General features: G+C 36.7%; 41 protein-coding genes. 31 read left to right on the top strand and 10 right to left on the bottom strand.

Annotation, left to right across the window (positions count from 1 at the left end; all coding sequences use genetic code 11):
- Nucleotides 1-868 precede the first annotated feature (868 nt).
- The 7 genes from ACIQZG_RS20325 to dnaA form a co-directional block, all read right to left on the bottom strand.
- Nucleotides 869-1,948: an HD-GYP domain-containing protein gene (locus ACIQZG_RS20325; protein WP_402757293.1), complete on the bottom strand. Its 1,080-nt coding sequence runs from the start codon at nucleotides 1,946-1,948 to the stop codon at nucleotides 869-871.
- Nucleotides 1,949-2,101: 153 nt separating this feature from the next.
- On the bottom strand, nucleotides 2,102-4,588 hold the full coding sequence (gyrA, locus tag ACIQZG_RS20320) for a DNA gyrase subunit A (RefSeq protein WP_402757290.1): 2,487 nt from the start codon (nucleotides 4,586-4,588) through the stop codon (nucleotides 2,102-2,104).
- Between the two features lie 26 nt (nucleotides 4,589-4,614).
- Nucleotides 4,615-6,549, bottom strand: coding sequence for a DNA topoisomerase (ATP-hydrolyzing) subunit B (gyrB, locus tag ACIQZG_RS20315; protein ID WP_402757289.1), 1,935 nt, complete (start codon nucleotides 6,547-6,549; stop codon nucleotides 4,615-4,617).
- A gap of 294 nt (nucleotides 6,550-6,843) precedes the next feature.
- Complete coding sequence (gene recF / locus ACIQZG_RS20310) at nucleotides 6,844-7,959, bottom strand: DNA replication/repair protein RecF (RefSeq protein WP_402757288.1); 1,116 nt, start codon at nucleotides 7,957-7,959, stop codon at nucleotides 6,844-6,846.
- Nucleotides 7,960-7,961: 2 nt separating this feature from the next.
- Complete coding sequence (gene yaaA, locus ACIQZG_RS20305) at nucleotides 7,962-8,186, bottom strand: S4 domain-containing protein YaaA (RefSeq protein ID WP_402757287.1); 225 nt, start codon at nucleotides 8,184-8,186, stop codon at nucleotides 7,962-7,964.
- 118 nt (nucleotides 8,187-8,304) lie between these two features.
- On the bottom strand, nucleotides 8,305-9,441 hold the full coding sequence (gene dnaN / locus ACIQZG_RS20300; protein ID WP_402757286.1) for a DNA polymerase III subunit beta: 1,137 nt from the start codon (nucleotides 9,439-9,441) through the stop codon (nucleotides 8,305-8,307).
- A gap of 168 nt (nucleotides 9,442-9,609) precedes the next feature.
- Entirely contained in the window at nucleotides 9,610-10,983 is a 1,374-nt protein-coding gene (gene dnaA, locus ACIQZG_RS20295; protein WP_402757285.1) for a chromosomal replication initiator protein DnaA, read from the bottom strand.
- 515 nt (nucleotides 10,984-11,498) lie between these two features.
- Here dnaA and rpmH point away from each other — a divergent pair.
- From rpmH to ACIQZG_RS20240, 11 genes are all read left to right on the top strand, one after another.
- Nucleotides 11,499-11,633: a 50S ribosomal protein L34 gene (gene rpmH / locus ACIQZG_RS20290; protein WP_099425702.1), complete on the top strand. Its 135-nt coding sequence runs from the start codon at nucleotides 11,499-11,501 to the stop codon at nucleotides 11,631-11,633.
- A 100-nt stretch (nucleotides 11,634-11,733) separates the two neighbouring features.
- Nucleotides 11,734-12,078, top strand: a complete 345-nt coding sequence (gene rnpA, locus ACIQZG_RS20285) for a ribonuclease P protein component (RefSeq protein WP_402757284.1) — start codon at nucleotides 11,734-11,736, stop codon at nucleotides 12,076-12,078.
- A gap of 248 nt (nucleotides 12,079-12,326) precedes the next feature.
- The gene (gene yidC / locus ACIQZG_RS20280; protein WP_402757283.1) at nucleotides 12,327-13,097 is read left to right on the top strand and encodes a membrane protein insertase YidC; all 771 of its coding nucleotides are present in this window, start codon (nucleotides 12,327-12,329) and stop codon (nucleotides 13,095-13,097) included.
- Nucleotides 13,094-13,873 (top strand): RNA-binding cell elongation regulator Jag/EloR, encoded by a 780-nt coding sequence (gene jag, locus ACIQZG_RS20275; RefSeq protein ID WP_402757282.1) that lies wholly within the window; start codon nucleotides 13,094-13,096, stop codon nucleotides 13,871-13,873. The genes yidC and jag overlap by 4 nt, the downstream gene beginning before the upstream one ends.
- A gap of 214 nt (nucleotides 13,874-14,087) precedes the next feature.
- Nucleotides 14,088-15,473 carry a tRNA uridine-5-carboxymethylaminomethyl(34) synthesis GTPase MnmE gene (mnmE, locus tag ACIQZG_RS20270; protein WP_402757281.1) on the top strand — a complete coding sequence of 462 codons (1,386 nt, stop codon included), beginning with the start codon at nucleotides 14,088-14,090 and terminating at the stop codon, nucleotides 15,471-15,473.
- Between the two features lie 26 nt (nucleotides 15,474-15,499).
- Nucleotides 15,500-17,392: a tRNA uridine-5-carboxymethylaminomethyl(34) synthesis enzyme MnmG gene (gene mnmG / locus ACIQZG_RS20265; RefSeq protein WP_402757292.1), complete on the top strand. Its 1,893-nt coding sequence runs from the start codon at nucleotides 15,500-15,502 to the stop codon at nucleotides 17,390-17,392.
- Nucleotides 17,393-17,545: 153 nt separating this feature from the next.
- A complete protein-coding gene (gene rsmG / locus ACIQZG_RS20260) occupies nucleotides 17,546-18,262 on the top strand; it encodes a 16S rRNA (guanine(527)-N(7))-methyltransferase RsmG (protein ID WP_402757280.1) in 717 nt (238 codons plus the stop codon).
- A gap of 180 nt (nucleotides 18,263-18,442) precedes the next feature.
- Entirely contained in the window at nucleotides 18,443-19,348 is a 906-nt protein-coding gene (gene noc, locus ACIQZG_RS20255; protein ID WP_402757279.1) for a nucleoid occlusion protein, read from the top strand.
- A 179-nt stretch (nucleotides 19,349-19,527) separates the two neighbouring features.
- Nucleotides 19,528-20,289 (top strand): ParA family protein, encoded by a 762-nt coding sequence (locus tag ACIQZG_RS20250; RefSeq protein WP_402757278.1) that lies wholly within the window; start codon nucleotides 19,528-19,530, stop codon nucleotides 20,287-20,289.
- Nucleotides 20,282-21,130 (top strand): ParB/RepB/Spo0J family partition protein, encoded by an 849-nt coding sequence (locus tag ACIQZG_RS20245; RefSeq protein WP_402757277.1) that lies wholly within the window; start codon nucleotides 20,282-20,284, stop codon nucleotides 21,128-21,130. The genes ACIQZG_RS20250 and ACIQZG_RS20245 overlap by 8 nt, the downstream gene beginning before the upstream one ends.
- 77 nt (nucleotides 21,131-21,207) lie before the next feature.
- Nucleotides 21,208-21,924, top strand: coding sequence for a DUF554 domain-containing protein (locus tag ACIQZG_RS20240; RefSeq protein ID WP_402757276.1), 717 nt, complete (start codon nucleotides 21,208-21,210; stop codon nucleotides 21,922-21,924).
- On the opposite strand, the gene yyaC is transcribed toward ACIQZG_RS20240, so the two are convergent.
- Nucleotides 21,841-22,473 carry a spore protease YyaC gene (gene yyaC, locus ACIQZG_RS20235; protein ID WP_402757275.1) on the bottom strand — a complete coding sequence of 211 codons (633 nt, stop codon included), beginning with the start codon at nucleotides 22,471-22,473 and terminating at the stop codon, nucleotides 21,841-21,843. The genes ACIQZG_RS20240 and yyaC overlap by 84 nt on opposite strands.
- Nucleotides 22,474-22,584: 111 nt before the next feature.
- Between yyaC and ACIQZG_RS20230 the strand changes: the two genes are divergently transcribed.
- From ACIQZG_RS20230 to ychF, 3 genes are all read left to right on the top strand, one after another.
- The gene (locus ACIQZG_RS20230; RefSeq protein ID WP_402757274.1) at nucleotides 22,585-23,448 is read left to right on the top strand and encodes a mechanosensitive ion channel family protein; all 864 of its coding nucleotides are present in this window, start codon (nucleotides 22,585-22,587) and stop codon (nucleotides 23,446-23,448) included.
- Nucleotides 23,449-23,646, top strand: a complete 198-nt coding sequence (locus tag ACIQZG_RS20225) for a DUF951 domain-containing protein (protein WP_402757273.1) — start codon at nucleotides 23,449-23,451, stop codon at nucleotides 23,644-23,646.
- Between the two features lie 205 nt (nucleotides 23,647-23,851).
- The gene (gene ychF / locus ACIQZG_RS20220) at nucleotides 23,852-24,952 is read left to right on the top strand and encodes a redox-regulated ATPase YchF (protein ID WP_402757272.1); all 1,101 of its coding nucleotides are present in this window, start codon (nucleotides 23,852-23,854) and stop codon (nucleotides 24,950-24,952) included.
- Nucleotides 24,953-24,992: 40 nt separating this feature from the next.
- Here ychF and ACIQZG_RS20215 read toward each other — a convergent pair whose 3' ends face one another.
- Nucleotides 24,993-25,541, bottom strand: coding sequence for a DUF3267 domain-containing protein (locus ACIQZG_RS20215; RefSeq protein ID WP_402757271.1), 549 nt, complete (start codon nucleotides 25,539-25,541; stop codon nucleotides 24,993-24,995).
- Nucleotides 25,542-25,717: 176 nt separating this feature from the next.
- Here ACIQZG_RS20215 and rpsF point away from each other — a divergent pair, with 176 nt between their 5' ends.
- The 8 genes from rpsF (at nucleotide 25,718) to ACIQZG_RS20175 (ending at nucleotide 33,326) form a co-directional block, all read left to right on the top strand.
- The gene (gene rpsF, locus ACIQZG_RS20210) at nucleotides 25,718-26,005 is read left to right on the top strand and encodes a 30S ribosomal protein S6 (RefSeq protein ID WP_402757270.1); all 288 of its coding nucleotides are present in this window, start codon (nucleotides 25,718-25,720) and stop codon (nucleotides 26,003-26,005) included.
- A gap of 36 nt (nucleotides 26,006-26,041) precedes the next feature.
- Entirely contained in the window at nucleotides 26,042-26,611 is a 570-nt protein-coding gene (gene ssb / locus ACIQZG_RS20205) for a single-stranded DNA-binding protein (RefSeq protein ID WP_054768473.1), read from the top strand.
- A gap of 46 nt (nucleotides 26,612-26,657) precedes the next feature.
- The gene (rpsR, locus tag ACIQZG_RS20200) at nucleotides 26,658-26,894 is read left to right on the top strand and encodes a 30S ribosomal protein S18 (protein ID WP_402757269.1); all 237 of its coding nucleotides are present in this window, start codon (nucleotides 26,658-26,660) and stop codon (nucleotides 26,892-26,894) included.
- Nucleotides 26,895-27,105: 211 nt separating this feature from the next.
- Entirely contained in the window at nucleotides 27,106-28,044 is a 939-nt protein-coding gene (locus ACIQZG_RS20195) for a YybS family protein (protein WP_402757268.1), read from the top strand.
- Between the two features lie 15 nt (nucleotides 28,045-28,059).
- Complete coding sequence (locus ACIQZG_RS20190) at nucleotides 28,060-30,033, top strand: DHH family phosphoesterase (protein WP_402757267.1); 1,974 nt, start codon at nucleotides 28,060-28,062, stop codon at nucleotides 30,031-30,033.
- Nucleotides 30,030-30,476 (top strand): 50S ribosomal protein L9, encoded by a 447-nt coding sequence (gene rplI, locus ACIQZG_RS20185; protein WP_402757266.1) that lies wholly within the window; start codon nucleotides 30,030-30,032, stop codon nucleotides 30,474-30,476. Before ACIQZG_RS20190 ends, rplI begins: the two co-directional genes overlap by 4 nt.
- A gap of 13 nt (nucleotides 30,477-30,489) precedes the next feature.
- Nucleotides 30,490-31,851: a replicative DNA helicase gene (dnaB, locus tag ACIQZG_RS20180; protein ID WP_402757265.1), complete on the top strand. Its 1,362-nt coding sequence runs from the start codon at nucleotides 30,490-30,492 to the stop codon at nucleotides 31,849-31,851.
- 185 nt (nucleotides 31,852-32,036) lie between these two features.
- The gene (locus tag ACIQZG_RS20175; RefSeq protein ID WP_402757264.1) at nucleotides 32,037-33,326 is read left to right on the top strand and encodes an adenylosuccinate synthase; all 1,290 of its coding nucleotides are present in this window, start codon (nucleotides 32,037-32,039) and stop codon (nucleotides 33,324-33,326) included.
- Nucleotides 33,327-33,416: 90 nt separating this feature from the next.
- Here the strand turns inward: ACIQZG_RS20175 and ACIQZG_RS20170 are convergent, their stop codons facing one another.
- The gene (locus ACIQZG_RS20170) at nucleotides 33,417-34,229 is read right to left on the bottom strand and encodes a YitT family protein (RefSeq protein WP_402757291.1); all 813 of its coding nucleotides are present in this window, start codon (nucleotides 34,227-34,229) and stop codon (nucleotides 33,417-33,419) included.
- A 438-nt stretch (nucleotides 34,230-34,667) separates the two neighbouring features.
- Here ACIQZG_RS20170 and ACIQZG_RS20165 point away from each other — a divergent pair, with 438 nt between their 5' ends.
- From ACIQZG_RS20165 to rlmH, 9 genes are all read left to right on the top strand, one after another.
- Complete coding sequence (locus ACIQZG_RS20165; RefSeq protein WP_402757263.1) at nucleotides 34,668-36,134, top strand: LysM peptidoglycan-binding domain-containing M23 family metallopeptidase; 1,467 nt, start codon at nucleotides 34,668-34,670, stop codon at nucleotides 36,132-36,134.
- Nucleotides 36,135-36,344: 210 nt separating this feature from the next.
- A complete protein-coding gene (gene yycF, locus ACIQZG_RS20160) occupies nucleotides 36,345-37,055 on the top strand; it encodes a response regulator YycF (protein ID WP_402757262.1) in 711 nt (236 codons plus the stop codon).
- A gap of 5 nt (nucleotides 37,056-37,060) precedes the next feature.
- Nucleotides 37,061-38,905, top strand: a complete 1,845-nt coding sequence (gene walK, locus ACIQZG_RS20155; RefSeq protein WP_402757261.1) for a cell wall metabolism sensor histidine kinase WalK — start codon at nucleotides 37,061-37,063, stop codon at nucleotides 38,903-38,905.
- Complete coding sequence (locus tag ACIQZG_RS20150) at nucleotides 38,902-40,230, top strand: YycH family regulatory protein (protein ID WP_402757260.1); 1,329 nt, start codon at nucleotides 38,902-38,904, stop codon at nucleotides 40,228-40,230. Before walK ends, ACIQZG_RS20150 begins: the two co-directional genes overlap by 4 nt.
- Nucleotides 40,217-41,038 (top strand): two-component system regulatory protein YycI, encoded by an 822-nt coding sequence (locus ACIQZG_RS20145; RefSeq protein WP_402757259.1) that lies wholly within the window; start codon nucleotides 40,217-40,219, stop codon nucleotides 41,036-41,038. The genes ACIQZG_RS20150 and ACIQZG_RS20145 overlap by 14 nt, the downstream gene beginning before the upstream one ends.
- A gap of 2 nt (nucleotides 41,039-41,040) precedes the next feature.
- Nucleotides 41,041-41,829, top strand: coding sequence for an MBL fold metallo-hydrolase (locus ACIQZG_RS20140; RefSeq protein ID WP_402757258.1), 789 nt, complete (start codon nucleotides 41,041-41,043; stop codon nucleotides 41,827-41,829).
- A 127-nt stretch (nucleotides 41,830-41,956) separates the two neighbouring features.
- Complete coding sequence (locus tag ACIQZG_RS20135; RefSeq protein WP_402757257.1) at nucleotides 41,957-43,249, top strand: S1C family serine protease; 1,293 nt, start codon at nucleotides 41,957-41,959, stop codon at nucleotides 43,247-43,249.
- Between the two features lie 167 nt (nucleotides 43,250-43,416).
- Complete coding sequence (locus ACIQZG_RS20130) at nucleotides 43,417-43,581, top strand: CxxH/CxxC protein (RefSeq protein ID WP_402757256.1); 165 nt, start codon at nucleotides 43,417-43,419, stop codon at nucleotides 43,579-43,581.
- A 90-nt stretch (nucleotides 43,582-43,671) separates the two neighbouring features.
- On the top strand, nucleotides 43,672-44,151 hold the full coding sequence (rlmH, locus tag ACIQZG_RS20125) for a 23S rRNA (pseudouridine(1915)-N(3))-methyltransferase RlmH (protein WP_402757255.1): 480 nt from the start codon (nucleotides 43,672-43,674) through the stop codon (nucleotides 44,149-44,151).
- The last annotated feature ends 182 nt before the right edge of the window (nucleotides 44,152-44,333 follow it).

Here is a 44,333-nt window from a genome sequence, read left to right as displayed (position 1 = left end):
GGATCAAACTCTCCATAAAAGTAGTTTGAAAGCTCATTAGCTTTGCTAGCGTATCAACTAAAAGTTGATATCTATTTATTACTTATGTTTTGTTCGCTAACTTAGTTGTTAGTTACTTAAAACGTTATTGATTACGTTTTGCTTGTTCAGTTTTCAAGGTTCATTTTTTTTCGTTTAGTGCATCACCTCTTGGCGACTCATTTATAATATCAATATATAAAAGCTATGTCAACACTTTCTAACAAAAAATATAAATCATTTTATAAATCTCTAAAACACACCTAACTTACTGACCTTTTTAAAAGCCCATAAGACATTAAACACCATCCAAGTACATAGATATGGAGTCATTTACTATAGTAAATTATTAAAAATGAAGACATGCTTTAATATCACTACATAAAACCATAAATACTTTACCTATACCTAAAGCAGATACTCAACACTACTTAGTCGTAGTTAAAAATATATATTGAGTGTGTTGATAAACTAGCTTTCACCACTACTGTAGAAAGTTGATTTCCACGATTGAGCATCTTACTGCTTCTCTTTTGTTGCAAAACACAATTTCGTTAACATTCCGGTAAAATTGGATCCCCCTTTGCCACAATTACTAAAAGTGGAGATACATATTCTAATTCGAATATGAGAACAAACAGTTTCTTAGCACGTGATAACCCTCTATTGCCTTAATCATCACAACAGCGAAAATACTATCTTTATAAATGTAATATTTCTAAAAGCTTCATACAAAAAGAGATAAATGGTTTTTTATACTCCTCAATTCCTATACAAATATAGCGTTTATTATTTTTTATAAAGAAAAAACGACAAGCAGATAATTCTACAGTTGTCGTTTTCATTAATACTATTCATTTGTAATTATACGAGAAATATAAAATGTGCGATTTTTCCCTAAATCAAAAATTTCACCTGTACTGTTTAATTTAATAAGTGGACGTGTTGGCGCGAACTTATTGACAAACATCACTTCGCCACGTTCTAAATTGGATAATTCTACAATTGTACCAATAGGCAAATCTGCAACAACGTCAATTAAAGCACGCACTACTTTAATATCAAACTTGCCGAATTCAGATTCATTAATCATTTCAATTACTTTAAAAGACGACTGTTTTGAGCGATATAACCGTTCACATGTCATTGCATGGAAAACATCAGCTACAGCAATGATTTGAGCAAATATTGATATATTCGCTATTTTTTCCCCATTAGGGTAGCCGCTACCGTTTAATCTTTCATGATGTTGGAATATTGCCTCTTTCATCGTCTCTTTTAAAATTGTTAAATCTTTAATCATATTGAAACTATAGATCGGATGCTTCTGGACCTCATCAAATTCTTGTTCTGTTAGAGTTGTCTTCTTATCACGAATACGTGGATGTATTTTAGCCATACCACAATCAGCTAATAATCCTCCTATGGCGATTTGTAATGTCAGACCTCTATCATAATTTAATTTTTGAGCAAGCACCGCTGATATGAGCCCTGTAGCTACACAGTGATGATATAAGTAATCTTTAGGGTTAGAGTATTCATTTAAATCAAAAATAATTGTACGATCTTCTAATACTATATCGATTAACGGCAAAATAATTGCTCGAGCCTTCGTTATATCTACCTTTGCGCCAGCTTCCCAATTTTTAAATTCCCTTTTAAATTGCTCAACAGCATTAAAGTAGATTGTCTTAAAAGTTAATATAGCTTCTGGTTGAACATCCGTAAGTGAATCGTCTGTTACTTCTGTTAGATCCCCATTGGATGCTTCTTTATATACTGGAACTTTGGAAATATTAAATGCATTAAACACATGTAAATGCTCATAAGAGATTACTGTACCTTTAAAAAATATAGGATACTGAGTATTTGAAAATATGTCTTCTGAAATAACCCTTCCTAAGCGCAATTCTGATATTGGAACTTGCATTGTCTCCACGAAATTACCACCTCTACATGATCTTATTTACATAAAATTAAGGCTTTTCTATATTTTATCATGAACTTGGGACAAATAATTTATTTTTCATAAAATCTGAAATAAATAAAACCGATGATATTTGTATATCATCGGTTTTATGGTTTATTCTTCTATCTGTTCAGCTCCAGAAGACTCATCAGTATCATCTTCAGGTGCATCTTCTTCTTTCTCCACTTTCGCAACTGTTGCAACAAGTTCATCGTCCCCCAAACGAATTAAGCGAACCCCTTGTGTGCTACGGCCAATTAATGAAATATCATTAACATCCATACGAATTAACATACCATTAATCGTAATTAACATTAAATCTTCAGTATTATCAACCGTTTTTACAGCTACCATTGGACCATTCTTATCTGTGATTTGGATTGTTTTCAATCCTACACCGCCACGACTTTGTAAACGATATTCTTCTTCAGAAGTACGTTTACCATAGCCCTTTTCAGTCACAACTAAAATTTCTTGCCCTGGCTCTACGATTTCCATACCAACTACTTCATCGCCTTCACGCAATTTAATACCACGTACACCACCTGCTGTACGACCCATTGAACGAATATCGTCTTCTTGGAAACGTACAAGCATACCATCTCGTGTACCGATAATAACTTGCTTAGAGCCATCTGTTAAACGAACAGCAATTAAATCATCCTCTTCACGTAAACTGATGGCAATTAAGCCGTTTGTACGTATATTTGCAAAGTTTGATACTGGTGTTCGTTTTGTAATACCCGTTTTTGTAGTAAAGATAAAGTAAGCATCTGCATCAAATGAGTCTACTCGAATCATTGCTGTTACTTTTTCGCCTTTTTCGATATTCAATAAATTAACAATCGGTAAGCCCTTCGCTGTTCGACCATACTCAGGAATCTCATAGCCTTTAGCACGGAATACTTTACCTTTTGATGTAAAGAATAAAATTGTATCATGCGTTGATGTGTTCATGAGATGCTCTACAAAATCATCTTCGTTCGTACCCATACCTTGTACACCACGACCCCCACGCTTTTGACTACGATATGTATTCGCAGCTAAACGTTTAATATAGCCATTATGTGTTAGAGTCACGACTGAATTTTCTATCGGGATTAAATCCTCATCTTCAATCATTTCCATACCGCCTGATGTAATTTCAGTTCGGCGTTTATCATTGAAACGCTCTTTAATCTCTAAAATTTCAGTACGAATGATATTAACGATTTTTGCTTCATCTGCTAAGATCTCTTTCAATTCAGCAATAAGTACTTGTAGCTCTTGATATTCCGATTCGATTTTTTCACGTTCTAAACCGCTTAAACGAACTAAACGCATATCTAAAATAGCTTGTGATTGACGTTCTGATAAATTGAAACGCTCCATTAACAACGGCTTCGCTTCATCACCACTACGAGAACCACGAATAATCGCAATAATTTCATCAATATGATCAAGTGCAATACGTAAACCTTCTAAAATATGAGCACGGTCTTCAGCTTTCTTTAACTCAAATTCCGTACGACGACGAATAATGACTTTTTGATGTTCTAAGTAATGATACAACATTTCCTTTAAGCCCATTACTTTTGGTTGTCCATTCACAAGTGACAACATATTAATACCAAAACTCGATTGCATGGCAGTTTGTTTATATAGATTATTTAATACAACATTGGCATTAGCATCTTTACGAACTTCGATGACTACGCGCATACCGCGGCGGTCAGACTCATCACGTAAATGAGTAATGCCATCTATTTTTTTATCGCGCACTAGTTCAGCAATCTTCTCAATTAACTTCGCCTTATTCACTTGGTAAGGGAGTTCATGAATAAGAATTGTCTCTTTACCGTTTGCCTTTTGTTCAATCTCTACCTTAGCTCGAATAACGATAGAACCACGGCCTGTTTCGTATGCACGACGGATACCGCTACGCCCTAGAATTAAACCACCAGTCGGAAAATCAGGACCTGGGATGATTTCCATCAATTCTTCCGTCGTAATTGCAGGATTTTCAGACAGTGCTAAGACACCGTCAATTGTTTCCCCCAACTGATGCGGTGGAATATTAGTAGCCATACCAACCGCAATCCCGGCAGCGCCGTTAACAAGTAAGTTTGGATAACGACTTGGTAATACAATAGGTTCTCTTTCTGAGCCATCGTAGTTATCTGTATAGTCAATTGTATTTTTATTAATATCACGTAACATTTCCATTGCGATTCGTGACATACGAGATTCTGTATAACGCATCGCAGCGGCACCGTCACCATCGACAGAACCAAAGTTACCGTGACCATCAACTAGCATGTAACGATAACTAAAATCTTGCGCCATACGTACCATTGCATCGTAAATAGAAGAGTCACCATGTGGGTGATACTTACCCATTACGTCCCCGACAATACGTGCTGACTTTTTATATGCTTTATCAGCTGTGTTTCCTAGTTCCTGCATGCCATATAAAATACGACGATGTACAGGTTTTAAACCGTCACGTACATCTGGTAATGCACGTGAAACGATTACACTCATTGCGTAATCAAGAAAAGATGTTTCAATCTCTTTTGTTATATTAATTCCTTTAATACCGGAGCGTTCTTGTTCTGACACAGTGTTTATCTCCTCTCGAGAGAAAATTAAATATCTAAGTTTGCGTATACCGCATTTTCTTCAATAAATTGACGACGCGGTTCAACCTCATCACCCATTAAACGCTCAAATGCTTGGTTTGCCTGAATTGCATCATCCATTTCCACTTGTAACAAAGTGCGATACTCCGGATCCATTGTAGTATCCCAAAGCTGTTCTGCATTCATTTCACCAAGTCCTTTGTAACGCTGTACATTTGGTTTTGGCATTTTAGGTAAACGTTCTAAAATTTGTTGTAATACAATATCATCATAACAATATTCAATATGTTTACCTTGCTTCACCTGATAAAGTGGTGGCTGTGCAATATAAATATAGCCTGCCTCTATCAATGGACGAAGGAAACGGAAGAAGAATGTTAATAATAATGTGCGAATATGTGCGCCGTCGACATCGGCATCCGTCATAATAATAATTTTATGATAACGTGTTTTTTCTAAATTAAACTCTTCACCAATACCTGTACCGAAGGCTGTAATCATTGCTCGAATTTCTGCATTCGATAAAATCTTATCTAAACGTGCTTTTTCGACGTTTAAAATTTTCCCACGTAACGGCAAAATTGCTTGGAAGTGACGATCACGACCTGATTTTGCCGAACCTCCGGCAGAGTCACCCTCTACAATGTAAATTTCACATTCAGCTGGATTTGTCGAAGAACAGTCTGCGAGTTTACCTGGTAAGCTTGATACTTCAAGCGCTGATTTACGACGTGTGAATTCACGCGCCTTTTTCGCTGCAACACGTGCGCGCGCAGCCATCAACCCTTTCTCAATTACCTTGCGAGCTACTGTAGGATTTTCTAACATAAACCGCTCAAAACCTTCAGAGAATAAAGAGTTTGTAATTTGACTCACTTCTGAGTTTCCAAGCTTTGTTTTTGTTTGTCCTTCAAACTGTGGATCAGGGTGCTTAATAGAAACAATAGCTACTAATCCCTCACGCACATCTTCACCTGTTAGATTTGCATCCGCTTCTTTTAACAAACCGTTTTTACGTGCATAATCATTAATAACACGTGTAAGAGCTGTCTTAAATCCAGACTCATGGGTACCGCCCTCATACGTATTAATGTTGTTTGCAAATGAAAAGATATTTGAAGAGAAGCCTGCATTATATTGCATAGCAATTTCAATTGTAATACCATCTTTTTCACCAAAAACATCGATTGGTTCATGAATTGGTTCTTTTGTTTGGTTTAAATGTTCTACATAAGAACGGATACCACCCTCATAGTGATATGTAGTAGAACGTTCCTCTCCTTCACGCTCATCCGCAATAGTAATACGAATACCGCGATTTAAATAAGCCAACTCACGAATACGATGAGCTAAAATATCAAATTCATAGACCGTAGTTTCTTTAAAAATTTCAGGGTCTGCTTTAAAGCGAGTTGTTGTACCATTATGGTCCGTATCACCAATTACTTTTAATTCTTGAATTGTTTTTCCACGCTCAAACTTGATTTCATGGATATGTCCTTCACGATGTACTTGAACAATTGTTTCTAGTGATAATGCATTTACAACAGAGGCACCTACTCCATGGAGACCGCCAGATACTTTATATCCGCCGCCACCAAATTTACCACCAGCATGTAAAACTGTCATAATAACTTCAACGGCCGGTTTCCCCATTTTTTCTTGAATACTTACTGGAATACCACGTCCATTATCTTCTACGCGAATCCAGTTTTCTTTCTCAATTGTTACTTTGATGTCTGTACAGAAACCTGCTAATGCTTCATCGATACTATTATCAACAATTTCCCAAACTAAATGGTGAAGCCCTTTAGAACTTGTAGAACCTATATACATCCCTGGTCTTTTACGAACCGCTTCTAATCCTTCAAGTACCTGTATCTGATCTGCCTCATATGCTTGATCTTGTAATCCTTCGTTTTCTATAGCCACGGTGCTCATCTACCCCTTCATAACATCATTGTGTGTAAATGAATGAACAGTCAACCGAGCTGACTATTACCATTCGTTCATAATCTAAAAAAAGCATGTAAATACCCGTCCTCATTCTTATTACAGGCATATTATCTAAACAACTTATATTTCGTGTTGTACTAACATATCCTTAAAATATCAAAGAATATAGAAATAAAGATGCGTTATTTTAATCTTCACATGTAATTCAAAAGTAAGTTAAAGGTTATTATGCTTTGCTTAGATAAAAAGCTAATTTTCTATTCTTTATAAAAAACACTGTTAACTTTTATCTATCACACCTTGTTTCACGTGGAACAGTTGCGCATGTTCCATTGTTTCGTGGTGAATTCCGTCGACACTTGTAGTTGTTACGAACGTTTGAACTTCACCTTGAATTGTGTTTAATAAATGCGATTGACGATAATCATCGAGCTCCGACAATACATCATCTAAAAGTAAAATAGGTGTTTCATTCGTTTCTTGTTTTATCAATTCAATTTCAGCTAACTTTAACGATAATGCTGTTGTACGTTGCTGCCCTTGTGATCCATAAGTTTGGACATCATAGCCATTTACTAAAAACTGCAAATCATCGCGATGTGGACCAACTAACGTAACACCACGATCAAATTCACGATCTTTCACTTCAAGTAATTTCTTTTGCAAAAGATGCTCCATTTCACTCGGTGTGAAATTTTTCTCTATACCGCCAACTGTTCGGTATTTGATTAGTAAAGTTTCTTTTCCTTGAGATATACCAGCGTGAATTGGCTCTGCCCATTCTTGCAATAAATCCATAAATTGAAATCTTTTTTGTATTATTTGAATAGCTGCATGAATATACTGCTCGTTATAGACCTCATACATAACATCATTCATTATTTTTTTTCCTTGATGCATCTTCAAATAATGATTACGCTGCTTTAATACTTTTTGGAAGGTTAATAAATCATGTAAATAGACAGGCGAAATTTGTCCAATTTCCATATCAATAAAACGTCGCCGAATTTGCGGACTCCCTTTTACAAGATTTAAATCTTCAGGCGCAAACATAACCACATTCATTTGACCAATATAATGACTAAGTCGACTTTGCTCTATATGATTTATCTTACCCTTTTTACCTTTTTTTGAAATCGTTAATTCAATCGGGAGAGTACCATATTTTTTTTGAACGGCCCCTTCTATTTTACCATAGTCTGATTCCCAACGTATTAATTCTTTATCGTTCGTTGTGCGATGAGATTTCGCCATAGCCAATACGTAAATGGACTCCATAACATTTGTTTTCCCTTGAGCATTTTCGCCAATAAAAACATTAATTTTTGGTGAAAAGTCTAATGTTAAAGCATCATAGTTACGGTAATTTATAAGTTTTAACTGCTCAATGTGCATATTTATTGTCCAGCTGGTCCTACAATGCGAAATCTCCCGCATCCAGGAATATTTATGACATCTCCGTCACGCAGTTTACGGCCACGACGATCGTCTACTTCGCCATTTACATATACATCATGTTCTTGTAAAAACCATTTTGCCATTCCACCCGAGCTAATAGCATCTGTTATTTTTAATAGTTGTCCTAACGTGACGAATTCTACGTCAATTTCAATGTCTTTCACGACTTAGTCACCCTCCAAATACTGAATCTCTATCTCTCTATCATACCTAATAAATGTCCATAAGTAAAAAAAGATAGCCGCAACGAGCGACTATCTCCAAAAACTCTCAAATAAAAAATTAATAAGTACGTACAGGTAAGATCAATTGTAGGATAGCATCATCATGAACTGAACGTAAAATAAATGGTCTCATTGCGCCTGTAAATTGAAGAACAACATCTTGACCATCAATAGCTTTTAATGCTTCCATCATATACTTCGCACTGAAAGAAATTTTTAAGTTTTCGCCTTCTAATGCCTCTACTGGAATCTCCTCTTGTACCTTACCAATTTCCGGTGAATTCGACGAAACTTCAACCGCTTGGCTATCTAAAATTTCAAAACGAACAACATTATTACGATCGCCACGTGCCACTAATGAAGCACGGTCGATAGCTTGTAACAGCGCTTTACCGTTAATTGTTATATTTGTTTGATATTCTTCTGGAATTAGACGTGATGTATCTGGGTAATTTCCTTCAAGTAAACGAGAGAAGAATAGTACATCTCCTGTTTTGAATAATACTTGCTGACTTGTAATTACGATTTGTACAAGGTTTGTAGAATCTTCTAAGATTTTATTTAATTCATTTAAACTTTTACCTGGTATTACAACACTATGTTCAACTTCTGGTAAATCCTCTAAGTTTACTTTCCTTCTAGCTAAACGATGGCTATCTGTTGCAACACAGATTAATACATCGTTTTGAATCTTCCAGTTTACACCTGTCAACACAGGTCGACTTTCTGACGTAGCTACAGCAAAAACTGTTTCACGAATAATAGTTTTTAATAAATCAGCTGGTATTGTAAATTGTTGATCTTCAGTTAGTTCCGGTAATTGTGGATATTCTACAGCATCTGAGCCAATTAAATGGAATACTGATTTTCCTGAACGTATATGAGTTTGTAAACCAGCTGTTACCTGAATTTCAACCTCATTTGTTGGTAACTTACGAACAATTTCATTAAACATACGAGCTTGTACAACAATTGACCCTGTTTCAGTCACTTGAATAATTTCTTGTCCATCTTCTTCTACTGGGATAAATGTTTGAATTGTAATATCTGCATCACTACCAGTTAAACGCATACCTTCGTTCGTTACATCAATTTTAATCCCTGTCAATATTGGAATTGTTGTTTTTGAACTTACAGCTTTCATAACATCATTTAACCCATCTAATAATCGGTCACGTAAAATATTAAATTTCATAAGTTTAACCTCACATATTTATATTATTTATTTATTAAAAACTAAAAGATATAGTAATAGGGCCTGTGGATTTGTGGATAAGTCCCTTTAAGTCAACAAAATCAGTCTATCCACATGTAGATAGACTGTGTATAAGTTTGTGTTTAAAATACTAGATTATCCACAAGATTATTTTCCAAGCATGCTCCGAATTTGCTTAATATCTTGTTGTAATTGAGCGTCTTCTTTCAACATAGAAGAGATTTTCTCATGTGCGTGAATAACAGTTGTATGATCTCGTCCACCGAATTCTTCACCGATTTTGGGTAAAGAAAAGTCAGTTAGTTCGCGTGATAAAAACATGGCAACTTGACGAGGAAAAGCAATTAATTTCGTGCGTTTTTTTGCTGAAAAGTCTTCTAATCGAATATTAAAATGTTCTCCAACGGCATTTTGAATATCTAAGATTGATACTGTTCGTGGTTTTGCATTTGGAATAATATCTTTAAGCGCCTCAGCTGCTAAAGTAGCTGAAATATCTTTATTGACGAGTGATGAGTAAGCCACGACACGAATAAGCGCACCCTCGAGCTCTCTTATGTTAGAGTCAATTTGGTTCGCAATATACAGCATCACTTCATTAGGCACATCAAGACCATCTGCTTTTGCTTTTTTACGTAAAATTGCAATACGTGTTTCTAAGTCTGGCGGTGCAATATCTGTAATTAAGCCCCACTCAAATCGAGAGCGAAGGCGATCCTCAAGTGTCGGAATTTCCTTTGGCGGGCGGTCACTTGAAATGACAATCTGTTTAGATTCTTCATGTAAAGTGTTAAATGTATGGAAAAATTCTTCTTGAGTTGATTCTTTTCCTGCTAAAAATTGAATATCATCAATTAGCAGCACATCAACATTACGATACTTATTGCGGAAATCTAGAGCTTTGTTATCACGAATTGAATTTATGAATTCATTCGTAAATTTCTCTGACGATAAGTATACAACTTTAGCATTTGGGTTATGTTCAAGTACATAATGCCCAATCGCATGCATTAAATGGGTTTTGCCAAGTCCAACTCCCCCGTATATAAAGAAAGGGTTATAAGCTTTTGCTGGAGCTTCTGCAACAGCTAGAGATGCCGCATGTGCAAAGCGGTTTCCAGAGCCAATGACAAACGTATCAAATGTATATTTCGGATTTAACATACCAGGTGAAATATCGTGTTGATCGTTATTTTTAGCTTGGATAATCGGCGCTGGTAAGTCAAAATCGTCCGAATCCTGATTTTTTTGAACAACAAATTTAATAAGCAAGTCTTCTCCAGTAAGCTCCGTTAATATACCTGTAATCAAATGAATATAATGATTTTCAAGCCAGTCACGAGCAAATGAATTAGGCGCAGCAATTGTTACCGTCGTAGCACTACATGAAAGTAACTTTGTCGACTTTAGCCACGTTTCAAAGCTAGGTTTAGAAATCTTTTGTTCAACTTGAGCCAGGACATTATTCCATAGTTCTTCTAAATGTTCCAAGCTTCTATTCTCCTTTACAATTAAGTCCATGTTTAATAATTAGAATGTATTTTTTTATTTATTAAATTACGAGTAATTCGTTACTAATCCACAAAATCACAAACTGGGGATAAGTGTTACCCAAGGGCTGTGATAAAAATTATCCACAGCATATTAACAGTTGTGGATAAAAGAAAAGTCGTTTTTAGTTTTCAACAAAGTGAAGCACAGATAGCGTAACAAAAAAATCGAGGTTTTTCAATAGCTTAAGAAACTTATCCACATGATATTTATTTATGCACTTCAAAGTTGTCCACAAGTGCTGATTATGTGAAAAACCTGTAGATAACGTCTGTGGATAAAAAAACACGCAAAAATTATTATACACAGGAGTGTGCAGAAAAGATATTTATTTTGTGGATAAGTTTTATGTAGAGGTTGGGCTGTGTAATTTGTTAGTTGAAAGAAATTTATGAAATTCATTGACAAAATGGCCATTTACTTTATATAATATGCAGGTCTGTATGTTGAAAAATTCAACTTTCATTCAGGAGGTGTCTATATACATGAAACGTACTTACCAACCTAAGAAACGTAAGCACAGTAAAGTACACGGTTTCCGCGCACGCATGAGCACGAAAAACGGTCGTAACGTTCTTGCTGCTCGCCGTCGTAAAGGCAGAAAAGTTTTATCAGCATAAAATAAGTCCACTGAGCCACATCAGTGGTCTTTTTTTTCTTTATTTTAGGGTGAAAGTTAAAAATAAAGATCAATGATATTATTGCTAGCAGGTGAAAGAAATGAAAAAACGCCAACGAGTGAAAAAGAATGAAGATTTTCAAAAGGTGTTTAAAAAGGGGAAATCCTTTGCAAATCGCCAGTTTGTAGTTTATTTTTTACCGAAAGAGGGACAAACTGAGTTACGTATAGGTATATCAGTGAGTAAAAAACTTGGAAATGCGGTAAAACGCAATCAAATTAAACGCTATATTCGCCAAAGTGTTCATGAATTAAAAGATGAACTCAAGCAGAATATGGACTATGTTATTATCGCCAGACATCCGGCGGCCACAATGGATTATCATGAGGTGAAACAAAGTTTGCAACATGTATTGCGCATTGCTAAAGCTTTAAGGAAATCGTAATATATGCGGCGGAAAAGTGGCTATAGAGCACACTTTGGCGTAAAGTTCTTCAGCAGACGTTGCTAATCGAGTGACGCTCATTATAAGGTATGTATATTTAGTCAGAATATTTTGTAGAGCGGAAGCTTATTTGCATGCTAAAATGATTGATAACTTTATTTAGTAGTGTTCAAGCACTAACTGAGTAAAAAACGCCTAGGCGTAATAGATTTAAGAAAATCGAATAGTTTTTTGTAGGGGGAAGAAAGTTGAAAAAACGACTTTGGGTAATTTTGACACTAGTATCTGTAGTTTTACTACTTTCCGGTTGTACAGAATTCAATGAACCAATCTCCAAAGAAAGCGAAGGCTTCTGGAATGAATTCATCGTTTGGCCATTAGTATCAGCTATTAAATATTTTGCTGATCTTTTGGGCACGTATGCATGGGGGATTATTGTAGTAACAATTATTATCCGTTTAGCAATTCTCCCGTTAATGATTAAGCAAACGAAGAATGCTAAAAAAATGCAAGAAATGCAGCCAAAGATGAAGGAATTGCAAGCAAAGTATGCTTCTAAAGATGCACAAACGCAACAACAGTACCAACAAGAAATGATGAAACTAATGAAAGAATCTGGTGCAAATCCGCTTGCGGGATGTTTACCGATATTCATTCAAATGCCAATCTTAATTGGTTTCTATCATGCAATTAGTCGTATGAATGCGACAGCTGCTTTTGATTTAGGAAACTTTTTCATCTTCCCATTAGCAGACCCAGCGCCGGTATTAGCGATTCTTGCCGGTTTAATGCAATTTATCGTTTTACGTACGGGCCCAGCAATGGATAACCCTCAAATGAAAATGATGATGTACATTATGCCATTTATGATTATTGGTTTTGGTATGGCATTACCTGCTGCATTATCTCTTTACTGGGTAATCGGGAATATTATCTCGGTACTTCAAAACCTTTTTATTTATAAACCTTGGAAAAAAAATGAAACAGAACCTGCTCAAAATGGAGGGGCTAAAAAGTGAAACAACTTACGCAAATAGGCGCAACAACACATGAAGCGATCTCATTGGCGTTACAGAAACTTGGCAAGACCCGTGAACAAGTAGATGTTGAAGTTTTACAAGAAGGCAAAAAAGGATTTTTAGGTTTTGGATCACGTGCTGCTGAAGTACGTGTGACAGTTAAAGAAGTGCAAGTGATTCAAGTGGAGAATAATAGGCAACAAGAAAAAGTTGCGGATATTGTTGAAGCAACGGCTGTAGAAGATATTGATGACGAACGTTCACAAGTTTCTGAACAAACAATTGACATCGAAGCTGTACAAGAAAAGGTAGAAGATTCTACAGATGATCCAATTGAAAAAGCAAAATCTTATTTAACAAGCATAGCCATGAATATGGATATTCAGGATCTTAAAATTGAGACAAAACGTGAAGGTAAATACGTTTTGTTTCAATTAGAAAGTGAAAAAGCAGCACTTTTAATTGGCAAACGCGGTCAAACGCTTAATTCCTTGCAGCAATTAACTCAGCTAGTGTTAAATAAAAGTGCAAAACAGTTTTTACTTGTGAAAATAGATGTAGAAAATTACCGTGAGCGTCGCCAAGTTGCATTAGAACAACTGGCGGATCGCATGGCTGATAAGGCAATACGTTTAAATCAGCGTATGGAGTTCGAACCAATGCAGTCGTATGAGCGGAAAATAATTCACAATCAATTGGCAAATCGGCTTGATATTGAAACATATTCAGAAGGAACAGAGCCAAATCGATATTTAGTCATTGAACCAGTAAGGTAACAAATGATGTTCCTTCACATAAAAACATACAGACATATGCTTTTAAAGCGGTCATTTCACTTTAGTTGTGAAAGCGGCCGTTTTTTTCGTTTGCAGTAGGGAAATTACACTTACTTTAGATTTTAGTGAAAATATGTTAGTCTAAGTTGTTAGAACGTGTTGAACGGTTTAAGTTATCCACATGTGGATAATGATGTATTTAGGAGGTTATTATATGGAATTTGATACAATTGCTGCGATATCCACACCCATGGGTGAAGGGGCTATTGCGATTGTTCGCTTAAGTGGGGATGATGCAGTAGCAATTGCTGATAAAATATTCAAATCGCCTGGTGGCAAGAGTTTGCTTGAAAAGGCTTCACATACAATTCATTACGGCCATTTAGTTGATCCGAAAACGGATGAAATCGTAGAGGAAGTAATGCTTTCTTTAATGCGTGCTCCAAAAACATTTACTCGTGAGGACGTAATAGAGATAAACTGCCATGGTGGTTTAGTATCGGTGAATCGTGTATTGAAATTAGCTTTAACGAATGGTGCTCGGCTAGCTGAGCCGGGTGAGTTTACAAAGCGTGCGTTTTTAAATGGGCGTATCGATTTATCTCAAGCAGAAGCGGTTATGGATTTAATACGTGCCAAGACAGATCGTGCGATGAATGTGGCATTAGGTCAAATGGATGGGAAATTGTCGCGATTAATCGGTGATTTACGCCAAGCTTTACTAGAGACATTAGCGCAAGTAGAGGTTAATATTGATTACCCAGAGTATGATGATGTAGAAGAAATGACTGTGCCAGTGTTACTTGAGAAATGTGCGTGGGTACGTGATGAAATCATTAAACTTTTACAAACATCTTCGCAAGGGAAAATTTTACGTGAAGGCTTGTCGACAGTTATTTTAGGTCGTCCAAACGTTGGGAAATCTTCACTTTTAAATAGTTTAGTGCAAGAAAATAAAGCAATTGTGACGGATATTGCCGGGACAACTCGTGATATTATAGAAGAGTATGTCAATGTGCGGGGTGTTCCGCTGCGTTTAGTGGATACTGCGGGTATTCGTGAAACAGAAGATATAGTAGAGCGCATCGGTGTTGAACGTTCACGCCAAGTATTACGTGAAGCAGATTTAATTTTATTTGTTTTAAATTATGGTGAAGCGTTAACAGCAGAGGACGAACGCCTATTTGAAACAATTGAAGCGATGGACTACATCGTTGTGGTTAACAAGACAGATTTACCTCAAAAAATTGATTTAGCTAGAGTGGAAGAGCTAGCAGGCAACCATCGCATTGTCACGACTTCTCTGTTACAAGAAGAAGGTGCGATGGAGTTAGAGGAAGCGATTGCTGCGCTATTCTTTGAAGGGCAAATCGAATCTGGTGATTTAACATATGTATCGAACGCGCGCCACATTGCATTATTGCATCAAGCGCAAGCAACGGTAGAGGATGCACTTGATGCTGCTAGAATGGGAGTGCCAGTAGATATGGTACAAATAGATGTTACGAGGACTTGGGAAATTCTTGGTGAGATTATCGGCGATACAGTACAAGAGAGCTTGATAAACCAACTATTTTCACAGTTCTGTTTAGGGAAATAATCAACAAAAGAAGGGAAGAAATGAGCATGCCAACACAATATGAGGCAGGTACGTATGATGTTATTGTCATTGGTGCAGGTCATGCAGGTTCTGAAGCTGCACATGCTGCCGCCAAAATGGGTGCCAACACACTCATGTTAACAATTAACTTAGATATGATTGCCTTTATGCCATGTAATCCATCAATTGGTGGTCCTGCAAAAGGGATTGTCGTGCGTGAAATTGATGCACTTGGCGGTTTAATGGGGAAGGTAATTGACAAAACGCATATTCAAATGCGTATGTTAAACACAGGGAAAGGTCCTGCTGTACGTGCACTTCGTGCGCAAGCCGATAAGGTTCTTTACCAACAAGAAATGAAACGCTTATTAGAGGAAAATGAAAACCTAACGATCCACCAAGCGATGGTTGAAGAATTAATCGTCGAAGATGGGGAAGTAAAAGGTGTACTTACACAAGTTGGCGCGATTTACCGTGCAAAAACAGTAATCGTAACAACAGGTACATTCCTGCGCGGTGAAATTATTATTGGTGATGTGAAATATTCAAGTGGTCCAAACAACCAGCAACCGTCAATTGGCCTAGCGAATAATCTAAAAGATTTAGGCTTTGACCTTGTACGCTTTAAAACAGGTACACCTCCTCGTGTAAATAGCCGAACAATTGATTATTCAAAAACCGAAATTCAACCAGGAGATGATGTGCCACGTGCATTTAGTTTTGAAACGACTGAATTCATTATGGATCAATTACCTTGCTGGTTAACATATACAAGTCTACAAACACATGAAATTATTGAAGCAAACTTACATCTTTCACCGATGTATTCAGGCATGATTAAAGGGACTGGTCCACGTTATTGCCCATCTATTGAGGATAAGGTTGTACGTTTTAACGATAAACCACGCCACCAAATCTTCTTAGAGCCTGAGGGTCGTAATACACGCGAAGTATATGTACAAGGTTTATCAACAAGCTTACCTGAGCATGTACAAAAGCGTTTAGTGACTTCAATTCCAGGCCTAGAAAATGCAGAAATGATGCGAGCAGGTTATGCAATTGAGTACGATGCGATCGTACCAACGCAATTATGGCCGACATTAGAAACTAAACGTATTCAAGGTTTATATACTGCAGGTCAAATTAACGGTACTTCGGGTTATGAAGAAGCAGCGGGACAAGGTTTAATGGCCGGCATAAATGCGGCAGCTAACGCACTTGGTAAAGAAGAGTTGATTTTAAGTCGTTCAGAAGCTTATATTGGAGTCTTAATCGATGATCTTGTCACAAAAGGAACAAATGAGCCGTATCGCTTATTAACATCTCGTGCTGAGTATCGACTATTACTACGTCATGATAATGCGGATTTGCGTTTAGTTGAGCGCGCTAACGCAGTGGGTATGATTTCAGAGGAGCGCTATGCGCAATTTATCGAGAAAAAATCATCCATTGAAGGCGAGATTGCACGTTTACGTGAAGTAATTATTAAACCAAATGAGGCTACTCAATCAGCGATTCGTTCTGTTGGTGGTAGTGAATTAAAAGATGGTATTCGAGGTGCTGATTTACTAAAACGTACAGAAGTACACTATGACCTAGTATCGACATTAATTCCACCGGAAATTGAATTAACAGAAGAAGCGCAAGAACAAATTGAAATTCAACTGAAATATGAAGGTTATATTGAAAAAGCATTGCAACAAGTTGAAAAGCTTCATAAAATGGAAAATAAAAAAATCCCTGAAAACATCGATTATGATGCTATTTCAAGTTTAGCAACAGAAGCTCGACAAAAGTTAAAACAAGTATTACCGCTTTCTATTGCACAAGCTTCACGTATTTCAGGGGTTAACCCAGCAGATATTTCAATTTTACTTGTTTACATTGAACAAGGGAAAATTGCGCGTGTGAGTAGGTAATACTAGTTTCAGTCAAGTGAATAAGGGGCGGGCATACTTTTGTGCCCGCTTCCTATTTTTACAATAAAAATTTCAATATACATGTCTACGAAGAAGCGAACACACTTTTGAAATCTTGAGTGAAGACGCTTTTCTTAAAAAAGGAGACTTTACATGAACGAACAACAATTTATCGAAGCGTTGAAGGAAAAAGGTATTATTCTTTCTGAAATGCAAATTGCACAATTTAAAAAATACTTCGAACTGCTTGTTGAGTGGAATGAAAAAATGAACTTAACTGCTATCACAGATTTAGAGGGTGTATATTTAAAGCATTTCTATGATTCAATTAGTCCGTCTTTTTACTTTGACTTCACAAAAGTTACGACTGTATGTGATGTTGGAGCAGGTGCAGGTTTCCCAAGCATTCCAATTAAGATTTGTTTCCCACACTTACAAGTAACGATTGTAGATTCTTTAAATAAACGTATTACATTTTTAAATCATTTAAGTGAAGAATTACATTTAGACAATATGAATTTTGTGCATGCACGTGCAGAGGAATTTGGTCAAAATGTTAAGTATCGTGAAAAATTTGATGTCGTAACAGCTCGTGCAGTTGCGCGCCTATCTGTTTTATCGGAGTTATGTGTCCCATTAGCAAAAGAAAATGGATACTTTGTGGCACTAAAAGCAGCAGCTGGTGCAGAAGAATTAAAAGATGCAAAAAAGGCATTAACAACTTTAGGTGTTGCACTAAAAGAAGAGTTCGCGTTCCATTTACCAGTAGAAGATAGTGAGCGAACATTATATGTATTTGATAAAATAAAAGGAACACCAAAAAAATATCCTCGAAAGCCTGGTGTACCTAACAAAATGCCAATTCAATAATTAGTGTTTCATGTGAAACTTCTCAATTCAGGAAAATAATTTTGCTGTTTTGAGCATACATACTAGTTAGGCATGGTTCACGCAAATGACATCTATGAACTATATACATTTTACGAAATATAATAAATAATAATAGAATGACACGGAGCAAGATAGTTTCCTAAAGGTGGTGCCACTTGGATGAAAAGTCCTTTTTCACGTTTTTTTGGAGGCGGAAATAAAGCTGAGCCTAGTGTGAAAAATGAAGTAGAAGAAGCAGCAGTAGAAGCGGTACATGCAGCAGAAGAAGTAATTAAACTCCCAATCGATAAAATTGTGCCGAACCGTTTTCAGCCGCGTACTATTTTTGATGATGACAAAATTGAAGAATTATCAAGAACCATTCATACACATGGTGTAATTCAACCAATTGTTGTACGTAGCACAGCAGACAACCAATATGAGATCATTGCCGGTGAGCGACGTTACCGCGCGATGAAAAAATTACAATGGACAGAAGTCCCTGCCATTGTACGTGATTTAAGTGATAAAGAAACAGCTTCAATTGCGTTAATTGAAAATCTTCAGCGTGAAGAATTAACAGCAATCGAAGAAGCAGTAGCCTATCAAAAATTATTAGAGCTACATGAGCTAACACAAGAAGCGCTTGCCCAACGACTCGGAAAAGGACAATCCACGGTTGCAAATAAATTACGTTTATTAAAACTTCCTGAGGAAGTACAACAAGCTATTTTAAAACGGGAAATTTCCGAAAGACATGCACGTGCTTTAATTGCTATTAAAGATCGTCCGTTGCAATTGCAAGTATTACAACAAACGCTTGAAAATGATTGGAATGTACGTAATCTAGAAGAACATATTCATATGCTATTACATCCAGATGAGGCAGAGCAAGAGGAAGTAGCAGTGAAAAAAGTAAAACCAAAGCGTAAAGCGATTAGCAAAGATTTACGTATTGCCTTGAATACAATCAAACAATCGCTATCGATGGTAACCAAAAGTGGTATTACTGTAAAAACAGAAGAAGAAGATACAGAAGAATACTATCAAATCACAGTGAAAATTCCAAAAAAGAAAAAAGCTTAACGGATTCCCCTTGTGCAAAGTGTCTGCACAAGGGGAATTTTGTATATATTCTTAATATTTTATACAACTCTATTCATATTTTTTGATAGAATGGGAAAGAGATAATAAAATGAAATAAAAAGATTTTACAAATGGGCTCGTCATAGGAAACTTTGATGGATGAAAGCAGGTGCTTTTAAATGGGTAGAATTATAGCGATCGCCAATCAAAAAGGTGGCGTAGGTAAAACAACGACATCGGTCAATTTGAGCGCTTGTCTAGCATACTTAGGAAAGAAAGTACTGTTAATCGATACCGATCCACAAGGTAATACAACAAGCGGTGTTGGTATTGATAAAGGTGAAGTGCAAAGTTGTATTTATGATGTTTTAATTGATGATGAAAGTGTTGAAAGTGTTATTCAAGCTACTAAAATTGAAAATTTATCAATTGTACCTGCAACAATTTCACTTGCGGGTGCAGAGATTGAACTAGTATCGACAATTTCTAGGGAAGTACGTTTAAAGCATGCCTTACAAGATGTTAAAGACGACTATGATTACATAATTATTGATTGTCCGCCGTCTTTAGGACTATTAACGATCAACGCTTTAACAGCTTCGGATGCCCTAATTATTCCTGTGCAGTGCGAATATTACGCACTGGAAGGGCTAAGTCAATTATTATCTACAGTTCGCCTCGTACAAAAGCATTTAAATCAGCAATTATTTATTGATGGTGTGCTATTAACGATGCTGGATGCTCGAACGAATTTAGGGTTACAAGTTATTGATGAGGTAAAGAAGTATTTCCAAGATAAAGTGTATAAAACAATTATTCCACGTAATGTACGTTTGAGTGAGGCACCGAGTCATGGGGAACCAATTATTACGTACGATTCTAGATCTAGAGGTGCTGAAGTTTATTTAGAGTTGGCAAGGGAAGTGATAAAAAATGGCTAAAGGATTAGGTAAAGGGATTGGAGCCTTATTTCCGGGAGAATCTCTTGAACATTCAGGGCAAGTAGAAGAAGTACAATTAGAGCAAATTGTCGCAAATCCTTTTCAGCCTCGTAAAATTTTTGACGAAGAGGCATTACAAGAATTAGCAGATTCAATAAAAGAACACGGCATTTTACAACCAATTGCTGTACGAAAAAAAATCAGGAAATATGAAATCGTGGCAGGTGAAAGACGTTTTAGAGCCGCACAGTTAGCGGGCTTACAAGTGATTCCGGCGATTATTAAAGACCTGACAGACGCACAAATGATGGAACTTGCCATATTAGAAAATCTTCAACGAGAAGATTTAACAGTAATTGAAGAAGCAGAAGCTTACCAAAATCTAATGGAGAACTTACATCTCACACAAGAAGAATTATCAAAGCGTTTAGGGAAGAGTAGACCGCATATTGCTAATCATGTTCGTCTATTAATGTTGCCAGAGCCCGTTCGTAAGTTGATGAACGATGGGACATTATCTATGGGACAAGGTCGTGCTTTACTTGGCTTAAAAAACAAAAAGCGAATTGTAGAGATTGCTGAAAAAGTAATTAAACAGGGGTTAAATGTACGCCAAGTCGAAATGCTTGTGCAAACATTGAATGAGGAAGTTTCACGTGAAACAGTGCCACCAAAGAAAAAAGATATTTTTGTTACAGCAAAGGAATCGCAGTTACGTGATTACTTTGGGACAAATGTTCAAATAAAAAAGGCAAATAATAAAGGGAAAATAGAGATTGAATTTTATTCCGAAGATGATTTGGAACGAATTTTAGAAATATTAAATTTGCAAGAAGAGTGAATTTGATTTTCGAAAAGTAGAGCGCCAAAATAGTGGCGCTCTCTATTTTTCTATATGGGGAGAAGGAAGGATAGGCTGTGGTATTATTAGGGACATTTATTAATGCAGCTTTAATCATAGTGGGTGCATTAATAGGACGCATTTTTAAAAATATTCCTGAATCCATGAAGTCCACTGTATTATCGATTATTGGCCTAACAGTGACGTTATTAGGGATTAAGATGGGATTCGAAAGTGATAATTTTATTGTTTTAATCGTTAGTTTAGTTGTAGGTACAGTAATAGGTGAATGGTTAGATTTAGATAAACAGATGAATAAACTGGGGCAGTGGGTGGAATCATTATTTAGAAAAGGCAGGAGTGAAGATCATCAAATTAGTATTGCTGAAGGCTTTGTAACGGCTTCACTCATTTTTGTCATTGGTTCTATGGCGGTCATCGGTGCATTAGACAGTGGGTTGCGTAACGATCACAATGTACTTATTACAAAAGGGATTATCGATGGTTTTACGTCTATTATTTTAGCATCTACGTTAGGGATTGGCGTATTAGTGTCAGCCGTTCCGGTTTTTATTTACCAGGCAATAATTGCGATCTTTGCTGGGGTTATTAGTACTTATATTCCAGATGCTGCATTAGAAATGTTCATTACTGAAATGACAGCTACAGGTGGTGTTATGATTATGGCCATCGGTTTAAATATTGCGGGTTTAACGAAGATCAAGGCTGCTAACTTGTTGCCAGGTATATTCGTTGTCGGCATTTTGGTTGCTCTCATCTACCCGTTTCAATGAATAACGATGCGCAGCAAGTATAAATGCTCTAGCTAATTTTTCAGCCATTGCGTATGAAATGTGCAGTCTCGTATTTTGTAGAACAAGCATCTCCATAAACCCTCCAACATTGACAATACCTTTTACGGATACGTCACCGATTGGGGGTAATTGCTTTTTCACAGCTTTTCCGGGCAAAATAGGACCTTCTTGCACGGCAATATGACCAACTGCATCTTCATTTCCTAAGCATGCATCGATCGCAATAATATAAGGCTTCGTAGTATGATGATTTAGTTCTTGTAGTGTTGAGTCTAAATTAAGAGCATGTAGCGGACTTTCAAGTGTTCCGACAATCTTATAGGGAAAGCTAATTGATTTACTCAGAAAGCTACCAGTTAATGGACCTAGCGTATCTCCCGTACATCGGTCGCTACCTATGCAACAAAAAATAAGGCGTTCGTGATGAAAGGGAATATGCTCTAAAAACAATGTACTTAAATGCCATATTGCATTTTTACTCTCGTGATGAATGGAATAGGGCAGTATTAAATTTGGTATAGTATCCATAAATAACTCACTTTCTTATTTATTTTTAGGGAAGTATTCAAGTTTTATGCAGTATACGTCAATTTGTAGAAAGTTATTCAAGAGGTGGAAAAAGTGGAATTTAACACAAAGATGATACAAAGATATTTAGATAAATTAACATCTGAGAGTTTTTGGGAAAATATAATCGATATATCTATTAAAATTATTCTAATTATAATTGTGTCATGGCTTGTCGTACGTATAGGGAAAAAAATTATTAATAAGATATTTAAAATACGTATGCGTACACCTTTAAATACCTCAGAACGTCGCCAAAAGACGATTACAAAATTACTACAAAGTGTTCTTTCTTATGGAGTATATTTCTCGGCAATCATTGCCATTCTCTCTTTACTTGGCATTCAAGTAGCTGGACTTCTTGCTGGAGCTGGAATTGTCGGTTTAGCCGTTGGTTTTGGCGCACAAAGCTTGGTGAAAGATGTCATCACAGGGTTCTTTATTATTTTTGAGGATCAGTTCGGCGTTGGTGATCATATTAAAATTAATTTGGCTGAAGGTACAGTTGTAGAAATTGGCCTACGTACAACAAAAATTAATGGGGCAACAGGAGAGCAATATATTATTCCAAATGGGGCAATTGGTGATGTTGTGAACTATTCTATAAATAACTCAAAAATATTTATCGATTTACAAATGACAACAGATGCTAATTTTGAAAAGGCTGAGCAGATTATTAATAAATATTTAAGTAAGTTACCAGATGTACATCAAGAACTAGTTGATGTACCTACTTTTTTAGGTGTACAAAGTGTTAAAGGAACAGAAGTGACAATCCGTATCGTAGCAGAAACTTTACCTCAGCAGCAATATGGAGTTGCGCGTACGATCCGTAGAGATGTAACGAAATTATTTGAAGAAAATGACATTCCGATGGCGTATCCGAAAATGATGTTATACGGTGGATTAGGTAAAAATGAAGGAGGCATCGAATAGATGGACGCAAAACAATTTGGCTTGAATGACGTAGTTGAAATGAAAAAACAACATCCATGTGGCACGAATGAATGGAAGATTATTCGTATGGGTGCGGATGTTCGTATTAAATGTGAAGGTTGTCAACATAGCGTTATGATTCCTAGAAGGGAATTTGAAAAGAAAATGAAGAAGGTTTTGAAACGCGTTGAAGAATAGATAGCCATTAGACTTTTCGTTCACTTATCCATATAATAGACTCTGGTTTAACTTTAGTTGGCTCGTGTTATAGAGTACCGAAAGCGAAACAGCAGGTACGAATATTTGCTGACTAAAGATAAGGCTTCAGGTGGTATTATAGAACCGAAGCGAAATTTATAAAACGAACACAATGTATTTGAAAATAGAAAGGTCGTGTCCATTCATGGCATTAACAGCAGGAATTGTAGGTCTCCCGAACGTAGGGAAATCGACATTATTTAACGCAATTACAAAAGCTGGCGCACTTGCAGCAAACTATCCATTCGCAACTATTGATCCAAACGTAGGTATTGTTGAAGTACCAGATGCTCGTTTAGAAAAGTTAACAGAACTTGTTACACCAAAGAAAACTGTTCCAACAGCATTCGAATTTACAGATATTGCGGGAATTGTAAAAGGGGCTTCTAAAGGTGAAGGTTTAGGGAACAAATTCCTTGCACACATTCGTGAAGTAGATGCAATTTGCCAAGTCGTACGTTGTTTCGTAGATGAAAACATTACACACGTTTCGGGTGGAGTAGATCCAATTGATGATATTGAAGTTATTAACTTAGAACTTGCTTTAGCTGACTTAGAGTCTGTTGACAAACGTATTCAACGTGTAAGCAAAATGGCGAAGCAAAAAGATAAAGAAGCTATGGTGGAAGAGCCAATTCTTCTGAAGATTAAAGCTGAATTAGAAGAAGGTCGTCCAGCTCGTGCTGCTGAGCTTTCAGAAGATGAGTTGAAAATTGTCAAAGGTCTTCACCTATTAACAATTAAGCCAATGTTATACGTAGCGAACGTTTCAGAAGATGAAGTGGCTGATGCAGATAATAACGAATATGTACAAAAAGTGCGTGAATACGCAGCTGCTGAGGGTGCTCAAGTTATTACAATCTGTGCGAAAATCGAGGAAGAAATTTCAGAGCTAGAAGATGAAGAAAAAGCAATGTTCTTAGAAGAATTAGGGATCAAGGAATCAGGTTTAGACCAATTAATCCGTACATCTTATGATTTACTAGGTCTTGCAACATACTTCACTGCAGGTGTTCAAGAAGTTCGTGCTTGGACATTCCGTAAAGGCATGAAAGCTCCACAATGTGCAGGTGTAATTCACACTGACTTTGAGCGCGGTTTTATTCGTGCGGAAACTGTAGCTTTCGATGATTTAGTAGAAGCTGGTTCACAAGCGGCAGCAAAAGAAGCTGGTAAAGTACGTCTTGAAGGTAAAGAATATGTCGTGCAAGATGGCGATATCATGTTATTCCGTTTTAACGTATAAAAAATGAAAGCAGAGAGACGTAGCTTCACGTCTCTCTGCTTTATTTAATATAAACATATAGTTTTGGAAGATTCGGGTCATCTTGTACAATTGCATCTTTTGGATATTTGCGAAGTTCTTTGTACATGGCAAAATCACCAACAGCACCAGCCATTAAAAAGGCTCCGACTAATAACAGAACAGTACTATTAACATAAAATCCTGCAATAGTAGGAAGTACACCAGTTGTCCAAAATGGTAGTAGCAATGCTTTTTTCATCGCATGATTGGGAAGAGGTTTTTCAGTTGTAGCGTACGCAACACCAAGTTCTAAATTGACACCGTACTTTAAGGACTTAAAGGGTACGCCACCAAAAACCATAAAGCCAATTAAGTGAAAGGCTTCGTGTAATATGATAAATAAAATATAAAGAAGGCTAAAAAGGAAGGTTCCAATAATCATTTGAAAAAAAGAAAATTGGAAATCCTTCAAGCAAATATATTGAATGGCAATAAATAAAATGGCTAAACCTATTGTTATGACAATATTATCAACCATTAACTTTTTTATATCTAATTCTATGATGATTGGCTCTGTGTCTGGTAGCATAAAATATTCTCCCCCTTTTAAAACATCTATCATCAATTATATCGAATGATTTGTTTGCTTGCGACTTGAAAGCTATGTATCTGTGTGGTACAATTCATTGATGTGAGTAATAATTATTACTTACTCCTTGCTCCCTGAAAACAGGAGAGCCTGAGTCCATAAGGAGGTGTAAACAGATGAGAAAATACGAATTAATGTACATCGTACGTCCGAACATTGAAGATGAAGCGAAAAAAGCTTTAGTTGAACGTTTCAACGAAATCTTAACTTCAAACGGTGCTGAGATCATCGAAGCAAAAGAGTGGGGCAAACGCCGCTTAGCTTACGAAATCAATGACTTCCGTGAAGGTTACTACCAAATCGTGAAAATCAACGCTACTTCAGAAGCAATCAACGAATATACACGTCTTGCTAACATTAGCGAAGATATCATTCGTCACATTGCAGTTCGTCAAGAAGCTTAATATTAACAAAATGCTGAAAAAGGAGGTTGTATTCTGATGATTAACCGTGTCGTATTAGTTGGAAGACTAACAAAAGATCCCGAGCTACGCTACACACCGAATGGTATTGCGTCTACACGATTTACAGTTGCTGTCAATCGTACATTCTCAAACCAACAAGGTGAAAAAGAAGCAGATTTCATTAGCTGTGTTGCTTGGCGTAAACAGGCTGAAAACTTAGCGAACTTCATGAAAAAAGGAAGTTTGATTGGAGTGGAAGGTCGTATCCAAACAGGTAGCTATGAAGGACAAGATGGTAAACGCGTTTATACAACTGATGTTGTTGCTGATAGCGTACAGTTCTTAGAACCTCGTAGTGGTGGAGGTGCTCCAGCATCTAACCAATACGGTGGACAGTCTTACGCAAATAGCCAGCCGTCGTATGGCGGTGGTCAACCACAACAACAGTTTGGTGGCGCAGCGCCTCAGCAAGGTTCATTTGGCGGCGGTTCTTATCAGCAAAATCAGCCTCCTATGAATCAGCCAAACTATACACGTGTAGATGAAGATCCATTTGCTAATAGCAAAGGACCAATTGAAGTGTCAGAAGATGATTTACCATTCTAATGGCTTCCATTTACAAAACTAAAACTTAAAAGGAGGAGACACAACTATGGCACCACGTCGCGGAGGCCGCAAACGCCGTAAAGTTTGCTACTTCACTGCTAATAACATTACGAATATCGACTATAAAGATGTAGATTTATTAAAAAAATTCATCTCTGAACGCGGGAAAATTCTTCCTCGTCGCGTAACTGGCACTAGCGCTAAGTACCAACGTAAATTAACTTCTGCTATTAAAGTATCTCGTATCATGGGATTACTTCCATTCGTATCAGAAGACAAATAAGATTGATATTAAACAAGATGTAAATCTTGTATCAAACCTTACAACCAGTGTATTTCGATATTCGTATCGGTATATACTGGTTTTTTTATACATAAATTGATTCGACTCTCAAGGAAAGTAAATCAATACACTTAGCGTTTTTTGTTCAATAACGCGAAAAAATGGTACAATAAACGTTGGAAAGTTTGACTGACAAAAAGGAAGGTTTTCAATGCCGAATAATCAAACCAAGGCGCTTGTACAAGGCTCAATGATGGTCGCGATTTTTACGATATTAATGACTATGTCTGCGTATATACCATTTATTTTTATGATAGCCCTGCTAGTTGCCCCACTACCAATTGCTTGGTATAGCGCAACTTACAAGCGTTCCTCATCAATACTGGTAGCTATTGTTGGCTGTCTATTAACAATGTTAACAAGTGGCATAATTATGCTACCATTCGCCTTTATTATGGCATTACTAGGAGTAGTAATGGGTGATGCAATTCGTTTAAGTAAGAGTAAGCTTTTCTTGTTTATGTCTGCAGGAATAGCTATGTTGTTTTCATCAGCATTTATCTATCTTTGTTATATGTTTATTTCAGGAATAAATATTGTGCAAATTAGCCTAGATATTGCACGTGAAAGTTATGAAAAGTCTATCGAAATAACAAAGGATTTACCTGGACAATTAACAATTACACCCGAGCAGTTAGATATTATGTTTAACACGATGGAGCTCACAGTTCCAGCAACTATAACAATGACGGCCTTTCTATCAGCTTTTGTAGTTGTTACAGTAAATCTACCACTATTAAAACGCCTAGGTTTAACTGTACCTAAGTTTGCACCGTTTCAAGAAATGCGCCTACCACGTGCAATCCTTTGGTATTACATGGCCGTTTTATCAATTAATTTATTTATACGCCCAGAATCGGGATCTATGTTAGATGTTATTGTATTAAATGTCTCTTACATTTTGTGGCTATTATTAATCCTACAAGGGATTTCCTTAATCCATTATTTCATTACGTCAAAAGGGATGCCAAATGCGGTGAAATGGGTAGCTACGATTTTAGCAATTCCATTATCGTCATTCATTATCTTGCTAGGCATTATAGATTTAGGTTTTGACGTACGTTCACTTATGAAAGGGAAGATAAAATAATAAGGGGCTGATCAAATGGGGACTTTTAGAAAACGGCCAATCCGCTATCCACTTATTGCGCTTTCCATTTTCGGTGTCGTGACGTTCATGCTTCTATGTATTTGGAGTATTGGAATAGGAATTGGCTATGGTATAGGTTTTGCTCTGTTAATGATTTATACATGGAAGGTTGAAGAACAGACCTTTGTAGAGACAGAAAAGCATATTGAATCAATTTCTTATCGGATGAAAGAGGTTGGGGAAGAGGCATTGCTTGAAATGCCAATTGGTATTTTACTTGTCAATGAGCAATATGAAATTGAGTGGTCAAACCCATATATGCAAGGTGTATTAAATATTGAATCACTTGTAGGTGAGTCAATTGTTAATATTTCCGATGATATTTATGTTTTTATGAAAACAGCAGAAAAAAAGGAAGCAACGATTACGCTTCGTGACAGGAAATACCGTGTCTTTTATAAGGAAGAGGAGCGTTTACTGTATTTCTTTGATGTCACAGAGCAGATTGCTATTGAAAAGCAATACTTTGCAGATAGGACAGTAATAGCAATTTTATTCGTAGATAATTACGATGAAATTACACAGGCAATGGACGATCAACCACGTAGTTTAACAAATACGATGGTAACATCTATAGTTAATGAGTGGGCAGCGGAACACGGGATATTTATGAAACGTATTTCATCAGATCGTTTTATGGCTGTGTTAAATGAGTCGATTCTAACAGAACTTGAAAAGAAAAAATTTGCTATTTTAGATGTGATCCGAGAAAAGACTGCACAAAAAAATCTCTCGCTAACATTGAGTATTGGCGTCGGAGCTGGTTCTTCATCTTTAGTTGAGCTTGGCGAGTTGGCACAGTCCAGCCTAGACTTAGTATTAGGTAGAGGGGGCGACCAGGTGGCAATTAAGCAGCCAACTGGAAAGCTGAAATTCTATGGTGGTAAAACAAACCCTGTAGAAAAGCGCACGCGTGTAAGGGCTCGTGTCATTTCACATGCTTTACGTGATTTGATTCAGGATAGTGATCAAGTATTTATTATGGGGCATAAAAACCCCGATATGGACTCTATTGGTGCATCTGTCGGAGTGCGGAAAATGGCGCAAATGAATGATGTAAAGGGCTATGTAATCATTAATTTTGATGAACTAAATGGTAGCGTGACTCGATTAATGAATGAAATCGAAGAGAAATCGGATTTCTATGAGAACTTCTTAACACCAGAAGAGGCATCGGGGAAATTGACGGATAAGTCCTTACTTGTTATTGTCGATACACATAAACCAAACTTAGTAATTGATTCAAGCCTATTGAAAAAGGTGGAAAAGGTCGTAGTTATCGATCATCATCGTCGTAGCGAGGACTTTATCGAAAATCCGACGCTCGTGTATATGGAGCCTTATGCCTCATCGACAGCGGAGCTTGTAACAGAGCTATTAGAGTATCAGCCAAAGCGTGCAAAAATTAACATGTTAGAGGCAACTGCGTTACTTGCTGGTATCATTGTGGATACGAAAAGTTTTACGCTCCGCACGGGGGCACGTACGTTCGAAGCAGCTTCTTATTTGCGAACAAATGGAGCAGATACAGTTTTAGTTCAACGTTTACTTAAAGAAGACATTGATACGTATATTGAGCGTTCAAAGATCGTGCAAACAGTGAAATTTGTAAAGCAAGGCGTTGCTATCGCAAATGGTGAAGATTCGAAGGTATATGATTCGGTACTAATTGCACAAACAGCAGATATTTTACTAACGATGAAAGGTGTTAATGCATCATTCGTTATTGCCCATCGCTCGGATGGGTTAATTGGCATTAGTGCGAGGTCACTAGGTGAAGTTAACGTACAGCTTATAATGGAAAAGTTAGGCGGGGGCGGACACTTAACTAATGCGGCATGTCAAGTAGAGGCAAATTCCATTGATGAAGTAAAAAAATATTTAGAAGAGGCCATTATAGAGGTACTCGAAGGGAGTTCAGAATTATGAAAGTAGTATTCTTAAAAGATGTTAAAGGTAAAGGGAAAAAAGGGGAAATCAAAAACGTAGCGGATGGTTATGCACACAACTTCTTAATTAAAAATGGCTATGCTGCAGAAGCAAATGCGCAAGCCCTTAGTCAGTTGGATGGCCAAAAGAAGCTAGAAGCTAAAAATGCAGCAGCAGAATTAGAAGAAGCAAAAGCATTGAAAGAAACATTAGAAGCTTTAACAATTGAATTAAAAGCAAAATCTGGTGAAGGTGGCCGACTATTTGGTTCAGTTTCAACAAAACAAATTGCAGATGCATTACAAAAAGTACATGGTATTAAAATTGATAAACGTAAAATGACTTTAAATGATGGTATTCGTGCACTAGGCTTTACAAATGTCCCAGTAAAACTTCACCACGATGTAACAGCTACATTAAAAGTACATGTAACGGAAGAGTAAGGGGCGACTACCCATGAACGATCCGATGATGGACCGCGTTCCACCGCATAACCGGGAAGCGGAGCAATCGGTTATCGGTGCGATTTTCCTCGATCCACAAGCATTAATTACAGCATCTGAAATTTTATTAGCAGATGATTTCTATCAGAATGCGCATAAGAAAATTTTCGAAACGATGCTCCGTCTTAGTGACCAGGGGAAAGCGATAGATGTTGTTACAGTTACTGAAGAATTATCTGCAAAAAAAGAGTTAGAAGACGTTGGCGGGCTATCTTATTTACTAGAGCTCGCCAATGCTGTTCCTACAGCAGCTAATATTGCGCATTATGCCAAAATCGTAGAAGAGAAGGCATTATTACGTCGTTTAATTCGTGTGGCTACTAAAATTGTAGAAGACGGCTACACGAGAGAAGACGAAGTAGAAGCATTGCTCGGAGAAGCTGAGAAAAAAATGATGGAGGTCGCCAATCGCAAAAATGCGGGTGACTTTAAACATGTTAAAGATGTATTAGTAGAAACATTTGATAACATTGAAAAACTCCAATCGCAAAAAGGAGACGTCACGGGAATACCAACAGGATTCCGTGACTTAGATAATATTACAGCTGGTTTCCAACGTAATGACCTAATTATTGTTGCAGCACGACCTTCTGTAGGTAAAACCGCCTTTGCGTTGAATGTGGCACAAAGTGTGGCTGTACAAGCTCGTGAAAATGTTGCGATATTCTCTCTTGAGATGGGGGCAGAGCAACTTGTCATGCGTATGCTTTGTGCAGAGGGAAATATTGATGCACAAGTTTTACGTACAGGTGCTTTAACAACTGAAGATTGGGGTAAACTAACTATGGCAATGGGGAGTTTATCGAATTCAGGGATTTTCATTGATGATACACCTGGTGTACGCATCAATGAAATTCGAGCAAAATGCCGTCGTTTAGCACAAGAGCATGGTTTAGGCATGATTTTAATCGATTACTTACAGCTTATTCAAGGTAGTGGTAAACCGGGGGAAAACCGTCAACAAGAAGTATCTGAGATTTCCCGTTCTTTAAAAGGTTTAGCGCGTGAGTTAAAGGTACCTGTTATTGCATTATCACAGTTATCTCGCGGTGTAGAGCAACGCCAAGATAAACGACCGATGATGAGTGACTTGCGTGAATCAGGAAGTATTGAGCAAGATGCCGATATCGTAGCGTTCCTATATCGAGATGATTATTACGATAAAGAATCTGAAAGTAAAAATATGATTGAAATTATTATTGCTAAACAACGTAATGGTCCAACCGGGACGGTAACGCTTGCTTTTAAAAAGGAATTCAATAAGTTCATAAATGTGGATTGGTCTCAGCAACCGCCACCACCACCGAGGGATTAGATAAAAATATCTAGAAATCAGATAATATTCATATCGAAATACGATGAAACACGAACATTAAATCAACACAAATGATTTTCTGTTCGTGTTTTAGTTGTTTTTTATTGACTAGGACTTTCTAACATTGTTACAATAATTACTGCTTGATAATGAGATGCAAAACGTATCTAACGGAGGTGCTGATTATGACATCAGTTGTAGTTGTAGGAACACAGTGGGGAGATGAAGGGAAAGGTAAAATTACCGATTTCCTATCACAACAGGCAGACGCAATTGCTCGCTTTGCGGGTGGCGATAATGCAGGACACACGATTAAAATCGGTAATGAGACTTACAAGTTACACTTAATTCCATCAGGTATCTTTTACAAAGAAAAAACATCAGTAATTGGGAATGGCCTTGTTGTTAATCCAAAGTCACTTGTAACAGAATTAAAAGGCTTACAAGAGCGTGATATTAATACAGACAATCTTCGTATTTCGAATCGTGCACATGTAATTTTGCCATATCATATTAAACAAGATATTGAAGAAGAAAATAGTCGTGGCGATAATAAAATTGGTACGACATGTAAGGGTATTGGACCATGCTATCAGGATAAAGTAACACGTATTGGTATTCGTGTTGCAGATTTACTGGATAAGAAAGTATTCGAAGAAAAACTACGTCAAAATCTAGCTACTAAAAATAAATTATTTGAGAAATTTTATGAAGTTGAAGGTATGACTTTTGAGGAAATTTTCGAAGAGTATTATGGATATGGCCAAGAACTTGCTAAGTATGTAACAGATACATCTAAAGTATTAAATGATGTATTAGATGAAGGTGGTAAAGTACTTTTTGAAGGCGCTCAAGGTGTTATGCTAGATGTCGATCAAGGTACGTATCCATACGTTACATCCTCTAATCCAGTTGCTGGAGGTGTTGCTATCGGTGCTGGAGTAGGTCCATCACGTGTAACAAGTGTAATTGGTGTCTGCAAAGCCTATACATCACGTGTTGGTGACGGTCCATTCCCAACGGAATTATTTGATGAGATTGGTCATCAGATTCGTGAAGTTGGTCGTGAATACGGTACAACTACAGGTCGTCCTCGTCGTGTAGGTTGGTTCGATTCGGTTGTGGTACGCCATTCACGTCGCGTCAGTGGTATTACGCATCTTGCTTTGAACTCAATCGACGTTTTATCTGGTTTAGAGACAGTAAAAATTTGTACAGCATATCAGTATAAAGATCAAATAATTACTGAATACCCGGCAAATAATCATATTATCGAGCAATGTGTTCCAATTTATGAAGAACTTCCGGGCTGGTCTGAAGATGTAACGGGGTGCCGTACATTAGACGAATTACCGGAGAATGCACGCCGCTATGTGGAACGCGTGAGCGAATTATCAGAGATTCCAATTGCTACTTTCTCTGTAGGCCCTGCACGTGAGCAAACAAACGTATTAGTAGACGTTTGGGAAGCGTAAAACTAAAAACGTGAACTGAATATAGGGTTTTAATGTTTGTTTTTAAAATAAAAAAAGAGCGCGTATCTACTGATATGCGCTCTTTATATTTTAATGGATGTCTTTTTTCTTGAAGCGGCCACCACTAACTTCGGCTATGTTTCCTATTGCTAGGAAGGCACTATCATCAATTTCAGATACTATTATTTTTAACTTTGATTCTTCTAAACGAGTGATAACTGTAAAAATAACCTTTTTATCATTACCCGTATATGCCCCTTCACCGTGAAGGAATGTCACGCCACGTCCAAGACGATCCATAATTGCTTGGCCGATTTCATCAATTTCATCGCTAATGATGTAAACGGATTTAGATTCTTCCATACCTTGAATTACTATATCGATTGCTTTATATGCAATATAGTACGCTAGTATGGAGTACATGGCTTGTTCCCAAGTGAAAACAAAGCCTGCGACTGTAAAGATAATTAAGTTAATGAACATAATAATTTCACCAACTGAGAATGGTGATTTCCTATTAAATAAAATAGCCAAAATTTCTGTACCATCTAAAGAACCACCATAACGAATAACGATTCCGACACCAATCCCCAAAACAATACCACCAAAAACTGTTGCCAATAACGTATCTGTTGTAAAAGGTTCTATACTATGTAGAAGAATTGTTGCAATCGATAAAACTGTAATCCCGAGTCCTGTAGAAACTGCAAATGTTTTACCGATTTGTTTATATCCTAAAAAGATAAAAGGTAAGTTTAAGATGAAGATGAAGATACCTAGTGGTAATCCTACTAAATGTGAGGTGATAATGGAAACACCGACAATTCCACCATCCATAATGTGGTTAGGTACTAAAAAAAGTTCTAGTGCGACAGCCATAATGATTGCCCCAAGTATGACCATAATCGTTCGTATGACTAAACGACGGGTTTTACTTTTCTTGTGCGGCTTAGCTGCTTTACTTTGTATCGCAGCGGTTTGTGAATCACTCAAATTAATCTCCCCATTCTACTAATTTACTAATCTAGCTATATTTTATCGAATTATTACTAAACTAAACAGCTATATGTCCAAAACAAGTCAAATTCTATCCTAAATAGACAATAAAAGTATAATAATGTATAAATGAGTAAAACTTTCGATATAAATATGATAAAACAAGTATATTAGTCATATTTAATTACTAATAAATAATGTAACAAGTCATAGATAAATAATACATTTTCATTACAAAGTGATTAAAATAGTCATTCAATATTTTCTATATGGTACATTATAGGGGTGCTTATTTTAGCATAAAAGAAAACCTGCGACAGGGATTATTTGGAAGGGGCTTTATTGATGAGTTCGTTTTTGCCAAAAAAAGAAGAAACCAATAGGTTAACTTACAAATTCTCTTCTTTTAAAAAGGTAACAATTCTTGCTGTATTAATGGCAAGTTTAACATTAAATATAGGTTTCGCTTCAGCGGATAACCATAAAGAATCACTAAATAAAATTTACCACGTTTACGTAGGTAATGAATATATGGGTGCTGTATCAGATTCAGCAGCTGTTCATGGGATTATTGAAAAAAAAGAAGAACAAGCTAGTAATCAGTATAAGGAATTTTCGGTGGACGCTAGTGAAGATGTAAAAATCATTCCTGAACAAGTATTTAGTAAGGAAACAAATGATTCGGAGACTTTAGCAAAAGTCGAACAAACATTAGTCGCACAAACACCTGCGTTTACGTTGATGGTGGATAACGAGCCTGTAGCTTATTTAAAGGATGCTAATGATTATGACAAGACCATTCGTTTACTTAAATTACAGTTTGTTTCTTCGCAAGAATTAGACAATTTGGATACTAATCAACAAACTATTTCAGATTTACCAGCACTACAATCAGGTGAATCACGTATTAAAAATATCTCTTTTAAACAAGCAGTTTCGGGTGTAACAAAGAAAGTAGCGCCAAATGAAATCTTGTCTCCAGAGGACGCAGTGAAATTTTTGATGACAGGCTCTATTGAACAACAACAATATCAAATACAGCAAGGTGACGTTTTAGGGTCAGTCGCTAAAGCGCATAATTTAACAACAGCTGAGTTACTAGCGTTAAATCCAAAGATTACTGTTGATACAGTTTTACAAATTGGACAACCGTTAAATGTTACAGTAGCTAAACCTTTTGTTACTATTGAGGTAAAGAAGGAAAAGAAAATTACGGATACAATTCCTTTTGAAAAGGTTATAGAGGAAGATCCGACGATGCCAAAGGGTGAATCTGTAACGAAACAGCAAGGTGTAGCAGGTAAAAAAGAGATTACTTATTTATTAATTTCTGCAAATGGTACGCAGACATCAAAAGTTGCTTTAGAAGAGAATGTACTCCAAGAGCCTATAAAGCACATTGAAGTTGTCGGTACAAAAGTGATTCCATCTCGCGGTTCAGGAAACTTCACATGGCCAACGGTAGGTGGCTATATTTCTAGTAATATGGGGAAACGTTGGGACGGACAGCACCGTGGTATTGATATTGCTCGTCCTAGCAACTACAATATTTCAGCTGCTGATAATGGTGTTGTTGTAGCAGCAGGCTTTTCGGGAAGCTACGGTAATCGTATTGTGATTAATCATAATAACGGCTATACAACACTTTATGGCCATCTATCTTCAATTGGAGTGAAAGTTGGACAAGTAGTTGAAAAAGGTTCAGTAATTGGTATTATGGGCACTACAGGTAATTCTACAGGGATACATTTACATTTTGAGCTTGAGAAAAATGGAGTACTTTTAAACCCATTAACATATGTAAGTAGATGATGTAATCTTTTGTGAGGCAGTCCAAATTAGGGGCTGCCTTTTTTATATTTGTTGGAATGTAAGTATTTCCCGAGAAATAAATGTGTTGATGTACTATTGCGAATATCAATAATAATGCATGGAATTGAAAAGCATGATAGAGTTAGGAGTAGTGATATTTACAAGTACTGAATATTAATATATATATGAAAAGCGAAAGGGAGAGAGTATATGGACAAGACAATTTTAGTTGTTGACGATGAGAAACCAATCGCAGATATTTTACAATTTAATTTAATTAAAGAGGGCTACAAAGTTATTTGTGCTTATGATGGAGATGAGGCATTAGAAAAGGTTGAGGAAGAACAGCCGGATTTAATGTTATTAGATATAATGCTACCGAAACGTGACGGTATGGAAGTATGCCGTGAAATACGAAAAAAGTATGATTTTCCGATTATTATGCTAACAGCAAAAGGTTCAGAAATCGATAAAGTTTTAGGTTTAGAGATGGGTGCGGACGATTATGTCACAAAACCTTTTAGTACAAGAGAGTTAATAGCTCGTGTAAAGGCGAATATGCGTCGCCTGCAAATTGCACCAGTTTCAGAGGAAACGGAGTTAGAGTCCAATGATATCGTTATAGGGTCTCTAATTATACAACCAGATGCTTATCTTGTGATGAAGCGTGACGAGGCGATTGAATTAACACATCGTGAATTTGAACTATTGCATTATTTAGGTAAACATATTGGTCAAGTTATGACACGAGAACACTTATTACAAACGGTATGGGGTTATGACTATTTTGGAGATGTCCGTACTGTAGATGTTACAATTCGCCGTCTGCGTGAAAAGATTGAAGACAATCCAAGTCATCCAACATGGATTGTGACACGTCGAGGTGTTGGATACTATTTACGGAATCCTGAACAGGAGTAAATTAAATGCAAAAGGTCAGTTTCTTTAAATCTATTCATGTAAAGCTTGTGCTTATTTATATTTTGTTAATATTACTCGCCTTACAAATAATAGGGATCTATTTCTCAAGGCAGTTAGAGCAAAGCTTAAAGGATAATTTCCAAGAATCTATTTATCAGCGTGTTGATTTAATGCAATACAGTATTCGCGAAGAGATTTTGAAAGAGCGAGACAATAGTATGCCGGCACTTGAGGAAAGTTTGAAATCTATCGTAAAGGAATTATCGACAAGAGATATCCTTGAAATACGCGTGATTGATAATAGATCTCGAATTTTGGCTACTTCAGAGACTAACAATCAGAACTTAATTGGGCAACGTTCAAATATAGATACCGTGCATCGTGCTATTTCAGCGGAAACCGTGTTTGATTCGATATCGCTTGATAAAAAAACGAGAAATCGAGTATGGGAATTAGCAACACCTATTCGGGATGGCCCGGGTCCTGATAATGAGATTATCGGTGTTCTTTATATTATATCCAATATTGAATCCGTCTTTGGACAGATGGGCGAAATAAACCGTATTTTCCTAGGTGGGACAGCAATGTCTTTAGTAATCACAATTTTCCTAGGTATTTTAGTGGCGCGTACAATTACGCAACCGATTGCAGATATGCGAAAACAAGCACAGGCTATGGCAAAAGGGAATTTCGCTCGAAAAGTTCGAGTCTATGGAACGGATGAAATTGGACAATTAGCTATTACCTTTAATCATTTAACGAATCGATTACAGGAAGCTACATCTACTACAGAAGCAGAAAGGCGAAAGCTTGATTCTGTATTAAGTAATATGACAGATGGTGTAATTGCAACAGACCGAAAAGGGCGTATTATTCTTATCAATGATCCAGCTTTAGAATTATTGCATATTTCAAGAGATATAACTTTGGGCCGTCCCATTTCTTCAGTTTTAGGGATCGAGCAGGAGTACAATTTCGAAGATTTAATCTATATGAATGATGCGGTGAATTTGAATTTTAGTACAGCAGAAGCACCTTATATTTTACGTGCGAATTTTTCAGTCATTCAAAAAGAAACAGGGTTTATTAACGGATTAATCACTGTTTTACATGATATTACAGAACAAGAAAAAATCGAGATGGAACGTCGCGAATTTGTATCCAACGTCTCGCATGAATTACGGACACCATTAACGACAATGCGTAGCTATTTAGAAGCTCTAGCAGATGGTGCGTGGAAGGACCAAAGCATTGCACCAACCTTTTTAAATGTAACGCAAACAGAAACAGAGCGTATGATTCGTTTGGTAAATGATTTACTTCAGCTTTCACGTATGGACAGTCAGGACTATGAATTGAACAAAGACATTGTATTATTTAATTCGTTCTTTAACCGTATTATTGATCGTTTTGAAATGGCAAAGTCACAAAATGTGACATTTGAGCGCTTATTACCAGAGGCATCTTATTACGTTGAAATCGATACAGATAAGGTAACACAAGTCATCGATAATATTATTTCGAATGCGATTAAATATTCACCGGATGGTGGAAATGTACGATTTGGTTTTACTGTTCATAATGAAATGTTGAAAGTTATGATTTCAGATGATGGTATGGGTATTCCAAAAGAAAACGTGGCACGTATTTTTGACCGTTTCTACCGCGTTGATCGTGCACGAGCTCGATCGATGGGGGGAACAGGCCTTGGTTTAGCCATTGCTCGTGAGATGATTGAGGCGCATGGAGGGAAGATTTGGGCAGAAAGTGAAGAAGGATATGGCACGACAATTTTCTTCACCTTACCATATGATTTAGATGAATTTGATGAGGAAGGTGAGTGGGAATGAAATATATTGAAACAGTTAAATCAGTTGTTTTATTCCTACTCGTAATAATGAGTATAGTTTTAACATTCATGATTTGGACCTATACGCCAGATTATGAATATATCGATAAAATAGAAAGTAAAGAAGAAATAGCTGTTGGTACAAAGAAAGATGTTGAAGATGTCCTCAAACCATATAAAGCTTTATTTCGTACAGATGATATGTGGACTGGGACAGCATCGAATGAGACCATGGAAGGTTTAATGAGAGCTTTTGGTGAATGGAATGCACTTGATTTGGAGCTAATAGACGGTAATGTTACACCGAATAATTTAAATAAAATTGTACGAACTAATAATCGTATGACAGTATTTTTTGCAGGTGAAGTTCCATTTTCTGCGTTTAATTCGATATTACAATTTGCGGATAAAGAATTACCAGAAACAACATTTAACCGTATTATTATTGACTGGAGTAAGTATAAAAGTAAGGAGCTAGACCTATTTTTTGTGAGCGGTAATAATACGTCACTCTTACATTCTCATGTGAGAATTCCAGATAGTAATCGATTTATGGAAAAAATTATAGAGCCTTCAAAAGAGTATAATTCGTTTAAAGAGATAGAGCGGGATAATTATGCATCACTTTATGTAATCGATGAAAAAGTTGAATTATTGAATTATACGTACTTTATCGAGGATTTATCACTAGAAAAGTTTAAAAATCTGCTATTCCCAAATCCGAATGGTGTAAGACGCAGTGAAGAAAGTACGACTTCTGAAAAATATTCAGATGGTATGTCTAAAATGACTGTAGATACACAATTTAAATCACTAATCTATGTAGATCCTGCAGCAGAAAGTAGTGGTGGTGCTGTACCTTCAAAGATTATAAAGGACAGCTTTAACTTTGTGAATGAGCATGGTGGTTTAACAGGAGATTATCGCTATCTATCGATGAATTTAAGTAAAAATCAAGTTGATTATCAACTGTACTTGCTAGATTTTCCTGTGTATAGTGATCAAATAACAACGCGTATAACAACTGTATGGGGCGATAATCGTATATTCCGTTACAAGCGTCCATATTTTTCATTAGATATTGATATTACGTCAGAAAAAGTGATGAAGGAATTGCCATCGGGTACAGAAACTATCGAAAAAATTCGTAGTCTCGATAATATCGTCTTATCTGATATAGAAGATATTGTTGTCGGCTACTGTTTAATACAAGATGAAAATCAGTTATTATTAAAGCTCGAACCAAGTTGGTTTATAATTCATAAGGGTAATTGGAAGATGCTAACACCGGAAGTTTTAGGAGGGATTGAAGATGGATTGGAATAGAACCAAATCTATTTTTATCGTTGTCTTTTTAATCCTGAATATTTCCCTGTACATGTTGTATGTAAATCGGTATAACGATTCACGTAATGTCGGGGTGCTTGGAGAGAAAAACATTGAAACACGCTTAAAGGACGATAATATTTCGTATGTAACATTGCCAAATGAAATTGATTCAGCTGCGAATATTTCTGGAAAAGTACACAATTTTACCTATGATGAATTTAAAGGTATGGAGCAGCAAGTTAATACGTTTGATGGATCCAAAGTTCATGTAGTTTTTTCAAAGCCTATTAAATTGCGCAATACTCATGAGGAAACAAGTTTTATAGAATTTGTTAAAACAAATATTAAGGACAATAGCAATTATTCATTATGGGAAATTAACGAAGAGGAACGCGTCGCAATATTTTTCCAAAAGACAAAGGATCGAATTCTTTATTATAATATGAGTGGCGTACTTAAAGTACACTGGAATGCAAATAACGAAGTAACTATGTATGAGCAAGCAATGCTTGATGATATTAAAGAAATAGATCAACCAAAAAGTATTCTGCCTCCTCTTCAGATTTTCCAAGCGTTGTATTCAAAAGGGTTATTAAAGCCAAATTCTCGTATAATGCAGGTGAAGTTAGGTTACTCAACACTCGTTAATAATATACAAAAGCAAGTGTTAGTACCAACTTGGGAAGTACGTGTGAAATTGCCTGATGGAGAGATTGAGGAGTATTTCGTCGATGCTGTAGATGCCAAAGTCATCGAATTCCAAGAGGACAAGCAAGAGGCTGAAGAAGAAGACTGGGGAGTTTAACAATGCGATTTAGTGTTTTAGCAAGTGGCAGTACAGGTAATTCAATTTATGTAGAAAACGATGAATATGCTTTTATCGTTGATGCTGGTTTTAGCGGCAAAAAGATGGAGCAACTGTTTTCTAAAATTGATCGTGATATGAAAAAGCTAAGTGGCATATTAGTAACGCATGAGCATAGCGATCACATAAAAGGAATTGGAGTACTGGCACGAAAATATAATGTACCGATTTATGCGAATGAAAAAACGTGGCAGGCGATGGATGGACTTATTGGCGAAGTACCAACAGAGCAGCGTTTTGAATTTAGTATGGATACGGTAAAAAGTTTTGGTTCACTTGATATTGAGTCATTTGCAGTATCACATGATGCAGCCGATCCAATGTTTTATACTTTTCATGAAGTTGGACGTAAGCTCGTTGTCATAACAGATACCGGCTATGTAAGCGACCGAATGAAAGGTATTATTCGCGGTGCCGATTCTTTCGTATTTGAAAGTAATCATGACGTAAACATGTTACAAATGGGGCGTTATCCGTGGTCAGTAAAGCGTCGTATTTTAAGTGATGTTGGACATGTTTCGAATGAGGATGCTGCTGTTGCGATGAGTGAGGTTGTTTTTGAAAAGCCAACTAATATTTATTTATCGCATTTAAGTAAAGATAATAATATGAAAGACCTAGCACGTATGAGTGTGACACAAACTCTACAATCTTGCGGCATTATTGCAGGAGAGTATGTGCATTTATTAGATACAGATGCAGATGAACCAACGAAATTAGTAACTGTCTAAGAATTCCACCTTGTGTGGAATTCTTTTTTTATAGTCATTTTATTCATTTTTCATCTGATTTTAATGTTTGAAATGTATGATAAGGGTAACAATTAATTAATAGGTAGTTTTTGAAAGGATGATGAAAATGAGTTATTTCTCAGATGACGATAAACGCGAAAATTTATCAGAAAATAGTGAACCAGAAAAGTCACCGTTGCAAGAGCGGTTAGAGCAAGATGAACAAGAAAGGAAGTCAACACGTTTAAAAAAGAGAAGCGGCGGTAAAGGTGGTTATTTCTTTAGTGGTCTGGTAGGTGTGATTATCGGTGCATTACTTGTGTGGTTAATGATGCCAAGCTTAGTCAATCAAATGCCAGGGACAACGACAAAAAGCTCGAGCGATAATAAACCAGAGATCAACCAAGTCGCAACAGAAGTAACAACTGATGTGATAAAAGCGGTTGATAAGGCATCGGCAGCTGTTGTAGGTATTACAAATATTCAAGAAGTAACAAATGGTGGCTTTTGGAGTCAACCAACGACAACAACGCAAGAAGCTGGAAGTGGTTCTGGTGTTGTATACAAAATTGACGGAGACAAAGCATTTATCGTGACAAATAATCACGTTATTGAAGGCGCTAAACAATTAGAAGTAACGATGCAAGATGGAACAAAAGAGGCAGCACAATTAGTCGGAAGTGATGTTTGGACAGACTTAGCTGTTATTTCGATTAGCTCGAAAAACGTCAAAACAGTTGCGACATTTGGTAACTCTGACGTACTAAAACAAGGTGAGACAGTTATTGCAATTGGTAATCCACTAGGCTTGGAATTCTACGGCTCTGTCACAACAGGCGTTGTGTCAGGGAAGGATCGCTCAGTGCCAGTTGACTTAAACGGAGATGGTTCAGTGGATTGGCAACAAGAAGTATTACAAACAGATGCCGCCATCAACCCAGGTAATAGTGGAGGTGCACTTGTTAACTTAGCGGGTGAATTAGTCGGCATAAACTCCATGAAGATTGCTCAGTCCTCTGTGGAAGGCTTAGGCTTCTCGATTCCAATTAACTCAGCAATTCCAATAATTACAGAGTTAGAGAAAACGGGTGAGATGAAGCGACCAACGATGGGTATCTCATTAGCAGACGTAACAGACGTCCCAGCATTCTACCAACAACAAACATTACGATTACCTGAAGAAGTAACAACAGGCGTTGTAATTACAGATGTAATAGCTAACTCACCTGCTGCAAAAGCGGGAGCTAAACAATTTGATGTTATTGTAGAAATGGACGGAGAAAAAATTGAAACGTCAATTGACCTCCGCAAACATTTATATAATGAGAAAAAGACTGGGGATAGTTTAACAATGAAAGTATATCGTCAAGGTAAATTAGTGGAGTTGAAACTAACATTAACAAATAGTGATACACTATAGGATGTGGATAACTAGAAAATTGTGAATAATTCATTTGCACAGCGAGTAGTGGAAGAAAGCCTGTTCTTCCCTACTCGCTTTTCCTTTGTTACAATAGATTGTGGATAACATAGACCGAATTGTGAATAAGTTTGTGGAAATTTCGGAAAATAAGGAGACGATTAAAAGTGGAAAAATACAGTTGTGAAAAGCATATAGATCAAGCTTTAGACATGTTTGTAGCGGAGCAAAAGGAGTTTCCAATTATGGATAAAGTAAATGAGGATAAAAAGTTATCCACAAAATGTAGTTACTGCGAAGAACCAGCAGAATATATTGTATCAAGTAAATAACTTTACACTATATATAGAAACTGGTTGTGGATATGTTGATAACTTCTGTGGATAATTTGTTCGTAAATAAAATCTAAAGGTGGATAACATGTGAATATAACGATTGTATCAGTCGGGAAACTAAAAGAAAAGTATTTAAAAATGGGAATTGAGGAGTATGTTAAACGTCTCGGTGGGTATGCAAAAATGGACTTAATCGAAGTACCAGATGAAAAAGCCCCAGAGCAATTAAGTGATGCTGAAATGGAAATTGTTAAGAAAAAGGAGGGCGAACGTATTCTTTCGAAGATTAGTCCGGATACACATGTAATCGCCCTGGCGATTAACGGCAAAATGAAAACCTCTGAAGAAATGGCGGCCGATATCGAGTCGTTAATGACGTATGGTAAAAGTAAAATAGCTTTTATTATTGGGGGCTCACTTGGATTGCATGATGATGTACTAAAGCGTGCGAATGAAAAGCAGTCATTTGGTAAGATGACGCTTCCACATCAGCTGATGAAATTAGTATTGGTTGAGCAGATTTATCGAAGCTTTCGAATTATGAAAGGAGAACCTTATCATAAGTAAGTGGGGTTTCTCTAAATGAGGAAATTGAAGTCTTCATGTAGTTCATATTTTCATGAGTTGGTGTGAATTATTTTATTGTTATATAATTGAGTTGATTTCATAATTCCGATCCCTTCGGTATCAAGGGCTTTCAAACAATAAAAAAAGGGCACCTCCCCATTTTGGTATAATTTAAGCGACTA

It is taken from the genome of Lysinibacillus sp. NPDC096418 (genome assembly GCF_044762775.1).
Lineage (GTDB): Bacteria > Bacillota > Bacilli > Bacillales_A > Planococcaceae > Lysinibacillus.
This window is presented reverse-complemented; position numbering and strand designations above follow the sequence as displayed.

Excerpts from the sequence above, each read along its gene's own strand:
- recF (WP_402757288.1), bottom strand. The coding sequence starts at position 7,959 with ATGCACATTGAGCAGTTAAAACTTATAAATTACCGTAACTATGATGCT.
- ACIQZG_RS20150 (WP_402757260.1), top strand. The coding sequence starts at position 38,902 with ATGAAATATATTGAAACAGTTAAATCAGTTGTTTTATTCCTACTCGTA.
- ssb (WP_054768473.1), top strand. The coding sequence starts at position 26,042 with ATGATTAACCGTGTCGTATTAGTTGGAAGACTAACAAAAGATCCCGAG.
- ACIQZG_RS20215 (WP_402757271.1), bottom strand. The coding sequence starts at position 25,541 with ATGCTACCAGACACAGAGCCAATCATCATAGAATTAGATATAAAAAAG.
- rnpA (WP_402757284.1), top strand. The coding sequence starts at position 11,734 with ATGAAAAAACGCCAACGAGTGAAAAAGAATGAAGATTTTCAAAAGGTG.
- ACIQZG_RS20145 (WP_402757259.1), top strand. The coding sequence starts at position 40,217 with ATGGATTGGAATAGAACCAAATCTATTTTTATCGTTGTCTTTTTAATC.
- ACIQZG_RS20135 (WP_402757257.1), top strand. The coding sequence starts at position 41,957 with ATGAGTTATTTCTCAGATGACGATAAACGCGAAAATTTATCAGAAAAT.
- dnaA (WP_402757285.1), bottom strand. The coding sequence starts at position 10,983 with ATGGACTTAATTGTAAAGGAGAATAGAAGCTTGGAACATTTAGAAGAA.
- ACIQZG_RS20225 (WP_402757273.1), top strand. The coding sequence starts at position 23,449 with ATGGACGCAAAACAATTTGGCTTGAATGACGTAGTTGAAATGAAAAAA.
- yyaC (WP_402757275.1), bottom strand. The coding sequence starts at position 22,473 with ATGGATACTATACCAAATTTAATACTGCCCTATTCCATTCATCACGAG.
- rpmH (WP_099425702.1), top strand. The coding sequence starts at position 11,499 with ATGAAACGTACTTACCAACCTAAGAAACGTAAGCACAGTAAAGTACAC.
- rplI (WP_402757266.1), top strand. The coding sequence starts at position 30,030 with ATGAAAGTAGTATTCTTAAAAGATGTTAAAGGTAAAGGGAAAAAAGGG.
- rpsF (WP_402757270.1), top strand. The coding sequence starts at position 25,718 with ATGAGAAAATACGAATTAATGTACATCGTACGTCCGAACATTGAAGAT.
- yycF (WP_402757262.1), top strand. The coding sequence starts at position 36,345 with ATGGACAAGACAATTTTAGTTGTTGACGATGAGAAACCAATCGCAGAT.
- ACIQZG_RS20230 (WP_402757274.1), top strand. The coding sequence starts at position 22,585 with ATGATACAAAGATATTTAGATAAATTAACATCTGAGAGTTTTTGGGAA.
- ACIQZG_RS20175 (WP_402757264.1), top strand. The coding sequence starts at position 32,037 with ATGACATCAGTTGTAGTTGTAGGAACACAGTGGGGAGATGAAGGGAAA.
- gyrB (WP_402757289.1), bottom strand. The coding sequence starts at position 6,549 with ATGAGCACCGTGGCTATAGAAAACGAAGGATTACAAGATCAAGCATAT.
- ACIQZG_RS20140 (WP_402757258.1), top strand. The coding sequence starts at position 41,041 with ATGCGATTTAGTGTTTTAGCAAGTGGCAGTACAGGTAATTCAATTTAT.
- mnmE (WP_402757281.1), top strand. The coding sequence starts at position 14,088 with ATGGAATTTGATACAATTGCTGCGATATCCACACCCATGGGTGAAGGG.
- noc (WP_402757279.1), top strand. The coding sequence starts at position 18,443 with ATGAAAAGTCCTTTTTCACGTTTTTTTGGAGGCGGAAATAAAGCTGAG.
- ychF (WP_402757272.1), top strand. The coding sequence starts at position 23,852 with ATGGCATTAACAGCAGGAATTGTAGGTCTCCCGAACGTAGGGAAATCG.
- rsmG (WP_402757280.1), top strand. The coding sequence starts at position 17,546 with ATGAACGAACAACAATTTATCGAAGCGTTGAAGGAAAAAGGTATTATT.
- dnaB (WP_402757265.1), top strand. The coding sequence starts at position 30,490 with ATGAACGATCCGATGATGGACCGCGTTCCACCGCATAACCGGGAAGCG.
- ACIQZG_RS20250 (WP_402757278.1), top strand. The coding sequence starts at position 19,528 with ATGGGTAGAATTATAGCGATCGCCAATCAAAAAGGTGGCGTAGGTAAA.
- ACIQZG_RS20245 (WP_402757277.1), top strand. The coding sequence starts at position 20,282 with ATGGCTAAAGGATTAGGTAAAGGGATTGGAGCCTTATTTCCGGGAGAA.
- ACIQZG_RS20195 (WP_402757268.1), top strand. The coding sequence starts at position 27,106 with ATGCCGAATAATCAAACCAAGGCGCTTGTACAAGGCTCAATGATGGTC.
- ACIQZG_RS20170 (WP_402757291.1), bottom strand. The coding sequence starts at position 34,229 with ATGGTCATACTTGGGGCAATCATTATGGCTGTCGCACTAGAACTTTTT.
- ACIQZG_RS20325 (WP_402757293.1), bottom strand. The coding sequence starts at position 1,948 with ATGCAAGTTCCAATATCAGAATTGCGCTTAGGAAGGGTTATTTCAGAA.
- mnmG (WP_402757292.1), top strand. The coding sequence starts at position 15,500 with ATGCCAACACAATATGAGGCAGGTACGTATGATGTTATTGTCATTGGT.
- ACIQZG_RS20190 (WP_402757267.1), top strand. The coding sequence starts at position 28,060 with ATGGGGACTTTTAGAAAACGGCCAATCCGCTATCCACTTATTGCGCTT.
- rpsR (WP_402757269.1), top strand. The coding sequence starts at position 26,658 with ATGGCACCACGTCGCGGAGGCCGCAAACGCCGTAAAGTTTGCTACTTC.
- walK (WP_402757261.1), top strand. The coding sequence starts at position 37,061 with ATGCAAAAGGTCAGTTTCTTTAAATCTATTCATGTAAAGCTTGTGCTT.
- ACIQZG_RS20165 (WP_402757263.1), top strand. The coding sequence starts at position 34,668 with ATGAGTTCGTTTTTGCCAAAAAAAGAAGAAACCAATAGGTTAACTTAC.
- dnaN (WP_402757286.1), bottom strand. The coding sequence starts at position 9,441 with ATGAAATTTAATATTTTACGTGACCGATTATTAGATGGGTTAAATGAT.